This is a genomic window from Candidatus Peribacteraceae bacterium (assembly GCA_041661065.1).
GTDB lineage: Bacteria > Patescibacteriota > Gracilibacteria > Peribacterales > Peribacteraceae > CAIKAD01.
On record JBAZVD010000001.1, the window covers coordinates 570,659 to 628,329 of the forward strand.

At 60.3% G+C, this 57,671-nt stretch carries 50 protein-coding genes and 2 tRNA genes (1 of these 52 cut by a window edge); 19 read left to right on the forward strand and 33 right to left on the reverse strand.

Going from position 1 to position 57,671, the window contains the following annotated elements:
• A protein-coding gene (locus tag WC698_02615; protein MFA6039129.1) for a fibronectin type III domain-containing protein crosses the window boundary here: on the forward strand, positions 1-306 show its end. Its footprint begins 1,074 nt before the window's first position; the window shows 306 of its 1,380 coding nt (coding positions 1,075-1,380); the start codon falls outside the window, past its left edge; its stop codon occupies positions 304-306.
• Positions 299-958, forward strand: a complete 660-nt coding sequence (locus WC698_02620) for a hypothetical protein (protein MFA6039130.1) — start codon at positions 299-301, stop codon at positions 956-958. Before WC698_02615 ends, WC698_02620 begins: the two co-directional genes overlap by 8 nt.
• A gap of 31 nt (positions 959-989) precedes the next feature.
• Here the strand turns inward: WC698_02620 and WC698_02625 are convergent, their stop codons facing one another.
• The 4 genes from WC698_02625 to WC698_02640 all read right to left on the reverse strand — a co-directional run bounded on the left by WC698_02625 (position 990) and on the right by WC698_02640 (position 4,117).
• On the reverse strand, positions 990-1,481 hold the full coding sequence (locus WC698_02625; GenBank protein ID MFA6039131.1) for a type II secretion system protein: 492 nt from the start codon (positions 1,479-1,481) through the stop codon (positions 990-992).
• 82 nt (positions 1,482-1,563) lie between these two features.
• Positions 1,564-2,061, reverse strand: coding sequence for a type II secretion system protein (locus WC698_02630; GenBank protein MFA6039132.1), 498 nt, complete (start codon positions 2,059-2,061; stop codon positions 1,564-1,566).
• 507 nt (positions 2,062-2,568) lie between these two features.
• Positions 2,569-3,846 (reverse strand): Nramp family divalent metal transporter, encoded by a 1,278-nt coding sequence (locus tag WC698_02635; GenBank protein ID MFA6039133.1) that lies wholly within the window; start codon positions 3,844-3,846, stop codon positions 2,569-2,571.
• A 61-nt stretch (positions 3,847-3,907) separates the two neighbouring features.
• Positions 3,908-4,117, reverse strand: coding sequence for a hypothetical protein (locus WC698_02640; protein MFA6039134.1), 210 nt, complete (start codon positions 4,115-4,117; stop codon positions 3,908-3,910).
• Positions 4,118-4,251: 134 nt separating this feature from the next.
• Here WC698_02640 and WC698_02645 point away from each other — a divergent pair, with 134 nt between their 5' ends.
• Both WC698_02645 and WC698_02650 read left to right on the forward strand, forming a co-directional pair.
• A complete protein-coding gene (locus WC698_02645; protein MFA6039135.1) occupies positions 4,252-5,385 on the forward strand; it encodes a deaminase in 1,134 nt (377 codons plus the stop codon).
• A gap of 81 nt (positions 5,386-5,466) precedes the next feature.
• Positions 5,467-5,551: transfer RNA gene (locus WC698_02650), tRNA-Tyr, on the forward strand.
• A gap of 112 nt (positions 5,552-5,663) precedes the next feature.
• Here WC698_02650 and WC698_02655 read toward each other — a convergent pair.
• Positions 5,664-6,647 (reverse strand): GrpB family protein, encoded by a 984-nt coding sequence (locus tag WC698_02655; protein ID MFA6039136.1) that lies wholly within the window; start codon positions 6,645-6,647, stop codon positions 5,664-5,666.
• Between the two features lie 99 nt (positions 6,648-6,746).
• On the opposite strand from WC698_02655, the gene WC698_02660 reads away from it, so the two are divergent.
• Complete coding sequence (locus WC698_02660; protein MFA6039137.1) at positions 6,747-7,616, forward strand: DMT family transporter; 870 nt, start codon at positions 6,747-6,749, stop codon at positions 7,614-7,616.
• Positions 7,617-7,638: 22 nt separating this feature from the next.
• On the opposite strand, the gene WC698_02665 is transcribed toward WC698_02660, so the two are convergent.
• The 6 genes from WC698_02665 to WC698_02690 form a co-directional block, all read right to left on the reverse strand.
• Positions 7,639-8,856 carry an ABC transporter permease gene (locus WC698_02665; GenBank protein MFA6039138.1) on the reverse strand — a complete coding sequence of 406 codons (1,218 nt, stop codon included), beginning with the start codon at positions 8,854-8,856 and terminating at the stop codon, positions 7,639-7,641.
• A 105-nt stretch (positions 8,857-8,961) separates the two neighbouring features.
• Positions 8,962-10,197, reverse strand: a complete 1,236-nt coding sequence (locus WC698_02670) for an ABC transporter permease (protein MFA6039139.1) — start codon at positions 10,195-10,197, stop codon at positions 8,962-8,964.
• A 50-nt stretch (positions 10,198-10,247) separates the two neighbouring features.
• Positions 10,248-10,997: an ABC transporter ATP-binding protein gene (locus WC698_02675; GenBank protein ID MFA6039140.1), complete on the reverse strand. Its 750-nt coding sequence runs from the start codon at positions 10,995-10,997 to the stop codon at positions 10,248-10,250.
• 26 nt (positions 10,998-11,023) lie between these two features.
• Positions 11,024-12,895 carry an efflux RND transporter periplasmic adaptor subunit gene (locus WC698_02680; protein ID MFA6039141.1) on the reverse strand — a complete coding sequence of 624 codons (1,872 nt, stop codon included), beginning with the start codon at positions 12,893-12,895 and terminating at the stop codon, positions 11,024-11,026.
• Positions 12,896-12,907: 12 nt separating this feature from the next.
• Entirely contained in the window at positions 12,908-13,348 is a 441-nt protein-coding gene (locus WC698_02685) for a MarR family transcriptional regulator (GenBank protein MFA6039142.1), read from the reverse strand.
• A gap of 97 nt (positions 13,349-13,445) precedes the next feature.
• A complete protein-coding gene (locus WC698_02690; protein MFA6039143.1) occupies positions 13,446-14,294 on the reverse strand; it encodes a sugar nucleotide-binding protein in 849 nt (282 codons plus the stop codon).
• 178 nt (positions 14,295-14,472) lie between these two features.
• Between WC698_02690 and WC698_02695 the strand changes: the two genes are divergently transcribed.
• On the forward strand, positions 14,473-16,740 hold the full coding sequence (locus tag WC698_02695; protein ID MFA6039144.1) for a DNA translocase FtsK: 2,268 nt from the start codon (positions 14,473-14,475) through the stop codon (positions 16,738-16,740).
• Positions 16,741-16,776: 36 nt separating this feature from the next.
• Here WC698_02695 and WC698_02700 read toward each other — a convergent pair whose 3' ends face one another.
• Positions 16,777-16,932 (reverse strand): hypothetical protein, encoded by a 156-nt coding sequence (locus WC698_02700; protein ID MFA6039145.1) that lies wholly within the window; start codon positions 16,930-16,932, stop codon positions 16,777-16,779.
• A gap of 227 nt (positions 16,933-17,159) precedes the next feature.
• Here WC698_02700 and WC698_02705 point away from each other — a divergent pair, with 227 nt between their 5' ends.
• The 4 genes from WC698_02705 to WC698_02720 all read left to right on the forward strand — a co-directional run bounded on the left by WC698_02705 (position 17,160) and on the right by WC698_02720 (position 19,173).
• The gene (locus WC698_02705; protein MFA6039146.1) at positions 17,160-17,777 is read left to right on the forward strand and encodes a non-canonical purine NTP pyrophosphatase; all 618 of its coding nucleotides are present in this window, start codon (positions 17,160-17,162) and stop codon (positions 17,775-17,777) included.
• A 49-nt stretch (positions 17,778-17,826) separates the two neighbouring features.
• The gene (locus WC698_02710; GenBank protein ID MFA6039147.1) at positions 17,827-18,225 is read left to right on the forward strand and encodes a hypothetical protein; all 399 of its coding nucleotides are present in this window, start codon (positions 17,827-17,829) and stop codon (positions 18,223-18,225) included.
• A gap of 69 nt (positions 18,226-18,294) precedes the next feature.
• Positions 18,295-18,657: a hypothetical protein gene (locus WC698_02715; GenBank protein ID MFA6039148.1), complete on the forward strand. Its 363-nt coding sequence runs from the start codon at positions 18,295-18,297 to the stop codon at positions 18,655-18,657.
• Between the two features lie 96 nt (positions 18,658-18,753).
• The gene (locus WC698_02720) at positions 18,754-19,173 is read left to right on the forward strand and encodes a hypothetical protein (protein MFA6039149.1); all 420 of its coding nucleotides are present in this window, start codon (positions 18,754-18,756) and stop codon (positions 19,171-19,173) included.
• On the opposite strand, the gene WC698_02725 is transcribed toward WC698_02720, so the two are convergent.
• The 3 genes from WC698_02725 to dnaG all read right to left on the reverse strand — a co-directional run bounded on the left by WC698_02725 (position 19,145) and on the right by dnaG (position 25,773).
• Entirely contained in the window at positions 19,145-22,183 is a 3,039-nt protein-coding gene (locus WC698_02725; GenBank protein ID MFA6039150.1) for an ATP-dependent DNA helicase, read from the reverse strand. The genes WC698_02720 and WC698_02725 overlap by 29 nt on opposite strands.
• Positions 22,184-22,390: 207 nt before the next feature.
• The gene (gene rpoD / locus WC698_02730) at positions 22,391-23,881 is read right to left on the reverse strand and encodes an RNA polymerase sigma factor RpoD (GenBank protein MFA6039151.1); all 1,491 of its coding nucleotides are present in this window, start codon (positions 23,879-23,881) and stop codon (positions 22,391-22,393) included.
• A gap of 158 nt (positions 23,882-24,039) precedes the next feature.
• A complete protein-coding gene (gene dnaG / locus WC698_02735; GenBank protein ID MFA6039152.1) occupies positions 24,040-25,773 on the reverse strand; it encodes a DNA primase in 1,734 nt (577 codons plus the stop codon).
• Between the two features lie 206 nt (positions 25,774-25,979).
• Here dnaG and WC698_02740 point away from each other — a divergent pair, with 206 nt between their 5' ends.
• Positions 25,980-26,774: a hypothetical protein gene (locus WC698_02740; protein MFA6039153.1), complete on the forward strand. Its 795-nt coding sequence runs from the start codon at positions 25,980-25,982 to the stop codon at positions 26,772-26,774.
• A gap of 37 nt (positions 26,775-26,811) precedes the next feature.
• On the opposite strand, the gene WC698_02745 is transcribed toward WC698_02740, so the two are convergent.
• The 3 genes from WC698_02745 to leuS are packed head-to-tail and all read right to left on the reverse strand — an operon-like array spanning position 26,812 to position 31,721.
• Positions 26,812-27,642, reverse strand: coding sequence for a CPBP family intramembrane glutamic endopeptidase (locus tag WC698_02745; GenBank protein MFA6039154.1), 831 nt, complete (start codon positions 27,640-27,642; stop codon positions 26,812-26,814).
• A gap of 20 nt (positions 27,643-27,662) precedes the next feature.
• Positions 27,663-29,135, reverse strand: coding sequence for an NOL1/NOP2/sun family putative RNA methylase (locus tag WC698_02750; protein ID MFA6039155.1), 1,473 nt, complete (start codon positions 29,133-29,135; stop codon positions 27,663-27,665).
• A gap of 51 nt (positions 29,136-29,186) precedes the next feature.
• Positions 29,187-31,721: a leucine--tRNA ligase gene (gene leuS / locus WC698_02755; protein MFA6039156.1), complete on the reverse strand. Its 2,535-nt coding sequence runs from the start codon at positions 31,719-31,721 to the stop codon at positions 29,187-29,189.
• 594 nt (positions 31,722-32,315) lie between these two features.
• On the opposite strand from leuS, the gene der reads away from it, so the two are divergent.
• Positions 32,316-33,677: a ribosome biogenesis GTPase Der gene (der, locus tag WC698_02760; GenBank protein ID MFA6039157.1), complete on the forward strand. Its 1,362-nt coding sequence runs from the start codon at positions 32,316-32,318 to the stop codon at positions 33,675-33,677.
• A gap of 82 nt (positions 33,678-33,759) precedes the next feature.
• Here der and WC698_02765 read toward each other — a convergent pair whose 3' ends face one another.
• From WC698_02765 to WC698_02820, 12 genes are all read right to left on the reverse strand, one after another.
• Complete coding sequence (locus WC698_02765; protein MFA6039158.1) at positions 33,760-34,368, reverse strand: LOG family protein; 609 nt, start codon at positions 34,366-34,368, stop codon at positions 33,760-33,762.
• Between the two features lie 255 nt (positions 34,369-34,623).
• Positions 34,624-34,974: a hypothetical protein gene (locus WC698_02770; protein MFA6039159.1), complete on the reverse strand. Its 351-nt coding sequence runs from the start codon at positions 34,972-34,974 to the stop codon at positions 34,624-34,626.
• A 107-nt stretch (positions 34,975-35,081) separates the two neighbouring features.
• The gene (gene mltG, locus WC698_02775) at positions 35,082-36,095 is read right to left on the reverse strand and encodes an endolytic transglycosylase MltG (GenBank protein MFA6039160.1); all 1,014 of its coding nucleotides are present in this window, start codon (positions 36,093-36,095) and stop codon (positions 35,082-35,084) included.
• Between the two features lie 97 nt (positions 36,096-36,192).
• Complete coding sequence (locus WC698_02780; GenBank protein MFA6039161.1) at positions 36,193-36,483, reverse strand: YbaB/EbfC family nucleoid-associated protein; 291 nt, start codon at positions 36,481-36,483, stop codon at positions 36,193-36,195.
• A gap of 101 nt (positions 36,484-36,584) precedes the next feature.
• On the reverse strand, positions 36,585-37,007 hold the full coding sequence (locus tag WC698_02785; GenBank protein ID MFA6039162.1) for a response regulator: 423 nt from the start codon (positions 37,005-37,007) through the stop codon (positions 36,585-36,587).
• A gap of 52 nt (positions 37,008-37,059) precedes the next feature.
• Positions 37,060-37,470, reverse strand: a complete 411-nt coding sequence (locus WC698_02790) for a hypothetical protein (protein ID MFA6039163.1) — start codon at positions 37,468-37,470, stop codon at positions 37,060-37,062.
• A gap of 55 nt (positions 37,471-37,525) precedes the next feature.
• Positions 37,526-40,141, reverse strand: coding sequence for a type IV secretory system conjugative DNA transfer family protein (locus WC698_02795; GenBank protein ID MFA6039164.1), 2,616 nt, complete (start codon positions 40,139-40,141; stop codon positions 37,526-37,528).
• A gap of 121 nt (positions 40,142-40,262) precedes the next feature.
• Positions 40,263-44,012, reverse strand: coding sequence for a hypothetical protein (locus WC698_02800; GenBank protein ID MFA6039165.1), 3,750 nt, complete (start codon positions 44,010-44,012; stop codon positions 40,263-40,265).
• Positions 44,013-44,156: 144 nt separating this feature from the next.
• A complete protein-coding gene (locus tag WC698_02805; GenBank protein ID MFA6039166.1) occupies positions 44,157-45,215 on the reverse strand; it encodes a septal ring lytic transglycosylase RlpA family protein in 1,059 nt (352 codons plus the stop codon).
• A gap of 178 nt (positions 45,216-45,393) precedes the next feature.
• The gene (locus WC698_02810; GenBank protein ID MFA6039167.1) at positions 45,394-46,746 is read right to left on the reverse strand and encodes a peptidoglycan-binding protein; all 1,353 of its coding nucleotides are present in this window, start codon (positions 46,744-46,746) and stop codon (positions 45,394-45,396) included.
• 65 nt (positions 46,747-46,811) lie between these two features.
• Complete coding sequence (locus tag WC698_02815) at positions 46,812-47,570, reverse strand: DUF4215 domain-containing protein (protein ID MFA6039168.1); 759 nt, start codon at positions 47,568-47,570, stop codon at positions 46,812-46,814.
• Positions 47,571-47,576: 6 nt separating this feature from the next.
• On the reverse strand, positions 47,577-48,572 hold the full coding sequence (locus WC698_02820) for a Xaa-Pro peptidase family protein (GenBank protein ID MFA6039169.1): 996 nt from the start codon (positions 48,570-48,572) through the stop codon (positions 47,577-47,579).
• Positions 48,573-48,636: 64 nt separating this feature from the next.
• Between WC698_02820 and WC698_02825 the strand changes: the two genes are divergently transcribed.
• The 5 genes from WC698_02825 (at position 48,637) to hisS (ending at position 53,630) form a co-directional block, all read left to right on the forward strand.
• The gene (locus WC698_02825; GenBank protein MFA6039170.1) at positions 48,637-49,020 is read left to right on the forward strand and encodes a hypothetical protein; all 384 of its coding nucleotides are present in this window, start codon (positions 48,637-48,639) and stop codon (positions 49,018-49,020) included.
• Complete coding sequence (locus WC698_02830; protein ID MFA6039171.1) at positions 49,020-51,314, forward strand: PKD domain-containing protein; 2,295 nt, start codon at positions 49,020-49,022, stop codon at positions 51,312-51,314. Before WC698_02825 ends, WC698_02830 begins: the two co-directional genes overlap by 1 nt.
• Before the next feature lie 47 nt (positions 51,315-51,361).
• Positions 51,362-51,438, forward strand: a tRNA-His gene (locus WC698_02835).
• A 216-nt stretch (positions 51,439-51,654) separates the two neighbouring features.
• Positions 51,655-52,197 (forward strand): histidine phosphatase family protein, encoded by a 543-nt coding sequence (locus WC698_02840; protein ID MFA6039172.1) that lies wholly within the window; start codon positions 51,655-51,657, stop codon positions 52,195-52,197.
• Positions 52,198-52,283: 86 nt separating this feature from the next.
• Positions 52,284-53,630: a histidine--tRNA ligase gene (gene hisS / locus WC698_02845; GenBank protein ID MFA6039173.1), complete on the forward strand. Its 1,347-nt coding sequence runs from the start codon at positions 52,284-52,286 to the stop codon at positions 53,628-53,630.
• 173 nt (positions 53,631-53,803) lie between these two features.
• Here hisS and WC698_02850 read toward each other — a convergent pair whose 3' ends face one another.
• The 3 genes from WC698_02850 to gyrB all read right to left on the reverse strand — a co-directional run bounded on the left by WC698_02850 (position 53,804) and on the right by gyrB (position 56,523).
• Entirely contained in the window at positions 53,804-54,097 is a 294-nt protein-coding gene (locus tag WC698_02850; protein MFA6039174.1) for a hypothetical protein, read from the reverse strand.
• A gap of 38 nt (positions 54,098-54,135) precedes the next feature.
• Positions 54,136-54,339, reverse strand: a complete 204-nt coding sequence (locus WC698_02855) for a hypothetical protein (GenBank protein MFA6039175.1) — start codon at positions 54,337-54,339, stop codon at positions 54,136-54,138.
• Positions 54,340-54,483: 144 nt separating this feature from the next.
• Complete coding sequence (gene gyrB / locus WC698_02860; GenBank protein MFA6039176.1) at positions 54,484-56,523, reverse strand: DNA topoisomerase (ATP-hydrolyzing) subunit B; 2,040 nt, start codon at positions 56,521-56,523, stop codon at positions 54,484-54,486.
• A gap of 222 nt (positions 56,524-56,745) precedes the next feature.
• Here gyrB and rpsU point away from each other — a divergent pair, with 222 nt between their 5' ends.
• Both rpsU and WC698_02870 read left to right on the forward strand, forming a co-directional pair.
• Positions 56,746-56,961, forward strand: coding sequence for a 30S ribosomal protein S21 (gene rpsU / locus WC698_02865; GenBank protein MFA6039177.1), 216 nt, complete (start codon positions 56,746-56,748; stop codon positions 56,959-56,961).
• A gap of 150 nt (positions 56,962-57,111) precedes the next feature.
• Positions 57,112-57,495, forward strand: coding sequence for an STAS domain-containing protein (locus WC698_02870; protein ID MFA6039178.1), 384 nt, complete (start codon positions 57,112-57,114; stop codon positions 57,493-57,495).
• Positions 57,496-57,671 lie beyond the last annotated feature (176 nt).

The following is a 57,671-nucleotide window of genomic DNA, read 5'->3' on the forward strand; positions in this document are numbered from 1 at the left end:
GCCATCCGTTCCCTCACGCAAGGGACCACCTATTACGCGGCAGTCCGCGGCTTCAACGAGGACAACGAGGAGACCGCCTTCAGCCAGGAGGCTGCGGTCACCATCGGCGACCCGACCACTTCCACGGCCCCCCTCCGCACCCTTACGGGCCTCACCGGCAATCCGCTTCAAGGGCAGGCGGCGTACGTCCCCGGCGATTCCGGGCTGGGCACAACCGCAACGCTCCTCCTCATCGCCTCCGCCGTTATGGGAACGCTCATAGCTTCCCGCAGACAGACACACCTCCGCGCCGCCCCCCATGCCTGACGTGCATCCGCACTGGCAGTCGACGGGGGACGATACGCCCATCCCCGTCCACACGCGTGACCACGCGTCGGGCAGCGTGCCCATCGGCACGGGTTCCGTTTCGCGACTTCCGGGAGCCTTCATCGGAATCATTCTCGTACTCACGGTCGGTATCCTTCTCTCACAAGGGGGAGAGGAACTGTGGCAAGACATCATTTCTCTTCCCGGACAAATCGGTTCCCTGGTCCAAGGGACGAATGGACGCTCGCCTTTCCTCGCGCAGGTGACGGGAGAGGTGAGTTCTTTGTCCTCCTCTTCGGAAGCGTCGTCCGTTGCATCCTCGGAGAAAGCGGTGGAAATGCCCACCGACGAAGCGCCGGTTGCCGAAGGGACGTTGCCTCAAGAGACTGCTGCCGAAGAACCGACCGCACTGCCCCGAAACCCTTACACGGTGACAAGCGGCATCACCCGCCCCCTCGACGCGTACGGTGCACCGATACAGAACACGGGGACATCGTTCAATACGCTCCTGCATTCGGGTGCACCTCCCTCCCAGCCCGCCAGCGGGCCCGAAACCTGGGTGGTCTTGGCATTGAGCGTGGCCGCCATGGTGTGGACCACGCGGCATACGCTGTTCGCCACTCAGGAATACGGGAACACCAGGGTTGCTTGAACAGCCCGATGATCTCTCCGCATCCAACGGATCACCGCATGGTCTGTATGGTCTGCCCCAACTCCGCGGCGGGCGCGCCGACGAAGATACGGCCTGCCGCATCCCTATAGATGATGTACCGCGTGCCCGAAGCCGTGAGTGCGCCTGGGATGCTCGGGTCCTCCGGCATTCCCACCAAATACGTCCCGGAGAGCATGCGCAGGTTCACTCCTCCAAGATTGCCGGCGCCGGTGGCCGTTGTGCAACTGGCTATGGCCGTATCGAACATGCAGATGGGCCTCCTGTTCGCGCTGCCGGACGGGATGTTCCCGGGCATTCCCCCCCTATTGTCGATGGCGTACTGGTAGACGGCATTGATGATCGTCTGGATATTCGCCTTCCTCTGTGTGTTCCTGGCTTGTGCCAGCTGTCTCTGCGGATTGATGGCCGCGATGACGATGGACGCGAGCAGTGCAATGATAGCCATCACGAGCAGCAACTCGACCAGGGTGAACCCTTTCCTCTTGCGAAACAGTAACCGCATACGGGAGCGCAGTATACCATTGGAACATCGTGACAAAACAAAAGCCCCTTCGACAGAAGGGGCTTTTGATGATGTGCGGATTTTACCGAGACGCCGTGATCGTCTCACTGTCATCCGTCGTCGCGGGGAACACAGTGATGCGGCTGGATGCATCCTTGTAGATCATGTAGCGCGTCCCTGACGCCGTGAGGGTGCTGGGCACGCTGGGATCCTTGGGGATACCCACGAGATACGTGCCGGAAAGCGAACGGAGGTTCACGCCGTTCAGGTTCCCCGCGCCGGTGGCCGTGGTGCAACTTGCAATGTTCGTATCGAACATACAAATGGGCTTTGCAGCCGCCGTGCTCGCGCCCGAGGGAATGTTCCCCGGCAGCACGCCGTTGTTGTCGATGGCGTACTGGTACACGGCATTCAGGATGGTATTGATGTCGCTGCGGCGCTGTGCATTGCGCGCCTTCCCCAACTGCTTTGTGGGGTTGATGGCGATGATCACAATGCTCGCCAGGATGGCGATGATGCCGATCACGAGCAGGAGCTCGATGAGGGTGAATCCTCGTCGGCTTGAGAGGAAGCTTTTCATAAGAAGGAAGATGGGGAAGGAATAGGACGTCGCGGCACAAAGACCCGCAACGGGACTCTTAGTGCGAAAGTGTACCGAAACGTCCTCTTCCGTAAACCGTCTAGGCTTGAATGTTTTATAAATCGTGATGATTCAAATGGTTTCAACGCTCTTCCGCATCACCTCATCCTCGATGTCACGGTACAACCGAGTGCTTGCAGTTCATTTTTCATCATTCGTCCAGCACCCATCCTCCAAGACGGAAGGTACACATGTATGGAACCCCGGCACGGTGAACTCCTCACCCATTGCAGTATGTCATGCGCTACGTCTCGTTCGCTCCTCTGATTTGCTTGTCCTTGTACAGAGACATAATCGACGATGATCGCTTGTTCGTGCGCGGTTGCTTGTGCGGTGATGGGCATGTCGGAAGTGTACGGTCGTACACCTTCCTTGTAAAGACCATTGCGTCACACATCATCACATCGCGCATCTCATTCTCGTCGGAGACGCATCCCAAGTGTGTCTTTACCACGTGAGGAAGAACCCCACGCCTGCTGTGGCAACGACAGCCGTCGTCACCCATCCCGCAATGCGGAGCGACTTGGGAATGACGAGGGAACCCATCACCTTTTCGTTTGAACTCATGTGCACGAGCGCCGCCATGAGCGGCACCGAGACGATGCCGTTGACCACGGCGGAAGCAATGAGGGCGTCGATGGGATTGATGCCGAAGAAGTTGAGGAGCAAGCCCATCACCGTCGCAGCGGTGAGCACGCCATAGAACCCCTTCGCCTTGTGGACATTCCGCTCCAATCCCACCGGCCATCGCATCGCTTCCCCCACGCCGAACGCGGCGGATGCGGCAAGCACCGGCACGGCCAGGAGCCCCGTCCCCACGATGCCCGCCGCGAAGAGGAAAGCGGCAGCGGAACCCGCCAACGGCCGGAGCGCCTGCGCGGCATCGGCCGCCGTCTCAATGGTCGTCAAACCGGAGGCATTGAGCGTCGCTGCCGTTGTGAGGATGATGAAGAACGCAATAATGTTGCTGAACGCCATGCCCACCACGGTATCCACCCGTAACTTCCACAGCTCTTGCTTTGCATTGAGCGGGAACCTGATCAGCGCGTGCAGGAAGCGGTGCGCACGTATCTCTTCCACTTCCTGCGACGACTGCCAGAAGAAAAGGTACGGGCTGATGGTGGTGCCCAGTATGGCGATGATCATGGCCAGTGATTCCTTGTTGAGGGAAAGGTTGGGGATGAGCGTGTAGAAGGCGACGTCTTTCCAAGGGATGTCGGTGACAAATGCCGTGATGACGTACGCGAAGAGCGCGAGCACCAGCCACTGCAGGATGGGGACGTACTTCTTGTAGGGGAGGAAGACCGCCAAGTACACGCACACGAGGGAGAAGAACACCACCGTTACCGCGGAGGGGACGCCGAGGAGCAGTTCCACCGCCTCCCCCATGGCGCCCAGGTCCGCCCCGATATTGATCGTATTGGCCATGAGCAAGAGGCCCACACTGAAGTGGAGGAGCCAGCGGGGATAGTACTGGCGGAGATTGGCCGCAATCCCCTTCCCCGTCACCCGGCCGATCCTGCCCGATATCTCCTGTATGACCACCATGAGCGGGAACATGAACAACGTTGTCCACAACATCCCGTACCCGAACTTCGCCCCCGCTTGCGCGTAGGTGGCGATGCCGCTGGGGTCATCGTCGGAGGCGCCAGTAATAACGCCGGGGCCGATGTGCTCCCGGAAGAACTTCTCTGTTTTCTCCAACCATGCCTTTCGGCGCTTCATGGTTGGGAAGCGTAGTGGCCTCCCCCTTCCCAAGGCAACAGTTTCCGCGCATGCGCCGCCCTCAATCCATCATCCTGCAATCCAAATTCTCCAAAGCCTTCTTCACCTTCTCAATCACGCCCTCGGGATTGCCTGTGAAGGATATCTCCAAACTGTTTCCCCCTCCCTCATGAACCTCAAGCACAACCCCCGTCATATTCTGCAGTGCTGCATGCAACCTCATGGAGGCAAGAGGACTCAACACGCTGAGCACCACCGGCACCACCGGCATTTCCGTACCTTCGTCGCCGACGTTTTCACAGTGTGACACGTGGCAGGAGAAGCGGACGCATCGATGGTACGCAATCCCACGCCCTACCGTCAATGACACCTTGTCAAAAGGGCGGTTTCGGGGATACTGAGGCCATGTCCCTGTACATCGGACTCACGGGCTACATGGGTTCCGGCAAGGGCGAGCTGATCAAGATGCTCGCCAAGAGCGGCTACGCCCCCCTCTCACTCTCGGATATGGTCCGCGCGGAAGCCACGAAGCGGAAACTCGCCCACACGCGCGGCAACTTGCAGGACGTGGGCAACGATTTGCGCTCAAAGCATGGACCCGGCGTGCTGGGAAAGATGATTTGCGAAACAATTGAAAGGGAAACGGCGCGGCCATTTGCCGTGAAAGCGCGAAATGGGCCTGCCCACCGTAGCTCCGAACGGAACGAAGAGCGGAGTGGGCCTGCCCACCGTAGCTCCGAACAGGGCGAGGAGCGAAGGTGGGTGATCGACGGCATACGCAACCCCGGCGAAGCGGATGAACTTCGCAAGCTTTCAGGCTTCCGCCTCATCGGCATCACGGCGCCTACGGACACGATCATCACGCGCCTGCAGAAGAGGAAGCGGGAAGGCGCCGCACTTACCAAGAAGCAGATAGTGGAGCGTCTCGAGAGGGAGAAGGGCGTGGGCGAACCGCCAGAAGGCCAGCAGGTGAAGAAGTGCCTGGACCGCGTGGATTACCTCATCATCAACGACGGGACGCTGAAGGACTTGGAGGCGAAGCTCCGGCATTTCCTGCGGCTCCTGAGCGGGGAGGACCGCCCCTCCTTCCACGAGGTGTTCATGGAGATCGCCTACGCATGGGCCAAGCGGGCCACGTGCCTGCGGAGGAAGGTGGGCTCCGTGATCGCCAAGGATAAGCAGCAGCTCACCGCGGGGTACAACGGCGCGCCGCGCGGTATCCCCCACTGCGCGGAAATGGGCGGGTGCCTGCGCGAGAAGCTCAAGATCCCCTCCGGCCAGCGCCACGAGATCTGCCGCGGCACGCATGCCGAGCAGAACGCCATCACACAAGCGGCCAAGTTCGGCATCAACATCGAGGGCGGCACCCTGTACTGCAACTGCTTCCCGTGCGTCATCTGCACCAAGATGATCCTCAACGCGGGGATCACCACGGTCGTCTACGATTCGGATTACGACGATGCCCTCTCCAAAGAGATCCTGGGACAGCAGAAACTGCTCAAGCTCGTTCGATATGAGGGGTGGAAGTACGGGGCGTGAGGACTTCAATGCATTGAACCGCATTCAGGTTTGCCGTACACTATGTGCAGTGACAAGCTGTTCTTTCCAGCATGCACTCGTGGGTCGGTCGGATAGTGGCAATTCCGCCGCGCTGTAGACGCGGTGCCTCACGGCTTCGGGGGTTCGAGTCCCTCCCGGCCCACCAGAATCCAATTATTTCCATAACTCATCCTGGATTGTGAAACAATCTACGGAAAGGATGAGAAGTTTTCTCTGACAACGCTTAGCGGAATATCTGCATAATCGTTGCTCAGAGCTTATTCTGCCTTCCAAGCTGGAACTTCGATCACGACGACATCGGATGCGAATTCAAAAGACGTTGTTTTCATAATGTTGCCGATATCTTCCTCGTTCCTTGAAAGAATGAATATTCGACGATTCGGAATATGTTCCGACTTCCGTAACCATCTATGGACCTTTTTCAAATAGGAGTCAGTATAATACGGTTTCTCCTCCGGATGCATCTTTTCCAACTGCTCCCTGTCATCGCGTATCTCAAATTCATCGAAGATAACCACCGCATCTTCCGGCAAGTCACCAATCTCCTCGTTCATATTCTTGTGGTACCGAACATCCATACCTGTATTCCTGAGGAAAGGGATGAGCGTCTTTGTTACAAAGTACGTTTTACCGGCGTCCCTCCTGCCGACCAACAGAACATTCTTCCCCTTTTCAAGCGCGGATACTATTTCAGTGACCATGGCTTCTCTGGTGAACTGCGGACGTTTCGGTGAGTACTGACGAATGACGCGCTCAATGAATGCTCGCTTGCCATTCGTGTACGTCTTGCGATCCTCAGAATACTTGCCGGCGAGTTCAGTTTTTAACAATGCATATTCATTCCGTAAAGATTCACTGCTTCTGAGTGCGGCGCGAAAAAGCATAAGATCATTCCATGTGGTACTGCATCTATGCATCAGATGGATATGGAACTCTCGGGCTTGCTCCCCGCATACCCACAGAACGCTGTCTTTCATCCCCTGCGGTTCACCTTCTTCATACCCCAGACTGTCCAGGTTCTTTCTCAACGCATCGAGTTCCACTGATGGCTCAATACCGAGCGCAATATCCAGAATGGGTTCCGCAGGTACGAACGGTATAGCCGTACTTCCAACATGCTCTATTGTCACGGGATGATCCCTCAACCCTTCCAATAAACGCGCCTGTTCTCTCGCAAAGATTTTATTCCATTGTGAGTGATTACTGACCGGCTGAACTATCTTCTTCGTGAAACCAAACATGCCAGTACTGTATCAGGATCATCATTCAAAGCCTCGTTCTTCCGCGCGGGATGCACTTTTCCGCTACTATTCAATCACAGATAGCCTTCCAAATCCGCAATGTTCTACCTCTACGCCCTCCTTTCCATGCTCGGGTATGCGCTGCAGAACGTGCTGCTGGCGCACTATGCGCGGAAAGTGGACGGTCTGAGCCTGGCGTTCTACCGGAACCTCTCCTTCTCCGTCACGCTCCTTCCCCTCCTCCTCGGCTCATCCCGTGCGGAGATCGCCGCGGTCGCCGCACACTGGCAACTGCTCCTGCTCGGAGGTCTCTCCGGCGGACTCTACCTGGGACTCTTCTACGCCTCGTACCGCCACCTCCCCGTGGGGATCGCGGGCGCTATCTCCCGCGCCCTGATGACCGTGCTCCTCGTCGCCATCGGCTGGGCGGTTTTGGGTGACGTGCTCTCTCCCGCGGCGCTTGCTCTCCTGGCGCTCATCATCATCGGCAGCGTGCTCCTGGCGGCCAAAGGGAATGTCCATGCGCACCTGGGCAACCGTGCGGGGTTCGGGATCCTGCTGGCCGTGGCATCCGCCCTCCCCCTCACCCTCACCAACGTGACACCGGCCGCGCTCAGCCGCATCGCCAACCCGCTTGTCGCGGGATATTTCTGGGAAATCTCCATTGCCGCGGGCGCCGGGTTCCTGCTCATATTGCGCCGGGTCTTCCTGCGGAAACCCATGGGCCGCATCAGCGGACGCACGTTCCTGGGCATCGCCGCCGCCGCCTCCCCCACCCTCGTCGGCACGGGATTCTTCATGCTGGCGACGCACGCCGGGCCCGTCGCCATCGTGACGGCCGTGGGCAGCGCTTCCCTGGTGGTGACCTCTCTCCTCGGCATGCGTTTGTACCGCGAACACCTCCGCTGGGTGCAGTGGGCGGCGATCCTCCTGGTGCTCGCGGGCGTGGCGGGCTTGAAGTTCGCGTGAGAACGACACCATCATCCGAACGTCATTCGTACCGCATCGCCTCGATGGGGTCCAGCACGGCGGCCTTCCGCGCCGGGTAGATGCCGAAGACGAGGCCGACGATCGCCGCCATGCCCACGGAGAGGACGATGGCGCTAAGGGGCAGGGAGTACGCGAAGCCATCCAGGAACTTCCCCGCGGCCGTGGCCATTACGAAGCCGATGCCCACCCCTCCCGCGAGGCCTATGAAGCCGCCGGAGACCGTGAGGAGCACGGATTCCACGAGGAACTGGAGGAGGATGTCGTTGCGACGGGCACCCACCGCCTTGCGCAAGCCTATCTCCGCCGTCCGCTCCGTGACGGTGACGAGCATGATGTTCATGATGCCGATGCCGCCGACGAGAAGGGAAATGCCGGCGATGAGCCCCAGGAAGAGCGTGATGCTCATGGTGACGGTGTTGAGCATCTGCGTCGCCTGCTCAAACGAACGCACGATGAAGTCATCTTTGTCGGGATCGTTCTCCGGGTTCTTGATCTTGTGCCGTTGGCGCAGGAGCATTTCGATGTCCAGCTTCGTAATCTCGTTGTCCCCGCGCGACTGGAGGGAAATGTAATCCACCGTGGAGGAATTCCCCGCAATGCTCCGCGCAACGGTGAGGGGCATGTACACGTATGCGTCCATCTGCTGGCCGATCACGGATCCCAGGCTCTCCAGCACCCCCACGACGGTGAGGGTGGCCGACCCCACGTTGATGCGCTTCCCCACGGGGTCCGTCTGGCCGAAGAGGTCCTCGGCGGCCTTCGGCCCCAGGACTACGACATTCTTTGCGCCGGAAACGTCGCTGTCCGTCAGCAGCCTTCCCGCGCTGATGCTCATGGACCAGTTGTTGAATGCCTCCTTCCGGGTGCCGAAGATGAAGGGCGCGATGTTCTCCCTCCCGTAGGTCACCCGCTCGCGGACAAAGATCACCGGCGCCGCATTCTGCACTGTGGAGAGCTTTTCGATGGCCTCAAAGTCCCCCGCCGTAATGGTATCCGTCGCCGCACCGATCTGTTCCAAGCCTTTGGGCTGCACTTCGAAAGTGTCGCCGCTGAAGCTCTCTACCTGGCTGAGGATGAACCGCTCGAAGCTGGAACCCACCGAGACCATGAGCACCACGGATCCGACCCCGATGATGATGCCGAGCGTGGTGAGGAGGGAGCGCATGAGGTTGCGCGTGAGTCCTCGGGTTGCCGTATGGATGGTGTCGGCTAGTCGCATGGGGATTGACGGTGGGGTATAGACGGTGTGCGGGATGGTGGTAGGCGGTGTGCGGGGGGGTGGTGGATGGCGGTGACATCGTATGGACGCCATGGCATGGCGTCCTTACTCGTACCGTAGTGCCGCTATGGGATCGAGCACCGCCGCCTTGCGCGCGGGATAGAGGCCGAAACCCAAACCGACGCCCATGGCCATGAGCATGGAGACCGCCATAGCGAGGGGGTTGAGGCCGAAATGGTAGGTGGAGAGGAATTTCTGCGCGATGAGGACTATGAAGAAGTCCAGAAGCACCCCCAGCAGCAGGCCGATGACCGCCCCGATGAATGTGACGACCACCGCTTCCACCAGGAACTGCAGCAGGATGTCGTTCCGCTGCGCCCCCAACGCCTTGCGCAGACCGATTTCCCGCGTCCGTTCCGTGACGGATACGAGCATGATGTTCATGATGCCGATGCCGCCCACCACGAGCGACACGCTGGCGACCATGGTGATGAAGACCGTGAGGGCGAGGGACACCGTCCCCAGGATGTCCTGCGCCTGCTCCGCCGTGCGCACGAGGAAGTCGTCATTCTTCTTCGGATCGGCGGGCGGCGAGACGATGCTGTGGCGTTTGCGCATCAAGTACTCCACATCCGCCACCCCGTTCGCAATGTCCTCCGTCGCCCGCAGCGTCACCATGTCCACGTAGTCGCGCTGCTCCACGGCCTTGGCCATGGAGAATGGAATGATGATGCGGGTGTCCTGATTTTGGAAGAACTGCGTTCCCACCGCCTTGAGCACGCCGATGACGGTGTACCGCCTCCCCCCGATCTCAATGCGCTTCCCCAGGGGATCCTGCCCCGGCATGAGGTCCTCCACGATGTCCGGCCCGATCACTGCGACGGGACGCACGCCGATCTCATCGGTCTCATCGTGAAAACGCCCGCTCGTCACTTCCACAGATTGATTGCTGACATAGTCCGGTGTGGTCCCCACCACGTTCGCCTCCACCTTCTCACGCCCGTACGTCGCGGGTTCCCCCAGCATGATCATGGGGGCGACGCTCGTCACGGATTCCAGCTGCCGCAGCGCTTCCACGTCGCGGATGGTGATGGCGTCGTAATCGGTGTTCATGGAGGACGTTCCCCCTTCCGGGCCTTTCGCCCCCGGCCAGAGCGCGATGACGGTGGGGCCCAGCGTGTTGATCTGGCCCAAGATCACACCTTCCATGCTCTTCCCCACGCCGGTCATGAGAACAACGGCCGCCACCCCGATGATGATGCCGAGCACCGTGAGGAGCGAGCGTGACTGGTGAACCCGCACGTCGTTGAATGCCATTCGAAGGGTGTCGCGGATGAGCATGATGGTGGTACGATTGGTGGGATGCGTAGGGGCGCCATGCCATGGCGCCCTTACTTCAAGGTAACGCCTTTTCCCGCAATGCGGCGCTTGAAATCACGGCGGTCCGCGGTGATTTCCCCGTCGTGGATCTGGATGATGCGCTGCGCATGTTCCGCCGTGGTCCCCTCGTGCGTGACGAGGATGATGGTGTGGCCGTCCCTGTGGAGGGTCTGCAGCGCCTCCATCACCTGGATGCCGGAGTGCGAGTCCAAGTTCCCGGTCGGCTCGTCGGCGAAGATCACTTCCGGTTCCGTCACCAGGGAACGGGCGATGGCCACGCGTTGCTTCTGCCCGCCGGAGAGCTGGTGGCTGAGATAATCCATGCGGTCCATGAGCCCCACCGTCTCGATGGCTTTCACGGCGCGCTCGGAGCGCTCGGAGACGGAAATGTGCGGATGGTAGAGGAGGGGGAGGGTGACGTTCTCCAGCACGGACGTGCGCGGGAGGAGGTTGAAGGACTGGAACACGAAGCTCACGCGCGTCGCGCGGATGCGCGCCAGCGTATCTTCATCCATCTGCTCCGTGGGTTCGCCCTGGAACAGGTACTGTCCCGCCGTGGGGCGGTCGAGGAAGCCCAGGATGTGCATGAGCGTGGATTTGCCGGAACCCGAAGGCCCCATAATGGCTACGAATTCCCCCTTCTCAATGGTCAAATTGATGTCGTGAAGGACGGGGGTCTCCACCTCGTCATTGAAGTACGATTTGTGGAGCTCGACCGTTTCGATGAGGGGATGGGCCGAACGTGAGTGGGCGGTGGTCATGGGTGGGCAGAATGATAACGAGTGAACTATTTCTCCAGGACGACAATCGTTTCCCCTCCGCTCAACCCCTTCGTCACCTCCACATCCCCCGATTGCCCCTCCATCCCCAGCGTCACCTCCTGCTCACGGATGCCGTTGTTCTTCCCGTTCTGGAGGATGCGCACCACCCTCTTACCCTCCTTCTCCAGGACCGCACGGCCGGGAACATACACGATATTCTTTCGTTCCCCCGTCACCACCGTCACATCGCCCGTCATGCCGATCTTGAATTCCTCATGGGGATAGATGAAATCCAACTTCACGCGGTACTTTGAAACGCCGTCCACGAGCGTGGGGGCGGTATCGAGCTCGCTCACGTGCACCTTGTATTCCGTGTCGGGGAACGCGTCGAGCGCAATGCTGCCCGACTGCGCTTGGATCAGCTTCGGCACGTCCACTTCCGAAACGAACATCTCCACGCGGAACGGTGAGTTGCCCAGAATGGTGACCGCCGGCCCGGTGACGGGCGTCGCTTCTCCTCCCTTCACGTTCACGTGGGAAATAGTCCCATCCACGGGCGCGCGAAGGATGGTATCCGCGTAATTCGCCTGGGACTGCGCCAAGGACGCCTGCGCCTGGCGCACGCGGGCGCGTGCCGCATCCAGGTCCGCCTTCCGGGTCCCGGCCCTCTTGAGGGCAAGGTCCGCTTCCTGCGCCTGCACGGCGGTCTGGTAGGTGAGGATGTCCGCCTTCGCGCGCTCCATGGTCCCCTCGCTCGTCGTGATGGTGGACTGTGCCGTGGAGATCCTGGTATCGAACCCGGCGGCCGCGGACTGCAGCCCCGTGTACGCGGTGGTGATGGCACTCACGGCGCTCTGCACCAACCCGCGCTGCGTGGAGAGGCTCGTGCGGTACTGTTCGCGGAGCGCCTGGGTGAAGTAACTCGTTTCCGGAAGCGAACCGATGAGAGTGAAGAGGAGATCAACGGTCTGGGCCGCTTGGCTCACGGCGCTCTGGCCCGATTGGAGGACCTTGAGGGCGTCGTGGTAATCGATGACGTTCGCCTGTTGGCGGACGCTCAGGAGGGCGGCGAGCGCATTCGTGCGGGCGGTGCGGACATCTATGTCCCCGCCGGGGCGCATCTTGATGATGGCGTCCTGCACGATGGTCTTGCCCAGGATATCATCCACCACCGCCAAGGCCGTTTCCCCCGCCACAAGCTGGGAAAGCAGCGCGGAACGCGCCGTTTCCACTTGCCCGCCGAGCGAGGTGGTTGCCTCCTGCTGGACGGTCTTCAGCTGGTCTTGCGCCTGCGTGAGGCTCTTCTTGGCGCTGTCCAACGTCGACTGCGCCACTTGCAGCGCCGCCCGCTTGTTGGCCACTTGCGCCTCCGCGATGGCGATGTCTTCCGGCCGCGTCCCCTCCTCCATCTTCCGCAAGTCCGCCACGGCGGACTGGAGGTTTGCGGATTGCATGGCCACCGCCGCCCCCAAGCTGCCGGCGCGCAGCTGTGCCAGCACCTGGCCGGCCGTGACGCGGTCCCCCTCTTTCACCTGCACGCTCTCCACGATCCCCGCGCCGGGGAACTTGAGTTCCAAATCGCGCTCGGAGGTGACCGTCCCCACCGCCTCCACGGTCTGCTGCAAGTCGCCCTTCTGCGCCATCGCCGTGACGTATTGCGCCTGCGCCGGCTTGAAGAGCCAGGAGAGGGGCAAGCCGAGGACGATGACGGCGACTGCCGTGATGATGACGGCCTTGCGGTGTTTGCGGAGCCAGTGAAGGGTGCGTCGCATGCGGGAGTGCTGCACCGTGTGGTCGGGATGGGTTGCGTGCTGAGGATGCGCGGCATGGGCCCCCTGTCCTGCCGGTGCGGCGTTGGGCGTGTGCGACGCCGCTGCGTGTTGGTGCTGTTTGGTCATGGGAAAGTGGGATTAGTGGATGGCCGCCAGACTGGCGCTAGTATGCAACTTCTTGAGGATGTTGGCGAGTTGCCGTTGCTCCTCCCGAGTGAGGAGGTGGAGGTGTTCCTTGAGGAGCGCCGTGCGTTTCGTCCTCTTCTCTCGCAACGTCACTTTGCCCTCTTTCGTGAGCGTCAAGCGCACGAGCTTGCGGTTCTTGGCATCATGGCTGCGGGAAACCAGTTTGCTGCGAACGAGGCGGTTGACGAACGATGTTGCGGAGGGTGATGCAACATGAAGGACATCCGCCAGTTCCTTCATGGTCATGCCGGGATGGTCCTCAATGAGAGCGAGGGCGTGGATTTGCAGGAAGTTGACAGTAATGCCTTCTTCTTGCAAGCAGATCATCATATGCCTGATGACCCTGGTGAGGCCGAACGAGTAGCGGATGATGGCATCGGACGGAGTTTCCATAGTTCTGCGAATTATTAGGGTATCTAATTATTGCGGAAGAGGGGAACGGACGCAAGAGGATCGCCCCACGATCCGTACCGTGCCGTCCAGAGCCCTCTCACGGGGCTTTCCTAAGTGTACGGAGCGCCGCGCGCACCGTTTCCTCCGCATCCCCCATGGGAATCCCCTCTCCCAAGAGCTTGGCATTGTTGAGGATGCAGTTGCTCCGCGCCGCCTTCGCCACATCGGGCAACTGCTCCAGCGTGAGCCGCTCGAACGCATGGGAAGGATCCACGATCTCCTTATACAGTTCCATGATACGGTAGGGGGAAATGCCGCTACCGTTGACCATGTTGTACGTTCCCGTCTTCCTCTCTGCGATCAGCCGTTGCGCCGCAGCCGTGAATTCCGGGATGAAGGTGATGGAATTCCGCACGTCCAGCACCCTCGTGTAGCCTTTGAGCTTCATGAGGAGATTGCGCGGGCTTTGGGTGGTATCGAAAGGCATGCGCAAGCGAAGGTTGAGGACGCCCCCGCGCCCCTTCCATCCCTCCCCGAACCGCATGAGCATCTGGTCGCTGACGTTCTTGGTCCAGGAGTAGAACGATCCCGCGAAGTTCGGCGGGTCCTCCTCCGTGTATCCCCCGCCGCCGTTCTCCCCCTCGTAGATGCAGCCGGACCCCAGGTGCACCCAGTAGATCCCCCTCTCGCCGCATTCCTCGAGAAGGGTGACCACGCCCGTCACGTTGCTGCGGAACGTCTCTTCCCGATGCGTTTCGCACCAATCCACGTTCGGTCGCCCCGTCTTGCCCGCGGCATTGATCACCACGTCCGGCTTCTCCTTGTCCAATAGCGTCGCCACGGCCGCTTGATCCGCAACGTCCACGGACGGCGTGATGGCGTCAGGATAGAGGGACAGGAATTGGGAGCCGAGATAGCCTTTGGAACCGAAGATTAGAACGTTCATGAGAGAGGGTATAAGTATGATGTATGACGTATTACGTATTGAGTATACACAGGAAAGCTACCCGATGCGGCAACGAGCCTTCCATCAGATCATACGCTATACTCAATACGTAATACTCAATACGCCCACAAAACCTCCTCTTCCTCCAGCCGTACATTTACGCCTATAATGAATCCCGATGCCCAGGGCTCGTCGCAAAGTGAAGCGGCAGGTGTTGAAAGCGGAGGGGATGGAACTGAAATCCACCACGCTCGCTGCCATCAGCGGGTTGGTGCAGATCGTACTCGGCATTCTCCTCTACCTCGCCCTCCAGGGCAGCGCCGGGACGGCGGGGGAAGTGATCCGGCACATCCTCACGTTCCTGTTCGGTGCCTGGGGCATCATCTTCCCCATCTTCCTCGTCGTTTCGGGGATGTTGCGTTGGGCGGCTCCCAACCGCCACGTGGAGTTCAAGCGTTCCATCGGGCTCCTGCTCTGCCTCCTCTCTTTCCTGGGGCTCATGCACATCGGCGCGCCCCTGGAGGAGATCGGTTCGCGGAGGGATGAATTGGCGGGTGCCATCGGCTTTACGGTGAGTCTGCCCTTCCTCACGTTCTTCAGCCGCGCCGTGGGCTATACGGCTTTGAGCGGCGCGTTCATCGCCGGCCTCATCATCACCTTCGAACCCGATCTCGCCGCGTTCTTCCTGTGGCTCAAGGACAAGTTCACGGGCCCCAAGCCGCTGCCGCGACGCCCGGCGGAGTACCTGCCGGGAGAGGAGGACGAACCGGAGGAAGAGCCGATGATGGAGCGGCGCAAGCGTCCGGCGGAGACGGAAGATGAGGAGGAGGATGATGACCTTGTGGAGAAGGAGTCCTCCGTGCAGGAACTAAATATCGTGCGCCCCGCCTTCGCCAAGGCGAACGTTTCCGGCAAGGGAGGCAAGGCGCTCAAGGATACGTTCAAGAAGAAACGGAACGACATGATCGAGATGAAGGACACGCGCTTCGAGGAATGGACCTTCCCCAGCTACGACCTGCTGGAAGACGCCATGAGCCAGCTCACCGTGAAGGACGAGGACCTCAAGAAGCAGGCGTTGCGCATCGAGGAGAAGCTGAAGGAGTTCGAAATCGACGTGACCATGAAGGACGCGCGCCCCGGCCCCACCGTCACGCAGTTCACGCTGCAACCCGCCGAAGGCGTGAGGCTCAGCCGCATCGCCGCGCTCAAGGACGACCTCGCGCTTGCGCTCGCCGCCCCCAGCCTGCGCATCGAAGCGCCCATCCCGGGCAAGTCGCTCGTGGGCATCGAGATGCCCAACATCACGCGGTCCACGGTGCACCTGCGCGAGATACTGGAAAGCCCCTCCTTCGTGCAGAACGATTCGTCGCTCACCCTCCCGCTCGGCAGGGATGTCTCCGGCGAGGCCGTGATCGCCAGCCTGGAAGACATGCCCCACCTCCTCATCGCCGGCGCCACGGGCTCGGGCAAATCGGTGTGCATGAACACCTTCCTCACCGCGCTCCTCTACCAGAACGCCCCGCACGAGCTCAAGTTCATCCTCGTGGACCCCAAGCGCGTGGAGCTCACCCCGTACGACGGCATCCCCCACCTCCTCACGCCCGTGATCACGGAGGCGGAACGCGCCTTGCAGGCACTGCGGTGGGCGGTGGCGGAACTGGGGCGGCGGCTGCACCGCTTCTCGGAACAGGGTGCGCGCAACATCGAGGAGTACAACCGCAAGCAGAAGGACGAGCAGGACATGCTCCCGCGCATCGTGGTGGTGATCGATGAGCTGGCGGACCTGATGATGCGGCAGTTCCGGCGCGACACGGAAACCATGATCGCGCGCATCGCGCAGATGGCCCGCGCCGTTGGCATGCACCTTGTCATCGCCACGCAGCGCCCTTCGGTGGACGTCATCACGGGCCTCATCAAGGCGAACATCCCCACGCGCATCGCCTTCCGCACCGTGAGCTCCGTGGACTCCCGGACCATCCTGGACGGCATCGGCGCGGAGGACCTTTTGGGCCAAGGCGACATGCTCTTCATGGACGCCCGCACGCCCAACCCCGTCCGCATCCAGGGCATCTACACGTCCACGAAGGAAATGGAACGCGTGGTGAACGCGGTGAAGATCGCGGGCGGGGGCAAGATTACGGAATCCATCGGGATCGGCGATGAGGAAGGGGAAGCCGCAAACAACGACGAAGGGGTCACGGCCACCACGGCGACCATCAACCTGGACGCGGATGACAACGGCGGGGACGACCTGTTCTTTGATGCGGTCCGCGTCGTTCAGGACTCGGGCAAGGCCTCCGCCTCGCTGCTCCAACGCCAGCTGAAGGTGGGGTACGCCCGCGCCGCCCGCCTGCTCGACATCATGGAGGAGAAGGGATTGATCGGACCGCCGGACGGCGCAAAGCCGCGGAAGCTGTACGTGGAGCGGTCGAACGTGGAGGGATGAGCGTAGCGACAGCTCTCGCCGTCCTCATTCGCACTTCTATCGCCGTTCCATCTTGCCAACGACCAGCCAAACCACCGCGGCAAGCAGGAGCGCAAACGCCGCCAGGAGCCACGCTTGCTCCGGCGTCACCGTCGCCACATCGCCGGGCAGGGATGCGTGGTGCGCGAGAACGATCATGGAAACACTGCTCATGGGGGGAGTGGGAATGGACTGCCCTTACCCTACAATCCCCTCTTCCATGGGGGAATATCACATAACATATTTAGATTGTTGGCAACTCATATTTCCGCTACCACAAGCCACAAAAGGCGTTCTGCCACCCCATAGAACGCCCCCCTCCCTCGTATCAAATTCAAGCATCTTCTCCCCCTGATTCTCTCCCTGTATTCTTGGAACCCTGTCTTCCTGTCTCCCATTCAATGGAACTCCTTCTGGGTACCAACAACCGCGGCAAGATGATCGAAATCGGCGAGGTTTTGCGCTCCCTCCCCGTAACAATCCTCACACCGGATGCCATCGGCATCGCGGGCGATCCCGCGGAAACGGGTGCGACGTTCGCGGAGAACGCGACGCAGAAGGCTCTCTACTATTTTGAGAAAGCAAAGCTGCCCACGCTCGCGGACGATTCTGGGATCGAGGTGGACGCGCTCCGAGGCGAACTGGGATTGCATACGCGCCGTTGGGGCGCCGGGCCTGCGGCGAGCGACGAGGAGTGGATACGATACTTCCTGGAACGCATGAAGCGCGAGGAGAACAAGCGCGCGCGGTTCATCTGCCACCTCGCACACGTGGATGCGGAGGGACAGGTACACCTCTTCGAAGGAACGTGCGAAGGGACGATCACCGATGACCTGGAGGCGGAGTATCTTCCCGGCCTTCCCATTTCCGCCTGCTTCAAGCCGGAAGGACACGCGAAGGTCTTCTCCGCGCTCGGCGTGGAAGAGAAGAACCGCGCCAGCCACAGGGGACGTGCGTCGCAGAAGTTCGCGGATTTTCTCCGTGCACGTCTGCAAGGACATCACGAACGGCGTTCCTGACAAGAGCGAGTGTGTAACCTCCGTCTCCCTTTCCCGTATTCTAGGGCATATGAAAAAAGCCCTCTTCGCCCTCCTCATCCTCCTCCCCACCCTCGCCTTCGCCGCGTCGCAAGGGAGGGTGGACCGTCTCCGACGCCGTTGCCTGGCGCGTCCCGCCACGCACCAATGGAACGCCCAAACACAACGCTGCGACCGCCTCATCGGCGGGCAGAAGGACGAGCACGGCTGCCTGATCCCCGCGGGCTATTCCTGGTGCGAGGCCAAGCAGAAGTGCCTCCGTACGTGGGAGGAAGCCTGCACGGCATCGTCCTCTTCTTCCGTCTCCGGCACCCCCGTACCTTGCGCCGGTTGCGACCGCGACGTGCACGGGTGCATCGGCTCCGCCGGCTACTCCTGGTGTCCCGTCAAACAGAAATGCCTGAGAGTATGGGAAGAAGCGTGCCAATAGGTGTTTTGAATGCCTTTATGGCCTCTAGCGAGGTCTTGTTCGATCCATGACTGGTGGTATCGTATATCCATGATCTCCTTGAGCCCGCCAAGCCATGATTCATTCGCCGTAGGGCCGACTGCCGTACCGGCCAAAACCGAATTTGTGGACGATGATCCCCTCTGCATCAAGGTCACAAGCGGGGATCTCAACATGCAATTTCTTGTGCAACTTGATAAGACTATCACCGATACCGCAGAACATGCCGAGATCGAAAAGGTCTTTCGTAATTTGATTGAAGTGCTCCTGCAGAACTATTCAACCCCTGATACGATTCTTCGTTTGTCACACCACACGCACGTACGAAGCGTTTCCGTATTGCTCGCATCGATGCCCCAGAAGAAGAACATGGAGGATGATGCCGAAGACACAGACAAGGAGAAGACCCACTGAGTGTTCACGAGTCGGGTACAGTGCGGTGTCATAATCTGCGCCCATCCAGCATCAATGTTGTGCCTGTCACCGGACGGCCTCTTGTACCATATCCCTATGGGAGAATTCCCCGCCTCTCCCCCCAACGGCACATCGCCCGAAAAGGCAACCTGGACCGACGTCATCGAAGGAAAGGGAACCGTGAAGACCGTCGTCGATGCGGAGCGCGTGACAGTGGAAATCCTCCAGGGGAGTTTTCCTTACATCTTCCACCTCACCAAAGGCAGGTGGGTTGATGCCACCGCGCATATCGCCATTACGGAAGAGATACACCGGCTGGCCGTAGAGCTTCTCCAAAATGGCCGCCACTATCATGATTACGAGACGACCCTCAACAGTACCTACTTTAATCGCATGTGGGCTCAAAAGTTTGAATGTCCCAACCATTGCCCCCTCTGCAGGCATGGAAGGGAACGTGGACGGGGAGACGAGCTGGCGTCCTGCAAGTCTACAAGGGAGAAAAATCCAGAGCGGTGATCTTCCCCCACACCGCCCGGATGAGCTCCTTCATCCGGTCCTTCTCTTCCTGCGTGATCACGAAGGGGCGGCTCACCGGGTGTTCCTCGCGCTCGCCGATGAACTCGAGAATGAACGCGCGCGGCGTGAGCGATGGGTACGCCAGTTCGAGCAGCACGGTGTAGAACTGCAGCTGGCGGAAGTAATCCCCTTCCCTGATTTGGTTCTCCGATTGCGGCCTGCCCGTCTTGTAGTCGATGACAACGCCCGCCGCCCCTTCGGGATGGTCGCGGTCGATGCGGTCGATGAGTCCTTTGAGGGGAATGCCTTCCCGCTGCGGTGCCGACGGATCCCCCATGCGCGCGGCGAAGGATTTCTCCACGTGGTCGATGACGGGCGCCGATCCCATGAGGCGTTGGTCGTAGTAGCGCGGCAGGGAACCTTCACCCAAGTGCAGGAGGAGCTTGAGTTGGTTGTCCTTGAGGAATTCGCGCTCGGTGAGGAAATTGCGGAAGTACCCCATGAATTCCTCCTTGCCGATGGGCGCGCCGCCCCGCATGCGCAAGCCCCACTGCTTGAGCGCCCAGTGCACCGCGTTGCCGTAGGCCAGCGCATAGTCGCTCAGCTGCGGCACCTGAAGGAGATCCACCCGCAGGAACTGAATGGGGTCTTCCAAGAAACGGTTGAGGGCGCTGGCGGAGAGCGCGTAGGTCTTGAGCCGCTCCGTGAGAAAGTCCTTCAGCTCCGCGTCCAGGTCGTGCCGGGGGGCGAGGAGCAGCGTCGCCGCGTGCTCGGGGTCGCTGATCCCCTGCTCCTCCTCCGGGAGCGGCCCCGCTTCCGCGAAGAACGCCGAGGGAGAAACCGCCTTGGCCTTCTCCCCCGCCGTAAGTTCTTTGGGGCAGCTGAGAATCAATTCGCGCTTCGCCCTTGTCATAGCCACATAAGCGACTCTCCTTTCATCCTGCCCGCGCTCGTACGCCTTCTGCTCCTTCTCCCAGCCGAACAGGAGGTCTTCCGGCAGGGAAACGGAGGGAGGATGACGGCGCTTGTCCCAGTGCCCTTCGCGGAAGTTCGTGAGGATGACGGTTGCGAACTCCGACCCCTTACTCTGGTGCGCCGTGAGGAGCTGGACGCCTTCCGTGACCAAATGCGGGATCTCGAACATCATGCGCAAGCCGTAGTCGGGATTGAGGTACAGCTCCAGGTCACCCAGGTACGTATCGAATGTCACGCCCGGCATTTCGATCATCCTCTGCCGCGCGCGCTCGAAGAACTCCTGGAGGGCGGCGAGGTCCAGGGGATGGATATCCCTCCCCGCCGCGAGGAGGCCTGCGTCGTGCAGGACGCGATCCACGGTCTCCATGATCGTGCGTGTGTGCCTCTTATTGTGCAAATCCAGAAGGAGGTCACGCACGGAAAGGAGACGTTCCTTCTCCCTCCATGGCACCGACGATGCGGGCGACGCCGCCTGGTCCAACGAAAGCAGGACGTCCGAAAGGCGTGCGGGCTTCCCATCCTTGGCAAACGGCGGTTCACGCCGGAGACGGAACACATGCGCCAGGTCGGCAGGATGGAGCCGAAAACAAGCGGCGCCCAGCGCATCGGCAAGCCTGCTGCTCGTCTCCGGCTCGTGGATGGCGCGCAGGATGGCGACGGCCTGCAGGATGAGGGGATGGTGCAGGAGGTCCGATTTGCCCGTGAGGCGTACGGGAATCCCCTTCCCCGTGAGCACGTCGTACAGGGGACGCAGCTCCTGGTTGGTCTGGACGATCACCGCGATATCGGCGGGCCGCAGACCCTCATCCAGCCTCTTCCGGACGATATCCATGACCATCCATGCTTCCGCCTTGTCGCTGGGGGGACGCAGGAGCACCGGCGGAGTCCCCTGCTCCCCCGAAGCCGCCTTCAGTTCCTTGCGGACGCCGGGGATGCGCCCCACGAGCCTCTCCGTGTTGTGGCCGATGAGACGTCCCGCCGCATCGAGGATGGACTGCGTGGCGCGGTAACTGGTCTCGAGCGTGATGACGGCGGCGGAGGGGAACCGTTCGCGGAAGGAGAGGATGTTCGTGAGGTTCGCTCCCTGGAAACGGTAGATGGCCTGGTCATCGTCCCCCACCACGAACAAGTTGGGGTTGTCCTCGGGCGAGACCGGCCGTGTGAGGAGATCAATGAGCTTCCACTGCGCGCCGTTCGTGTCCTGGAACTCGTCCACCAGGATGTAGTGGAAGCGCTCCTGGAGCCCCGCCAGGAGCCATTCCTCCCGCTGCAGCGCCTGGATGACGTACAGGATCATGTCGTCGTAGTCGTAGCGGCCGGTGTCCTGGAGCATCTGCCGGTAGCGCTCGAAGATCTCCGTGAACTCCTTGAACTTGCGCGCCGTGAGGAGGTTCTTCTCATGCGCCTTCGTCCCGTGCTTGCTCTTCTCCGCCATCGCCTGCTCGTACTCCGCCGCCACTCTGCGCAGCTCCTCCACCGTCTTCCCCTCGCGCTTGACCTCGCTGATCCTCCCGATGATCTCCTTCGTCCGGCCGTAGGGATACTTGGGGTTCAGCAGCGCGATGTCCGGCAAAAACCCGTCGATGATCTTGTTCACCTCCCGAAAGCGCTCGATGTCCGAGATCTGCTCCAGCGCGGACCATTCGTCGAAAAGCGCCGGATTCTCGCCGATGATGCTCTGGCAGAACCCATGGAGAGTGGAGACCGTCACGCCGTAGGCGTCGGGGCCGATGAGGAGCCGGAGCCTCTCCCGCATGGAGACCGCGCCGCTCACCGAGAACGTGAGGCAGAGGATGTTTGCGGGCTTGGCTTGCGTCTTGCGGAGGATGTTTGCCACGCGCAGCGCCAGCGTCTGCGTCTTCCCCGTCCCCGGCCCGGCGATGACCATCACCGGCCCCTCGATGGCCTCCACCGCCTGCCGCTGCTCCTTGTTGAGCTTATTGAACTCGCTCTCGAACACGGAGAGCGTGGCGGACACGTTCCCTGCCTTCGTCTTCCCGCGCCCCGGCGCGGCTTTGATGGGGAGAGCCGGCATACGGAGGGGATGCTAGCAGAACCGCCGCGAATGGCATCCCACTTCCCGTACAACCTTCTATTGGAGGTTCGTTGACGAACTTGATAGGATAGGGCTCCTTCATAAAGAAGGAGTTCCGCGTCTCGTGGAGAGCCCGGACATCACATCCGGCCGTGGGATCATGCCCCACCGCGGACTTTTGAGCCCCATCTTCGGATGGGGCTCTTTTTACTCTCGATACTCCTTCGCACAGTGGTCGCACTTCTCGATCTGCACGCCGTCCTTGATGATATCCACCAACTCCCCCTTGCCGCAGTGGGGGCAGGGGCGGCCCTGCGTGAAGGAATGCACTTGGCTGAAGCCGACGCGCTTGGGGATGCCGCCGAATTCGCGGATCGTGAGGGAGCGCGGATGGTCGCGCATCTTCTGCAGGACCTTGGCTTCGATTTGGCGTATGCGCTCGCGGGTGACGCCGAATTCCTTTCCCACTTCCTCCAGCGTGTGCCCGATGCCGTCCTTGAGCCCGAAGCGCATCTCGATGATCTTGCGCTCGCGCGGCGTGAGGAACTCCAGCATGGCGTGGACGTTCTCTTTGCGCAGCTGGCGGTTGGTCGCTTCGAACGGATTGATCGCTTCCTCGTCCTCGATAAAATCGCCGAGCTTGCTGTCCTCCTCCGACCCCACAGGTGACTCCAGCGAGATGATGTCCTGGCTGATCTTCTGGATGTGTGCCACCTTCTTGATGTCCATCTCCATCTCCACAGCCAGTTCCTCCAGCGTGGGCTCGCGGCCCAGCTCCTGGACAAGGCGGCGCTGCGTGTGGGTCAATTTGTTGATGGTCTCCACCATGTGCACGGGGATGCGGATGGTCCGCGCCTGGTCCGCAATGGCGCGCGTGATGGCCTGGCGGATCCACCACGTGGCGTACGTGGAGAACTTGAAGCCGCGCTCGGGATCGAATTTCTCCACGGCGCGGAAGAGGCCGATATTCCCCTCCTGGATGAGGTCCAGGAACGAGAGGCCGCGCCCGATGTACTTCTTGGCGATGGAGACCACGAGGCGCAGGTTGGCTTCCGCCAGCTGCTGCTTGGCCCCGGCATCGCCCTTGCGGATGCGCCGCGCGAGTTCCACTTCCTTCTTGGCGTCGATGAGCGGCACGCGCCCGATCTCGCTCAAGTACATGCGTACGGAGTCGTTCGAGATCTCCAGCAGGTCGATCTCCCTCTCCCGGCGGCGCTTCTTGCGCTCTTCCTCCGAGAGGTCCTTGTCGGAATCCACGGCGATCCCCGCCATGGCGATCATCTTCATGGCATCGTCCCCCATGTCCTCATCGATCACCTCGACCTTCTCATCCTTCTCGTCGGAAGCGTCGTCATCGTCCGAGGAATCGGCATCGTCCGGCGCATCCGCGATCTTCGTAAGGTCCTCCTCCGGTTTCTCCTCCGTTTCGGCCACACCCGTGGGCAGCTTGCCCTTCTTCTCCCAAATGAGCGCGTCCTTGACGTCGATCACCTGAATGCCGAGCTCCACGAGGAGCGTGTAAATCTCATCGAGCATGTCCACGTTGTCCTCTGCGTTGGGGACTGCGGCGATGATCTCCTGGTGGGTGACGTAGCGCTGCTCCCTTCCCTTCTTGATGAGGTGCTTCACTTTTTCGGGAAAACGCTTCAAATCATCATCTGTGGGCTGTGCGATGAACTTACGCGGATGAGATGCCATAGCGAAGACGGGTGCGGGAGGAAGAGTACCGTGCCGAAAGCCCGAAAAGGATAGTGAACAACTTCCTCTAAGGGAAGAGCACGGCAAAATGAACAATGTATACTACAATTCTTCGACGTATTTGTCGAGGTATTTCGGCGGAAAAAGGCATGTTTTGCTCATCCTACCGTCTTCCTAAGCCGAATGATCTGCATGTACTGGTTCTGGAGCAGCGCTTCCTCGGTAACGTTCTGCGCCGCGCGCGCGGCGATGAGGAGCCGTGCGATATCCTCCTGCTTCCGCTGGAGAAGCTCGCGGTTGGCACTGATGCAATTCTTGCGTATTTCGCGCACTGCCAACGATTCCGACCACTCGGCCAGCCCGTTCTCTTCGCAGAACAGGAGGAGGAGGGCCGCCCGTTCGCGGTGCTCGGGCGCCAGGGGCAGCATATCAAGCGATGTCTCGGAAAGGCTCTCCGCCTGCTTGAGGGCTTCGTAGAACGCGATGGTGAACGGCTCCTCCGGCGCAATGAGTTCCGCGAGGAGCGTGGCGCGCAGTTTGGGGTAGAGGAAGAGGAGTGCCAGCGACAGTTCCGTCTTGGAGAACGACAAGCCGTCCTTCTGCTGGGAGACCGCGGCGGCGGGGGCCGTGCGCGGCGTGCGTTGCAGGTCTTCCTCCAGCGCGGACTCCGTGGTGGAGAACACCGCCGCCGCCTTGGCCGTGTAATCCTTCCGCTCCACCGCGAAGGGCAGGGCTTGCAGCAGGCTGAGAAGCCGGCGGAGGGCTTCGCGCCGGATGACGGCATCACTGAGGTTCTGCGCGCCCAACTGCCGGAGGACGCGGTCCAGGTAGGAAATGCCTCCTTCGGTGAGCGCCGCCTTGAGCTTCTCTTGGCCTTCCTGGAGCAATTCACTGGCGTCCTTGCGCGGCAGGAGGATGGAACGGACATTGAGGGCTTCCGCGGAGAGGAGGAAGAACGCACGTTCGGCGGCATCCTGTCCGGCGCGGTCCGCATCCAGGCACAGGTTGACGGTGTCCACCGTCCGCTTGAGGACCTTTACATGCTGCTCCGTGAGCGCCGTACCGCTCGTTGCCACCACGTTCGTGACCCCTACGCGGTGGCAGGCGAGGAGATCGAAGTAGCCTTCCACCAGAATGACGCTGCGGGCGGCGCGCATGGCTTCCTTGGCATGGTGGAGCCCGAAGAGGACCGACGATTTGTGGTACAGCACGCCCTCGGAAGAATTGACGTACTTCGCGTCATCCTCGCCCAGCGTGCGTCCGCCGAACGCAATCACCTGCCCCTGCGCATCATGGATGGGAAACATGAGCCGGTTGCGGAAGCGGTCGTAGATACGCTCTTCCTTGAGTTCCTTCTGAATGCCCAATCCGGCCGCCAGGATTTCCTTGCGGGAGAACCCCTTCTTGAGGAGGTGCTCGTACGTGGCCGAGAACGAGTCGGGCGCGAAGCCCAGTTCGAACTGCTCCGCCTGCTCCGCGGGCACATCCCTCTTCCTCAGGTACTCCTGCACCGCCGGCGTCGCCTTCAACCGGTCACGGTAGAACTGCAGGGCTTCCCGGAGCACGTCACGGATCCTCTCCTTCTCGTCCTTCTTGAGGGAGGGCGCCGCATGCTCTTCCACCCGCACGCCCGTCCTCTCCCCCAGGTCCTTCAGCGCCTGGCGGAAATCCACGCCCTCGATGGCTTGGTAGAAACTGAAAATATCCCCGCCCGTCTGGCACGCGAAGCAGTAGGCGATCCCTTTGTCCGGCGAGACGAGGAGGCTGGGGTGCGCATCCTTGTGGAACGGGCACAGCGCCACGAAGTTCCTTCCTTTCTTCTTCAGTTGGCAGTACTGCCCCACGAGTTCTTCAATCGTGAGCCTCGCCTTGATGTCCTGGGTGACGTCCATGGGGATGGGAGTATACCGCTCTTTGGGAAGAGTGCTCCACAGAAGGTTGGGGGGCTGAGGTTGCCGAGGGGGCCGAGGTTGCCGAGGATTCCGAAGATTGCAGAACGCCCCCTGTGCGTTGTTCATCGGAATCGTCGGAATCCTCGGAATCTTCCCCTTTCACGACTCATTGCCTCCACCCTCTCCCGAGGGTACCATTACCAACCATGAGGCTCCGCAAAGCGGTCGGTCCCATGGTCCTGGCATTCCTCCTCGCGGGAAATGCCTCTGTTTTCGCGCAGAACGCCACCCAGCAATTCACCTCGGAGAAGTTCAATTACTCCTTCCAATACCCCGATTCGTACACGGCCTCCACGACGAGCGCCAGTTGGAGGGAAGAGGTCACCCTTCTGCGGAACGGTGAACTTGCCCTCGTCACCACCTTCGTCACCTTCGCTCCGGCGGATGCCCCCGTCACGGATTACAAGGACCTGTTGAAGACGAAGGGGACCGTCCTGTGCCAATACCTGTGCCTCATCGAACCGACGGAGGACGTGGTGGCCAACGGAATCCAGGGCGTCAAGTTCTCACTGCAGACAAGGCCTTCCTCGGGTTCGGCGCTGCTCGTGGATCCCTTCCCCGGCACGTCCCTCTACGCCTTCAACGTGCACCCCGGTTCCCCGGACCTCCTCATCCTTACACCGGTATCGGCGGATGCGACAGATGCGTTGAACGGCATTTTGGAGACCATATCCGTTCCAGCGCCCACCACTCCGCCGCCGGCCGGAACGGAGGAGGTTGTTGATCCCGCCACCCTGCCCCCGCCCGAGGGCGGTACGCAGGAGACGGCGCTCCCGGAAGAAGAGCAATTACTCTTCGGCCTCTTCAGTACCCAGCTCTCCACCACCCAGTACCTCGCGCTCGGCATCGCGGTGGTGTGCTGCGTCACCTTCATCATCCTGCGCATCCGTGATAAGAGGCTTGCCGCCAAAGCTTCTCCGGCGTTCTACCAGCAGAAATAAACGTCTCTGACATGGAGGGTGAAGGCAGCAGCCGGTTTCATGCCGCCACCATCCTCCCGATCGCCCAGGGAAGCGCCACGAGGAGGAGGGCATCCGATGTCGCGTGCGCCACGACGGCCGCTTCCAGCCCCCGTCTCCAGTAGATCCATCCGAAGACCGTCGCCGCCGCGCCGTTGAGCAGCAGCACCCGCGCTATCACCCGCCAGTCCAGCACCGCGATCTCCGCGGCGAAGGGGAGGTGCCCCACGCCGAAGATGAGGGCGGTGACCACGATGCTCGTCCACCGTCCGAACGCCGAGAGCCCTCCCTCCGTCCGTTTCTCCGCCCTATGGAGGACCCAAGCGACCGTGGACAGGACGAAGTAGCGCATGAGGATCTCCTCATCAATGCCGCCGTAGAGGACGGCCAGGCTGCGCTGCCAGACGGGGGTGACCCCGCGCGAAAGGCTGGCCCCGAACGCGTTGCCGAAGATGACGAAATCCAGGAGGACCGCAAGCGCCACCACCCCCGCCCCCAGAAAGACGCTGCCGGCCACCGTGAAGAGGAAGGAACGGAAGACTTCGCGGGATGTACGGAACGGTGCCGTTTGGGGATAGAGGGAAGAGGGCGAGGAGACCCCGCAGAGCCGTTCGACGTAGGGAGCCCCCAAGCCCACTCGTCGGGATACTTTCCGCCCGATCCAGATGGCCGCCGCAAGCACAAGGGCGGACATGAGTATTTGGATGGTGACGAGATTCTCCAGCGGGAGCGGCGGTTGTTCCAGGCTGGTGACGCCGATGGTGGAGAACGCGTACGGCACCACGGCAACGGCGCCCGCCATTCCGGGGAGGAAGAGGCACAGGAAGAACTTCGTGTTGGCGAACTTCATGGGGGAAAGTGTAGCACACCTCATGATTTCCATATCATCCACCGCGGCAACCGGTTCCGCAGGAGGCCGTCTTTCGCCAAGCCGAACCCCACGATCTTCCCGTCGAAATTGAGGAGGATGTCCCCGCGCAACTGCGGCGGGCACGAGACGTCCTTCCCGTCGAGCAGCACGGCCATCATCTCCTCCGTGATCATCATCACGCCCTTCGTGGCCAAGTGACCGCGCAGCGTTGCGATCTCATGGTCGATGCGCACGCGGCCTTGCCTTCCGGCCGTCGCTTGGTCTGCGTCCGGGCGAAGGCGGGTGTCTTCAAGACGGCGGCCGAACGGCATGCCCAGCGCGTAGTCCTGCACGGGAAGGTGGAAGGAGGAGACCTCCTCCGTGGAGAGGATGAGTTGCGTACCCCGCTGGAAGAGCTGTTCCCCCGGGAAGAGGAACGGCGTGCCGTACGCCTCTTCCAGTCCCTTCTCCAATTCCCTCTGCCGCGACCGTGGTACCGGGTCCTCCTGGAACCGCACAGCGGGCAGCCTTTCCCCCTTCCTCGTTGGCGCTTTCTTGTGCAGGAGCGCGCAGAAGAACCCTTCCGTATCGAATGTTTGGGGCCACAGACGCAGGGAAGGGAAGGGACCCACGCCGATATGCCGTTGGACGCGGTGGGAATCCTCGATGGCTTTCTCCAATCCGGATTTCGCGATCAACCCTGCATCCAGGGCTTCTACTTGTTCACTATATTTGTTCAGTATGTAGGCTATCACCCCTTCGTTCTCCTCCGGCGTGAGCGTACAGGTGGAGTAGACGATGCGGCCGCCCACTTTGGCGGCATGGATGGCCGCCTCGAGCATCTCCTTCTGGAGCCGCGCCATTTTGCCGGCATTTTCCTCGGAGCTGTAGAGAAGGGCGTCACTGTCCTTCCGCGCCGTGCCCTGCGCCGTGCAGGGAGCATCGCACAGCACGCGGTCGAACCTCTCCGTCATCTGCTTGCCGAACCACTGGCCCACCTTCTTCGTCACGATGTTGTTCGTAACGCCGCTGCGGTGGAGCGCGGCCTTGAGCGTCCACAACCGCTTTTCCTGGACGTCGTTCGCAATGAGCACGCCCTGCGCGGCCGCGCCCTTGGACCCCATCTTGGCCAATGCTTGCGTCGTCTTGCTCCCGGGGGCTGCGGCCATATCCAGCACCGCATGCCCCGGCTGCACGTCCAGGAGCTCAACAGGGAACATGCTGGCCGCTTCCTGCATGTACACATGCCCGAGGAGGTGGAGGAGATCCTTCCCCAAAGCCGAGTGCCGGTCTTCGCGATCGATGAAAAACCCTTCTTCGCACCACGGCACCGGCGCCACGGTCCATCCTTTCTTCGCCGCCCATTCCAGGAACTCCGGTACGGAGCACTTGAGCGTGTTCACGCGCATGGATTTGCGCAGGGGACGCTCGGAAGCCGCCTTGAGCGCTTCCACGTCCGTGAACGCCGCATAACGGTCGAAGGGGTGTGGCACCCGCAGAGTGTAGCGGAAACGATCATCCCGCAGAACCCGTCAAGCCGACAATCACACCACAAGATTCACCAACCTCCCCTTCACATACACCTCTTTCTTCAAAGGCCCCGTGAGGAATTTCTTCACATTCTCCTCTTCCTTGGCCTTTGCGAGGACTTCGGTTTCGGCCGTGTCGCGGGGGACCTCGATGTTCGCGCGCAGCTTGCCGTTCACTTGTACCACGATGGTCATGGTGTCGGAGACGAGCTGGGCGGGATCGAACGAAGGCCAGTCCTGGTCGATGACGAATCCCTTCTTGCCCCGCGAAGCCTTGGCGGAGTGGGGGCCGCCCAGCGTTTCCCACAACTCCTCGGCCAAGTGGGGCGCGAGCGGCGCGATGAGCCGCGCGAACGTCATGGCCGTTTCCGTGGAGACTTGCCCCGCCGCCTCCGCGGCGTTGAGGAACTCCATGAGCGCACTGATGGCCGTATTGAAGTGGAATGTGGAAACGGAATCGGTGACGCGCTTGATGGTCTTATGGAGGAGGCTCTGGAATGCGGCGCTCTCCGTGGCGTCGTTTCCCGATTTCTCCGTGAAGATCGTCCAGGCGCGCTGCACGAAGCGGTCGATGCCCTTGATGCCGCTGTCGCTCCAGTCGCCCCCGTCGGTAAACGGCCCCATGAACATCAAATACATGCGGAAGACGTCCGCGCCGTGGCGGTCCACGAAACCGTCGGGGCTCACCACGTTCCCCTTGCTCTTGCTCATCTTGGCGCCCTGGTTGGTGATGAGGCCTTGGTGCACCAAGCGGCGGAAAGGCTCTTCATGCGTCACCATGCCGAAATCGTGCAGCGCCATCATCACAAAGCGCGCGTAGATGAGGTGCATGGTGGCATGCTCCGGCCCGCCGATGTACATGGAGACCGGCATCCACATCCCCTCCAATTTCTTGTCGACGAACTTCTTCCGATCACCTTCCATCAGGTACCGCAGATAGTAGAAGCTGGAACAGACGAAGGTGTCCATGGTGTCGAACTCCGGCGTCCACCCCTTGCCGAAGAGCTTCTCGGTCCGTTCGATGAATTCCTTGGAATCGGTGAGGGGGGATTTCCCCGTAGGCTTGAATTCCACGTCCGTCGGGAGGAGCCACGGCAGGTGTTTTTCGGGTACGGGATGCGGTTTTCCCTCCGGATCGTACACGATGGGGATGGGGGCGCCCCAGTACCGCTGGCGACTGACGAGCCAGTCCTTGAGACGGTACTGAATCTGCTTTCTTCCTTTACCTTGTTCCTCAAGCCATTCCACAATCTTTCTTTTAGCCTCTTCGTTTGAAAGCCCCGTTAACAAACCTGAATCAATCATTCTTCCTGGTCCAGTCCAACACTTCTGATTTGACAAGACATGATTACGACAATCCTGATCCCATTGATGCTGCACTTCCTCAGTACTGTTACCTTTTGGAACGATTACTGCGTATTTCGGATGAACGTAAAACGAAAAATTCACCACACCCATATCAGGATCAATAATGCATTTGATGGGAAGCTGATGGTAGGAAGCAAAGTCAAAATCCCTCTCATCATGTGCCGGAACAGCCATCACTGAACCCGTTCCGTAATGCATAAGAACGTAATCCGCTACCCAAATTTGAACCTCTTCTCCATTCACTGGATTAATTGCATAAGCGCCAGTGAATTCCCCGGTCTTAGTGATGTCAGCTGAACGCTGAAGATCGGTCTTCTTTCTTGTCTCATGGATATATTTCTGAATCGCAATTCTTCGTTCTTGAATGGTAATGACATCAACCAGCGGATGCTCTGGGGCAAGGACCATATATGTGACTCCAAAGAGAGTATCGGGACGCGTCGTAAAAACCGTAATCGTTTCGCTTCGACCTTTTATCCCGAATTCTACTTCTGCCCCTTCGCTCCGTCCGATCCAGTTCTTCTGCATCAACTTCGTCTTCTCCGGCCATTCCAGCTTCTCCAGCCCGTCCAACAGCCGGTCCGCATACTGCGTGATCTTCCAGAACCACTGCGCGAGCGGTTTCTGGATCACCTCCGTGCCGCACCGGTCGCACTTCCCTTCCTTCACCTGCTCGTTCGCCAACACCGTCACGTCCTTGGGGCACCAGTTGACGAGCGCCTCCTTCTTATAGGCGAGGTTGTTCTGGAACATCTGCAGGAAGAGCCACTGCGTCCACTTGTAGTACTCGGGCTTAGAGGTGTTGACCATCTTCCCCCAGTCGTACATGCAGCCTAAACGCTTGAGCTGCTCCACCATGGTCGCCACGTTCTTGGTGATGGATTCGTCGGGATGGACGCCGGTTTTGATGGCGTAGTTCTCCGCGGGTAGCCCGAAGGCATCGAACCCCATGGGCGTGAACACATCGTTCCCAAGCATCCTCTGGTAGCGGAAATAGCTGTCCGCCGGCGCGTAGTTGTACCAATGCCCCACGTGCAATTTATCGCCGCTCGGGTACGGAAACATCACCAGACCGTAGTACGGCTTCTTCGCCTTCTTGAGGTTGACGTTGTAGGCGCCTTCCTCCTCCCAGCGCTTGCGCCATTTGGCTTCGGCTTCTGCGGGGTTGTAGGGATTGGGCATTTCAACTGAGGTATCGAAGTATGGGAAAATCATAGCGGATCTGTGCTACGGCTGCATCGCCAATCACTCCGGAGACCTGCGAACCGGCACTTCCCCGCGCGGGCGCTCGGCTTTGTTTGTCCCAACGCCTCCAGGAACGACTGATTATCCGCATCGTGAAGCCATGAATTCCACTCTCCTCCCTTAGTCTCTTGTCTCTTCCGTTGCCATGATGCATGGTAGGTTCATGAGATCAGTGGAATTTCCAACGGCTTCGGTTGAGCATGTGCCCCCCGTGGTGAACGACGGTACTGCCAACAGTGAAATTGCCAGGAAGGCTGTGCAGGCCGTTCTCTCCACACCGCAAGCATTACCACAATCTGTGACAAGGGAAGGACGTACGCCGTTTTTCTCCCTGCGCATTGAGGATGAATTTGAGGATCCCGAAGCGATGCCGTCCCCGGAATGGATGTCGTCCCCCAAAAGAACGCACTGAATAGTACGTTCTTGTACCGTTTACGATGAACAGAACGAGCGGGATTCCCGCTCCGGATCGTGCAAAGACATTGGGAAGAAGGGCTGCGGAACAGTCGATAAGGCTGTTACACTCTCCCCATGGCCAAATTACCCGTCGTCGCCATCATCGGCAGGCCGAATACCGGCAAGTCCACGCTCTTCAACAGTCTCGTGCGCAAGCGCGTGGCGATCGTGAGCGAGGTGCCGGGCACCACGCGGGACCACATCGCGAGCAAAGTGGAAGGTGACGGAGCGGATTACCTGCTCCTGGACACGGGTGGCATGGGAGGCGGCACAACGGACAAGGACTTCGAGGAGGACGTGCACGAGCAATCCCTCATCGCGCTGCGGCACGCTGACCTCATCCTCTTCACCGCCAACGGGAGGGAGGAGATCACGCGGAGCGACCGGGAAATCGCGCAGCTGCTGCGAAGGAAAGCCAAGAGGCACGTGCCCGTGCTCCTGGTCCTCAACAAGTGCGACAATCCCGAGCTCGCGGAAGAGGCGGAACGTTTGTTCCTGGAACTCGGCATTGGTGACGAGGTTTTCCCCGTCAGCGCCATTAGCAACGTGGGTACGCAGGACATCCGTAAAGCCATCGCGCGCCACTTGAAGAGGATGCATTTCCGGAAGGCGGAGGAGGCGCCGGAGGCGCCCTCCGCGACGGTCCCGCGCATCGCCATCGTGGGAAAACCCAACGTGGGGAAGAGCTCGCTCATCAATGCGCTCATGAGTGATACGCAGCGGGAGGAATCCCCGCGCCTCGTCTCCGATATTCCGGGAACCACGCGGGACACCACGGACACCGTCATTACCAGCGAAGGCAGCCAATACCTGTTCGTGGATACGGCGGGGCTCAAGCGCCACGCCAAGAGCGAGCGGGGCATCGAGGGCTTTGCGGTGCTGCGGACAATCCAGGCGATTGAGGACGCGGATATCGCCGTAGTGGTGCTGGATGCCTCAGGGCCCGTCTCCCGGCAGGACAAGTCCATCGCCGGGCTGGCGGTGGAGGAAGGGAAGGGTCTCATCATCCTCCTGAACAAGATCGACCTCCTCAAGGGGGAGGAACGGAAGGCGAAGCAGGAAGAGATCGCCTATGAGTTCCGGTTCTGCAAGTACGCGCCCGTCCTCTCTTCTTCGGCGGAGACGCGGGAAAACCTCCCCAAGCTCTTCAACCTCATCCAAATGGCGCACCGCAACCGGTTGCGGCGCCTCCCCACCAAGGAGCTCCAGAACTGGCTCGGGGACCACACGTACGGGAAACCGGTGGGCGCCGTGGGGACGGCGAAGCACATCACACAAGCCAAAGACATCCCCCCCACGTTCGTCCTCTTCGTTCGCAACCCCAAGGAAGTGAAGGTGAGCCAGCTGCGCTACTTGGAGAACCGGCTGCGCGAAACGTTCGACTTCGCCGGCTCGCCGATACGTTGGGTGACCAAAGGGAATCATGACAGGGAGTAGGTTATAGGGGGTAGGTGGTAGGTTGGAGAACCAACACAAGCACATACCGAAATCCTATTACCTACTACCTACTCCCTACCCCCTAACCCCTCCCCTCCCCGAATTTCCGCACCCGATTGTCCTCCAACATGGGCAGCGGGAAAGACTTGATGGCCACTTCCAGCTTGTCCATGAGCCTCACGGGATCGTCGTCCATCACAAGGTTCGAGGGCATCTCGCGCGCGCTGAGCTCCACCACGATATGCTCGATGGAATCGCTGATACCGCCGGTTCCGGTGAGGACGCCGATGGGCCGCCCTTCATCGTACGCGATGGTGAACTCGTTGAGCGTGCCGATGCCTCCGCCGATGATGACGATGGCGTCGGTGGAGCGGATGTTGATGACGTCACGCTCCATGAACCCCATCCCCGTGTAGATGATCATGTCGTGCGAGTGAGGGCTTTGGTACTCGTTGATGTGCTGGTGTTCTGAGAACGCGGGGGAAATGCCCAGCGTCATACCGCCCTCTTCCTGCGCGCCCAGGAGGGCGTCGTTGGGGAGGCCGGGGCAGGCGCCGTTGATGAAGATATACCCGCGCCGCCCGATCTCCCGCCCCAGCGTCCGCGCCTTTTCGCGCGCGGCGGGATCCAAACTATGGGGACCGCTTGCGGAACCCATGACGCCGATCTTGAGTTTGTGTTCGTGGGGCATACGGCGGAGGTGATTACGGGAAGGCATGATGAGGCGCGCGGCGTTCAAGGACAAGCATACCAGGCGACCGACCCGCTTGCGCAGGAGATACACCCGTAGGAATCTCATGCGGTGCACCCATCGATCCAGTATACCATAAATCGGTCTTTTCCGCTACGGCTGGCGCTCAGTGCAAATACGTCCAGCCCGGAGACTGGACGTAGGGGCTTGAGACCGCGCCTCAAGCAGGTTTATCGGGAACAGCCGCACGACGGCTTACCACCATTGTTTCACCGCAAATTGCAGCCACTGAACGAGTATTCTTTGCGGTGTCTTGACAATCGTCTGTGCAAAGGTGATATCCAATCCCGCATCCAGTAACACGATGAACAACTGATCATCCACTTGTCGTTCCTCCTGTTCAATATGCCGTGTTGCACGCAGGAGAGGCGGTACGGCAGGCCGCATCAAAGTACGACCCCAATCGATCCAACTTCTCACCTGATTCTGCGGCGTGCGGATGATGACGTACTGCAGGCTTTCATCCAACCCCGCTGCCTTCAAGCATGCAAACATCTCTGCTCGAACGGCCTCCCCTTCATCCGTCTCAAACTGGTCCTTACACATCACTTTCTCCTTACCGTAGCAGTCACTTTTTTCCCGTTGGTGTGAATGAACACCATTGAGACAGCATAAAAGACCGCGGGGGACCGGACAAGGAAATGGAGCAGTTATCACTGCAGGTACCGCGCCCTGTTCGCATTATGTTCATCGTTCGTGACGGCATAGTGGATGGTGCCGTTCCCGTCGTGGAGGTAGTACCAGTACGCCGTCTCCTTTGGATGGAGCGCGGCTTTGATGCTGGAGAGGGAGGGGTTGGCAATGGGACCCGGCGGCAATCCCCGCACTTTCCGCAGGTTGTAGGGTGAATCCACTTCCAGGTCGTCCTTGGTGATGGCATCTCGCGGTTTGTTGACGGCGTAGCGCACGGCGGCATCCACACCCAAGCCCATCCCCTCGTCAAAACGCTTCCACAGGATGCCCGCCACCACCGGCCGTTCCTCCTCCGTGCGCGTTTCTTCTTCGACGAGCGACGCCATGGTGATGATCTCATGGAGAGATCGCTTGGAAGTGCGCAGGTCTTCCGCCAAGCCTTCCACCACGCGCTTACGGAACGTATTGAGCTGACGCTCCAGGAAGAACTTGGGCACAAACTCATCCTTCACGATGAAATACGTATCGGGGAAGAGGTAGCCTTCCAGCTTGCCACCCCGATCCAATTGGCCCGTTCCGGACGGGAGGAACGCGTAGGTGGAGAAATCGCACGTCTGGGCGCAGGAGGTGATTTCCCCATTCGCGGTAATCCCCTGCACCGCCAGAAGCGTATCAATGTCCTGCACCGAAAAGCCTTCGGGAATGGTCACCGACGCCTCCTCCCCGTGCCCCCGCGTAAGGATGCCGATGACGTCTGACGTGCTCTGTGACTTGCGCAACACGAAGGTCCCCGCCTTCATCTGCGCCTGTACGCCCCGGAACTTGGCGGAGAGCCGGAACGCGAGTGGCGAGCGGATGACGCCCTTCTGTTTGAGGATGTCCGCAATGGCTGTCACTGAGGAACCCTGAGGGATGTCCACCATCTGCCGTACGGCATCGCCGGCGTCGACGGGACGAAGGGACCGGTAGTACCAGAACAGGGTCCCCGCGAACACGAGGAGGGCCAGCATAATCAGACTCTTGAGCTTCTTCATAATGGAATGATAAATGGGAAATGCAAAATTGGAAATGACGGTCCCATACAATCTCTTTGGCGGCATTTTGCATTTCTCATTTCCCATTCTGCATTACTCATTGTCCGGTAGGCATACCCATCTCTCCCATGATCCCCTGCATCTTCTCGGCGCTCACCACCTGCGCCTTCTTCATGGCGCGGTTGAGGGCATCGGTGATGAGGGCTGGAATCTTCTCGCGGGGAACCTCCGGCGCTATCTCGATGCTTACCACTTCCATCTCCGCGGTGACCGTGACTTTCACACCCTGCGCCTCGGCTTCCACGTGGATATTCTTCAGCTCTTTCTTCACTTTCTTCGCCTCGCGCTGGAGGCGGAACATGTCGCGCGCTTGGGAGAAGGAGACCATGGAGATATCATAGAGGATCGGGGAGCGTAGGGAAATATTTCTCGTATTTGGGAAAGGGACCGACGATCGTGCACGTTTGCATCCCCTTGATGAAAGAAACATCATTGAACGGTATTGCCTTCATCCCTCTCTGCCCTGAGTACTCCACGCCATAACTCCACCTTCTGCCTCAAATACGAACACCAATTGACATGAGGGAGATCACAATCAATGTAATCCCTCGCTCCTCGTTGTATTGCCCTACAACCCAGCGTGATCGACCCGCTACCGGTCAAACAAATCACAATGCACTCATGGTTGCGCTGTGTTATCGCCCCGATCAATGCGATGCCGTCCTCAAGATCCATACGTTCCGTGAGGTGCGGATCCACGATGGCCATATCGGGAACGGCGACAGCCAATGCGTCAAGCGCAGCCTCTGCGGTGCGTGCCACCGTAATGTCTGCCGGTTGAATTCCCGCATCCTGAGCAATACTTTCTACGCTGCGCACACCCTCGTCGTCTTTCGCAATGAGAAGTTTCATAAAGGAAGAAACTGTAGCAAAGACAGCAGCATGTACAAGACGAACCTTGCTCCTACTTCTTCGGCTTGAACACGCGGACTATCCCCATCACTATCCCCTTGCCAATGCCCCCGATGGTTCCCCCAAGCACACGTCCGGTTGCCTCACCCATGCTCGCCGCTGTTTTGCCCATAGGTTCAGGGGTCATGGCAAGCGCTTCGTTCAACGCGTCGCCGAGACGAACGATCCCATTCCGCGACGCACAGGTACGCCAATGGAGATGGTCGAAGACTTGCTGCTGATCAAGGTTTCTCTGGACTTCATCCCCATTCGCACCGGTCATTTCCCCAATCAATGCCCGCCTCTCCTGCTCCGCCAAACGCCGCACTTCCGGTTCACGGCTCTGCAATCGTTGCGAGACGGAGAGGAAGCGACTGACGATATCGGGTGCAGCGGCCTGTGGCGTATCGACGAGGCGGATCATAGTGGGTGTGTGTATCAAGGAATTATAGCAGATTTGAGGTCTTTTTGCATCAGCTTCACGCGTGGGAAATGCCAATCCTGTCTTCAATTTCCTGATTGACGAACACCTTCTTGCGGCCGAACTTCATGCGGCTGTACTCCTTGATGAGCACCGCCAGCTTGTCGTTACGCTGGCTCTCGTCCCAGATGGTGGCCATGGAAAAGGGACGCGACGTGGTGTTGTTGATGTTCAGCTTCACGTAGCAGTGGAAGTTGGGGATGCCGATCACGTCCTGCTCGCTGAGGACGGGCGCCATTTCCTTGGCCATGTACTCCGCGTCCTCCGCGCCGATCTTGAAGCTCATGATGGTGCCCACGTTGCCGAACACGGCGTCGCGCATCTTGGTGGAAGCCTGTTCGTACTCCGCGGTCTTGCCCACCAGCTGTCCGATGTACTGGTGCGCCATGATGAGGGCGAGCTCGTACTTGCGCGCCTCGGAGAGGATGGTGGCGAACGCGTCGGTGACGAAGTTCTGGAACTCGTCGACGTACAGGTAGAAGCGCGTGCGTTCCTCGCGCGGCACGTCGGCGCGGGAGAGTGCGGCCATGTTCACCTTGTTCACGAAGATGAGGCCGAGGAGCTGCGCGTTGATGTCCCCGATCTTCCCCTTGGAGAGGTTGACGAGCAGGATCTTCCCCTCGTCCATGATCTGGCGGATGTTGAAGGCGCTCTTCGGCTGCCCGATGATGTTGCGCATCGTGGTGTTGGTGACGAAGGGGCCGAACTTTGCGCTGAAGTACGGGATCATCTCCTCCTTTTCGCGCGCCCCCGTCTTGGCGATCTCGTGCTCCCAGAAGGAGCGGACCACCACGTTCTTGCACTTGCTCACCTTGTACCGCTGGAACTCGTCATCCACGAACAGGCGCGGGACGTCGATGAGCGTGGCACCTTCCTCCTCGTCGTCCATGAGCGTCAGGCAGCCGTTGCGGAAGTAGTGCTGGATGCGCGGCCCGAAGATCTCGTTGCCGAAGAGCTTGATGAAGATCTCCATGGCGTCCAGGGAAGCGCGGTCCTTCTCCTGGTCGGTGGTCGCCTCGAGGAGGTTGAGCCCCATGGGCCGCTCGGTGTCCGCGGGGTCAAAGACCACCACGTCCTTCGCGCGCTCCTTGGGCACGTGGGCAAGAACGTCCTCGATGAGGTCCCCATGCGGGTCCACCACGCACAACCCGGAATTGCGCGCCACGTCCTGCCGCGCCTGGAAGCTGATCATGGAGGATTTGCCGCAGCCGGACTTCCCGATGATGTACTGGTGCCGCGTGCGGTCGCCGTCCAGGAAGCGAATGGGCGTCTCCACAGCGCGGTGGCGGTTGAGGCCCAGCAGGATGCCGTCCTTGGGGGCGTTGGGTGGGGGCGGCAAGACCTTGTACGTGATCCACTGGATAACGGGGATCTTGTTGTAGCGGCTGTCCGGGAAGTGAAAGAGGCCGGCAAGCTCCTTCTCCACGAACAGGTCCCGCCGGTGCCAGTAGCCATTGATGCGCTTCGACCACAACCACTGGATGAGGGGCGCATTCATGAACAGCGGGAAGAAGTCCACGAACATGCGACGGTTCATGAACCAGTTTCCGTAGACGTCCTTGAAGATGTTGAACGCCACTTGCATGTTGTTGGTGATGTCCAGGCTGCGGCGCCACGTCTTGGCGGACGCCAGGATGCGCACCGTGGTGTGAAAACCGCTCATCCCCGCCTTCTGCCCCATGCGCTTGTAGAGCTCCTCCTCCGGCTGGATCATGCGGACGAAGCTGTCGCCCTGCGTCGCCCCCGGCGCAAAGGTGCTGCCCTCCGTGCCCGTGGCCACGCCGCCCACAACGTTGATGAACGTGGTGAGGAGGGGGATGCGCGCCACCCAGCGGTCCTCCTTGCCCTTGAACTTGAGGCTGGCGTAGTTCTTGGTCTTTTTCGCCCACCCATCCGAGAACACCGGTTGGATGATCACCTGCAAGGCGGCCATCTCATCCTCCTCCAGCTTACTCAGCACGTTGCTCACGTCGTTGAGGGGGTCATCCTGCATCTCGTCGTAGAAACGGATGGGGAAGAAGAACTTCTTCTTGGTGATCATGTTGTACCCCACGGTCTTGAACCCCTTGCGCTTCATTTCCGGCGTCTTCTGCATGGTGACCTCCGCGTCCGAGTAGAACGCTGTGATCTGCTTCTCCACGATGGAGGCAAGGCTCGGCTGCATGAGGACGTAGAACGTCAGTTCCCCGTGCTCCACGTAGAGCTCGAAGCTGATGGTGGCGTACCGGAAGATCCAGAAGTGCATGTGCTGCCAGAACGTGAGGCTCTTCACCTCCCACAGTGCGCGGTAGAGCTGCTCCATGATGGCCACCTTCTCCTTGAAATCCTTTTCGGTGCGCTTCTCCTGGTCGATCTTGCTCTCGGTGCGCGGCAGCATCACCTTCATGGAAACGAGGCGCTTGCCCATCCACAACGCGTAGGTGAACCGCACGGTGTACTTCAGCCACCGCCACAGCATGTAGGCCGTGAGGATGATGAGCGTGTTCTCCACGGGATCATGCACCCACCACGCCGCCGCCACCTTCAGCAAATCCACGCCCAGCCCCGCGTACCCCGCGATCCAGACGAGGACCCAGAGGATCGGCCAGAAGAAGATGCGCAGAAACCCGATCATTGAGTGAATATGAGATTAAGCTATATTCCAGTAATTATAGCACAAAAACGCGGGTTGCGGTAGCCGAAAAGGGGGCCTAAACGCCAAGGATTCAGGCTGTGGGAGTGTCATCCATTCGGGCTCAAGAACGGCCGGTTTCCCGGACGATGAGCACGATGCCGGGGTTCCCTTCCTGCTTCGTGCCTTTCCAGAACTGGTACTCACCCGCAGCGAATTCGTACGCACCCGGTTCCTTCATTTGCACCGGCTCCACACCCGCCCGTGACGGGCGCATGACGTACGGTTCCGTGATGGAGACGTATCCCTTCGTCACCCCCTCGGGGAGATCCACGGTTACCGTGTTGCCCTTGGCGTAGTATTCCAAGTTGGTGATCGGGAGGGCAGATGCCCTGTCTGCACCTAGCGTTCGGGGAGCGGAGAGACGGTAACTATCCAGATAATCCAGCATGCCGGACATGCTTAACCTGGCGGAGAACGCCCCTGCCCTCTCGAAGTAAGCCGGATGGGAGGACTCGATACCTCTGCGCGCACATTCTTGCGGATTCTGCTGCAGGGCGCTGCGCAAACGTTGCGTAAGGATGAGCACATCTGCATCCTGCAGTTTCCGTCCACCGCGCACCTGCGCCGCTACACTATGGATGACGTTCCACAGGTCTTCCGCAATAACGCCGCGCGCCATCTTCTGCATCCCTTCTTCTCCTTTCCATGCACTCCAGGAAGTCCAGTTGGAGTAATTCGTGTTCAATACTGTGCGTTCACAAGCGGCAAGATCGTCACGGATGAGATAGAGGATCTTCGCCGGGGCTTCGTTCTCGAATTTCTCGCCATCGGCACTCAGTGCACAGATGTCCTGCGTGACGAGGCGCTGCGACTCCATGAGCCGCGCGGCGATCATAGTTTCCGCTTCCGTCCAGTACACCGTGTTCTTGGGCAATTCAAAGTCCGTGCGGCCGGTGCGTTCCCATTGCTCGTATTGCATCTCTGCGTAGAGCGATGCGTTGCGCAGCATTTCCGGCGTGACCAGGTCGAACGAATCGTTTGTTTTGTAGGCGATGTAGCGTTCCGCGGCTTTCACGTACATGCCGACGCGCTCCCGCTGCATGTTCTCCAATTCATACTCCAAGTTTGTCTTTGCGCCGGCCGGAACCGGTGAAGTGCGTTCCATCTCACGCAGATCCTTCAATGTGTCATCATTTATGTCCAACGTCGTCACGCGCGGCACCGCGGAAGCCGCAAGCTGTGCAAAGTACGCGCGGTACCCCTCGGAACGTGCCACCTCATTTCCCGTCTGCGCCATGTTCTCCGAAAGGAAGAGGTCCTGCGACCAGTTGACGTTGGTTAGATGCGTTGACTTGCCGATGTGGTGGAGAATCTGGCCGGGGCTGTACTTCCTCTCCAAGTCACGCTGCGTGAGGGAGTGGTACTCGCTCGATTCCTCCAACTTCTTGTATGTGTAACGCGCACCCATGGCGGCGGCTGCGATGGGAAGCATGACCATGCCCGCCGGAGCACCGAGCGCCACAATGAGGCTCCCTCCCGCCGTCCACGCCTGATAGATGGCAATACCGCCGACGATGAGACCCGTGGCGCTTGCGGCGCCTTCTCCCGCATAGAGGTAGTACGCTTTGCCGTAGATCTCCTTGAGAGCGGCATTCTCCGTCTCCGCAATGCGGTCCCTGTTTGCCATAATGTCGCAGTACGCAATGTACAAGCCGAACAAGTCACCGGCGGCGCCGATGCCGTTCCATCCGACGCGAAGCGCCGTTGCTCTGCGGGCGGCGGAGACGATGCGCGCCATTTCCGCAGGTTTCCCCGTGGCTACCGCGCCCGCGAGAAGCTTCTTCGCCTTACCGCTCTCGTTGATCATCTGGAGCGTGGGCGCATCGAGCGCACGCAATTCATTGAAGAGGAGACGCTCTACCTCCGATGCGTTCTCCCCTGCCATGGCAAGAGCGTCGGCAATATTCTTATTCCCCTTGAACGCCTGCAGCTGCCTCTCCACGCGGGGATCAATGGCATTTGCCGCCTCCGTACTCGCCACCGCAGCACTCGCTCCTTGTCCCAGTTTCCCTTCGGGGTCATAGAGGCGCAGACCGGGTTTCGTCTCAACCTCAGGCGCCAACTTGCGCACCGGCCCCCCCTCGTCCACGGATGACGGGCGGGTGTTGTTCTTGGGTGGTTCGCTCGAAGCGGGCTTTTCGACCGCGCTTTCGCTGGATGGACGGGGCGTTTCGGCGTTCACGTGAACATCAACGTCGGCACTGGATACCGCTTGCCGCAGATCCGATCCCGGATTCTCCAATACTTTCTCAAAACCCGCGGAAGACGCGTCCCGCGCTTTCCACAGGTTTTCCACCCATTCCGGTGCATCGGGAGGCAATTGGTACCCCTTCAGGGCTTCGTGAATGGCACTGGCAACCTTCCCCTGTTTCACACGGAGCGAACGGACGGAATTTTCGTCGAAGTGCATGCCCAATCCCCTTCCCATACGCTGCTCTGCTATGGCGATCTCATTATCGAATCGCATCCATTGCCGGACGGCCAGTTCCAGATCGTCCAACGAACCGCTCGCGGCGAACTCCTTCGCATGCTTCACGGCGATGCGTTCCAGGAAGAAACGCCTGCCCAAGATCCCCCCCAGTTTCACTTTCAAGGCCGCCCTGTCGCGTGTGAGGATATGCACCGTTTGGTAACCGTCTTTGATAAGGTACAACGGCGCTCCGATCACGCGGCCGGCCGTTCCCCAGTTGGGAATCCTGACCTGTCCCGTAAGGAGTGCCTTGAGTACCGCGGTATTGAACACATACATGATCCCCAATTCACCGATCACGGTGCCGAGTTCATACTGGTTGCCGCCCTGCGTGAGGAACGTGGTCCACTGCGAACCGTACTCATAGGGAAGGCGGATGAGTTCCTTCCCCCACCATACGAAGAACTTTCCCCCGGATTCGATGAATGAGCCTCCGCTCTTCTTCAAGGCTTCAAGCGCAGCTCCAACGTCACCTCCACGGAAACTTTCGAGGATCACGCGTGCACTGTCGTTCACAACGGCGGCGGCATCCAATGCCACTTCACCGGCACCGAGAGCGATTTCCCCCGCTTCGGTTGCAGCACCGGCCCCCACTCCTCCCGCCGTCACCGCGACTCCCGCTGCAGTTTCCGCGGGCTTCTTCCATCCGGATATCTTCTGTTCCAGTCCTTCCATCCTTTGCCTGTACCAATCGAGATTGCCCTTGAGGTACTGATGTCCTTTGTAGAGGCCGAATCCCGCAAGGCCGAGAATGGGAATCCACTTGAGCCACGACAGTATTCCGCCCCTCCTCGGCTGTTCCGCACCTCCGTCACTCTTTTCTTTCCTCCCCTTCCACCAACGCCTCGCCAAGTACAGAAGTCCGATGCCTCCCAACGTGAGAGTGGACGTTACCGCGATCTGCTCTGGCGTCCACTCGCGCACGTCCCATGTTTTCGGGAAGTACTTCCGCAGCTTGGATGTTTCTGGCGCTGAAGGTTGCACATTCGCCGGTACGGCGACGGGGACTCCTGTGGGCAGGCTCTTCCTGTCCGACGGCGACGGTTCCGTAACCTCATCCGGAATGATGACCTTTTCCGGCTCCGTCATGGTCTTGCGCAGGGACTCCACCATCTTTCCCGCTTCGCTCCCGTCCCCCATGCGTTTCTGGAGTTCCTGCAGGTTGCGGTTCACCAGCTCCCGCTCCCGATCCTCAAATTGTTCCGTGGTGAGATGACGTTGGATACTGGAAAAGATCTTCCCGCGTTCCGCCACGTTCGTCTGCGCCGCAAGCGCTTCCACTTGCGCCCTCAGCTGCTCCAGATTCTGTGCTCCTCCCGGTTGCGTAAGGAGCTCACTCAATGAATCTGCGGTAGCTTCCAGATTTTCTTTTGGTATTTCGTTTGTAGGAACAGGCATAGGATATTGGTATTACTTATAATTATACCACTTTGTCTGTTATTTGTCACTTACCTGATTAGCCCTACCCCAAGCCTCAATCACAGCTTATTCGCTGCATTTGATCACATTCGTCACCATCTCCCTCCCCTTCCCGTTCTTATCCCGTAGAAAGAAGCTGTAGCGCCCCTCCACGGAGGGTGAAAAGGTGTAGGTTTCGCCGGCGAGTACCCACTCCTGCATGTCCGTGCCGTTGCCGTCGGGATAGCCGATGTGGCGCAGGACGAACGCATCGCTCCCCCGCAGCGTGAGGGAGGAACCGAGCTTGAAGAAGTGGGGAATGCCGGGGAGGAGGCGCGCATTCCGCGTGATGCGGCTCTGGTAGCGCGGCTCGTTCTGGCACGGGCCGACCAAGTTTGCGTCGCCCAGGCGCTGGAATGTGACGTTGCGCAGCACGCCCGCCGAGCGCGGCGCAAGTTGGAGGAACGCGGCGAGGCTCAAATCCATGTCGCGGCCTTTCACGTACGGCCCGCGGTCGTTGATGCGCACGAGCACGCTCTTGCCGTTGTCCGCGTTCGTCACCTTCACGAGCGTGTTGTGGGGGAACGTGCGGTGCGCCGCCGTGAACGCGTTCATGTCGAACGTCTCGCCGAAGGCCGTGCCCTTCCCGTGGAACTTCTCCGAGTACAGGCTTACCTCGTGGATTTCGTCGCGCAGCATCCCATCAAGGTCGCGCATGAGGTCCAGGAGCTCCTCTTCCTCCACGTAGACTAGGGATTCCGAAAGTGACGTGATGGGATAGCGCTCGAGGAGCGCGGGAAGGTCTTCCTCTGCCGTCTCATCGATGTCCTTCCCTTCCGCTTCCACGCTCCGCGTGCGGAAGAGCCACAGGAGGGCATCCTGCAAGCGCAACGGATCATCGGGATGGAACGCCTCCTCATCCTCCAGCAATCCCCTGTCCTTGGCATAGGTGATTTCCCGCTCCCCTTCCGCCCCCTCCGGCACATCCGCGTACGGATCTTCGTGTATGGTCCCCACGGGGCGCTGCAGGCTCTGCCACAGCGTAAGGAAGCCCTGGCGCCGCGTCACCGATGTTGCGGCAAACGCGGGGGCGGACGACGAGAACAGAAGGATGGAGCCGATGAGGAAGCATGCTGTTTTCTTCACCTCTCCATTTTCCCCACATCCCTTCCGAATGCAATCTTGACCTTGGGAAGGGAACCATAAAACACAATGTTGCTGTCTGTGCAAGATAGATGGGAAGAGTATTGCGTAGTACGTATTGCGAATTACGTATCTTCGTTCAAGAAGCCTTCTGTAAGTATACGCACTACGAAATACGCAATCAAAGCACCTCCCATCCCCCACTCCTTACTAATCGATACATCTCCGAACGTATCTCCGTGAGCAGTTTCATCCTCGTCCCGGGACCCACTCTCCCCGCACCCTTGTCCTTTTCATCCTTGATCACTCCCGCTTGGAGTTGGAAGGCGATCACGGCCTTCTCCGTCTCGTCACCGTAGAATCCCGTTGCGCGGTGCGCGGGCAGCAATCCCCTCTCGGCAAGAAGCTTTTGGAGGAGGCGCACCTGTTCCCCCTTGTCGCCTTTGCCGAGGAAAACCGTGGGCAACCTGTTCTGCTCAAGGACCAGGTCATCGATGCGCGCCAGAAGGACCATTTCTTTTGCGCAGCGCGCGACCTTTTTCTTCCACAGGCTCCGCGCGAGCGCGTCATGCGTCTTTGGCCCCACCGTCCCCGCGCCCCGTTCCCCCGCCGATGCGATCACGCCCTGGTCGCGCTGGTAGGCGACGATCGCCCGCCGCAGGTTGCCGTCGTACTTGCCGTGCGTGCGTCCCCTGTAGTACCCCAGGTGGCGGAGGAGGCGCTGCACGTCCGCAATGCGCGCGGGCGGGCTCCCCGCCTGCACCTTGGGGATCGGCTGTTCCTTAGAAATGTTCTCCGCGGCGAGGAGAAAAGCCGCCGTGCGCGGGGAGAGGGCATCCGAGGGCTCCTCCAAGCTGAATGCCTTGAGGAATGCCGCCAGGCTCTTCTGCGTCTCCGGGCCGAAGAATCCGGTCGGTTCACGTCCGAAGAATCCATTCGCCTGCAACAGTTCCTGCAGAAGCTGCACGGATGCGCTCCGATCACCCTGTTTCACCGCCACGTGCATCAGGCGCTCGCGCCCCTCCAGGAGCGGTGAGAGTTCCGCCCAGTCCGCCGTGAACGCGGAGAGCGCAAGGGACTCCGCAGGCTGCCTGCTCCCCTTGGGATACACCGTGCCGGAGATGCGCTGCAAGCCGAACGCCAATGCGCGCGCCAAGCCCTCCTCCCCTTCCCCCGCCCAAATGTCCAAGCGGTGCGTGCCGTCTTCCAGCGTGGTGATGGCGCCGCCGCGGTCCTCCACCGTCACCACACCCAAACCCGGCAAATCGATGCGGGTGCCGAAGGGATACGCCTTGGGCGCAGCGACCATGCCGGGATGCACGGGAACGCCGCTCGCTCCGTTGGTGCCCCGCCCGTTGAGCTCGATGTCCGCTTCGTACGATCCCCGCACGTAGCAACACTGCCCCGGTTTGGGGGAGTAGTACGCGGTGATGAGGAAGTCCTGGCGGTACGGTTGCTCCCCCGCGCTGATGGCGGGAAGAGGGAGTATTGCCGCAACCAGGGCCAGGGCGATGATGCGGTTCTTGATGTGCATGTTTCCGCTTATTGTAGCACAAATACAACATGTATTCCAGCCCTCGCATTCCTCCGTTTCCCCGTTCAGAAGGCGAATTGCTGCGTGCAGGGCAGCCGCGTGCAAGAGCGGACGCCGCCGCCATAGCAGGAGCACGCCGCGCAGCCTTCGTCGAGCACCACCACCGCACCGTCCTCCCTCCCCAGGCAGAGCACCATGCCGGTCGCGGGTAGAGCGCCTGCTGCGGTACAGCGGGAAGGCCCTCCCTCGCACGACCATCCGGTCTCCACAACGCACTGCGAGGAGCATCCGTCCCGGCTCTTGCGGTTGCTGTCGTCGCACTGTTCGTTCGCGGTCACCACGCCATCACCGCAGCGGGCGGCGCACTCGCTCGGCGACCCGCGGCACGACCAACCCTCCTCGACCGTGCACCGTTCCGAGCAGCCGTCCCCCACCTTGCGGTTCTTGTCGTCACACGCTTCGTTCCCGTCCGGCCTCCCGTTGCCGCATTTCCATGGGATGCGGCAGTCCTTGCTGCAGTTGCAGGAAGTCTCGCCCCTGCCGCACACGCCGTCGCCGCACTTGGTGCACACGATCTTCTCCTCGTCCGCTTCCGCCACCTTGCACCCCCAGCCGTTCTGCACGCGCGCGGATTTCTTGAGCGCCCGCAACCCCTCGCAACAGGAAAGCTGCTGCCAAGAGCGCGTGCTGCCTTCGCGCCCTTCCGCAAGGCACACGGCCGCGGAAGCGTGCGGCACTGCAGGCCGGAACACGGCCTTCCATGCGCCCGGGAGACCCATGGCGAGGAGGATGCCCAGAGCCAGCGCTGCGCGTGGTCGGAACATGTGAACCTAGGAAATATACACCATATCCTCCACACGCATTCCCCACCGTCCCGGAAAGTACACCCCCGGCTCCACGGTGATCACCTCGCCGGCGAGCAGCGTCTCTTCCGGGCGCTTGTGGGAAAGAGTGACGCCCTCGTGGATCTCCAACCCCACGCCATGACCAAGTGCGTGCGTAAAGGCTTCCTCTAGGCCGTGCGTACGCAGGCGGTCACGCACCAGGCGGTCCAGAACGTGCGTCGAAACCCCCGCGGCGGCTTCCCGCATGGCCTTCTTCTGGACTGACCGGAGGACGCCATGGACCCTCCGCTGATCGTCCGTCGGCGCGGCCGTGAAGAACACCTCGCTCATATCGGCGCAGTAGCCTTCCACCTTCGCGCCCACGTCGATCTGAACGATGTCCCCTCTCCGCAACGCCCGCGACGTGGGTGCGTGGTGGGGTGAGCTCGTGTGCGCCCCGAAGGCGACGATGGGATCGAACGACAAGCCTTCCGCACCCGCCTCCAACGACCAGACCGCCAGTTGACGCGCCACCTGCAGCTCAGTGACGCCGGGACGGAGGACGCGGGGGATGCGGCGGAGAAGCTCCCGCGTGAGGCGGTGCGCACGGCGCAACGCGCGCACTTCATCCTCTTCCTTCTGCCTGCGGAAGTGCTCCACCACGTTCGGACGGGGGACGAAGCGGACACCGCGATGCCGTGCAGCCCAGCGTGCCCGGCCCCCCACCGTTACGCGTTCCGACTCAAAGCCGCACACGACGCCTTTCCGCAGGTACCGTTGCAAGTCATCGATCGCCCGAATGGCAATCCCCTTCCGCGCTTCCCGCCCCGCGCGCTCGCCGTACCGTGCATCCGTGAAGAGGAGATACCGCTCCGGCGTGACCAGCAACGCCCCCGCGCTCATCCCCACCCCGCTCAGGTAACGGATGTTCAAGGGATCCGTGACCAGGTACAGGGGGGTTCCTGCACGTCGGAGAAGCGTTTTTGGACCCTTGGGACGCATGGGAAGAGCTGGTGGATAAAAAGCCGTTTTTATGATATCATAATAGGAAAGAACACCAACTCCCATGTCCGCTTTCGTCTACTCCATCCTCACGGCTACGTCGCAATGGCTGGCGCAGGGATTGCGCGCCCTGGTGCCCCTTTCCGATGCCGCCACGTTCGAGGGGGGCGGGCTGTGGGGAGGGGTGGAACAGGCGAGCGGCATCGGTGTCCCCGCGGCGAACCTCACGGACATCGTCATCACCATCATCATCACCGTGCTCAACCTCATCGCCCTCGTCGCGGTGGCTGTGGTGATTTACGCCGGCATCCTGCTCATCATCTCCCTGGGGGATGACGCCAAAAAGGACCAAGCGAAGAAAACGATCATCTATATGGCCATCGGCCTGGCGATCATTATCCTCTCCCGTATCATCGTGACCCTCCTCATCAATATCATCACGCCTTGATGGTGATGCACTGCGTCCCTCTCCGCGCCCCCGCATACCGAACGGCCTTCCTCACGGCCGTCTTGGGCACACTGCTTTGCACGTTCGTGTCGGCGGTAGGTGCGCAAGAATCCGTTCCGGTGCCGCCGCAAGAGGAACACGTGAGCCTCCTCGCGGGAGACGTCCTGGAAATACTCGGCACGAACGACGCGGCGGACGCGCAATTCACTTGGATCCTGGAGAAGGACGGCACGTTCATCCAGGCGGTGCATCTCCCGCTCTTCCGCACCCGCCTGACGGATGCCGGGACATACAGGCTGGATGCCACAGCCGCCTCCGCGGACGGCACACCCGTCGCCCAGCGCATCCTGCTCATCGATGTCCGCGACCGTCCTTCAGGGGAAGGCGCTCCGTCTTCCGCCGCCGCGGAAGGTCCGCCGGTGAGCACCTCCCCTCCTCTCCTCTCGGGGTCCGTAAGCCTGCCCGCCAACCGCCAATTCCTGCAACTGATCCCTCCTCAGCACGACATCGCGCGCCTCATCCTGGATATCGATGTGGCGGTGGACCGTGATGGGAACGGGAATGCGCGTGACGATGACGATGCGTCGGAAACGTTCTTCCGCAGCGCCCGCGTACCGCTGTTCCTCTGGCTCTCTTCGCCGCGTGCGGAACGTGAATTGCACATCAGTGCGTTGCGTAATGACACCACCACCGTCGAACAGGCCATCCGCATCGTTCGGAGCGCGGAGGACGTTCCCGTTTCCCCCGATGTCCCGCGGGACAGCGCCATTGTGGTCACCACCGCGAGCGGCGGCACGCTGCAGTTCTCCCTGCCGCAAGTGCGGGACCTCTCCATCCCCGTGCTGTACTTCTGGTCATTCGGTGACGGAACGGAAAGTCTGTTGGCATCACCCACGCACACCTACGCACAGAGCGGCACCTATGACGTGCACGTGCGTCTCGTGGACCTCCGCAGCGGACAGAATCTCTTCGAAACCACCCGCTCCCTCCCGGTTTCCGCGTTCGTCCCGACGGAGAACCCTTCGTCACAAGCGTCCTCCGCTTCCTCCGTTCCCGAGGTGTCGCCTCCCGCGATGCAGGGCAATTCCATGTTCTCCCTCCTCCTCCGCATCGCATTGATCTTCCTGGGCGCGGTCGTGGTGGGAGGGACGGGCGTGTGGGCGGTGGGCAAGCTGCTGCAACGGGAAGGCGGCGGCTTGCAGAAGAGGCTTGAAAACATGGAAACGAAGCTCACCAAGCCGGAGCAGCCCCCGCATGTGATTGATGTGGCGCCCCCCATGGCGATCCGGCGTCCGGACATTGCGGAAAAAGTGCCGGAGCCTCCGGCGCAGAAGGCAGAACCTTCCCCTCTTCCGCCCGCACCCGTGTTGGAGATCATGAAGAAAACCCCGACTCCCGTTGTGGAACCGAAAGCGCCCGCTCCCGCTCCCCCGCCACCGCCCGCACCGCCCCCTCCATCCATTGATGTAGACAATGCACCGGCGTGGCTCAAGAAAGGAATTGAGAAGCAAGCCGCGGCATCCGCACCGGTAGCCGCTCCCCCTCCCACGCCAGAAGTGAAGGAACCTCCGCCGTTTTCGCCAGCAGCAGCTCCGGCACAACCGTCCCCGTCCCCTCCGGTGACGCCGATCCCCGCCGTCTCGCCTCCGCAGAAGACTGCCCCCGCGGCACCTCCACCTACGCTTCCAACACTTCAGAAGCCCGTCCCTCCGGTTGCACCGCCGCCGCCGGTGAGCACACCCGCATTTCTTCCGGTTCCGCCGCCTGCCGCACCATCACCGGTATCGGCTCCCGTAACACCTTCGCTTCCTCTAACTCCCGCGCCAGCCGCACCTTCACGCGAGCTCACGCTTGAGGAAAAGGACAGGCTGGAGCGTGAACGGGAGAAGAAGAGATCCAAGAGGAAGAGGTACAGGGATAACCTGAAAAAGAGGAAGCAACCCGGCGATCAGGGATCATCCTCCTCCGTCCCGCAAATCGGGACCACGGTGGACAGGGCGGTCAGCGGTCAGCCATCGCCGACGCAGGCTCCGGCAACACCGCAGGTTCCTCCCGCCCCGCACTCTCCTCCGCAGACGAAGGAGACCCCTCCACCGTCGCCCGCGCAACCCCTTCCTCCGCCGCCAGATGTCCCTCCTCCTTCCATCCCCCCGCCCCCACCGGCTCCGGCGGCTCAACCGACACCAAAGGAGGAACAACCCGCGGCAGGTGACGACAAGGTGATCTTCATGGTGGAAGCGGAAGGGCTGAAACCCGATTCGCAGAAGCCAGACGACCCGCATTCTGCGGCTTGAACGACTGGTAATACATTGTGTTTCCACGTACTATTCCTCTGCACGTGGCGGGCGTAGCTCAGTTGGTTAGAGCGCCAGGTTGTGGCCCTGGAGGTCGTGGGTTCAAGACCCATCGCTCGCCCCATGTGTACTTTGAATGTGGAGCGCCAGGTTGTGGCCTTGGCCTGTCAACCGTAGCTCGTCGCAACGAGCGGAGGCTGAAGGTCGTGGGTTCCCACCTTCGTCCCTCGGCTTTGCTCGGGACTACGGTGGGCAGGCAAACCCATCGCTCGCCCCATGTATTGGCAATGAGTGTCATGATCCGCGCTCCGCTTTCCTGTACCCTACAGCTGCTCGTCCTATGCCTGTCCACATCACGTACTTCGTGCACGGAACTACCACCGACAATGAACGGGGTGTGGCTACCGGTTGGAATCCAGGCGTTCTCTCCGAACGTGGCATACGGCAAGCCAAGGAACTCGGTACACTTGTCCGCCACAAACGCTTCGACGCTGTCTTCTGTTCCGATCTCCAAAGAGCGGTAGATACGGTGAGCCTCGCATTCGGAGAAAGATATCCCATTATTCCAGATATGCGCCTGCGAGAAGTGAACTACGGTCTCTATACCAATCAACGCTCAGATTCCTTCAAGGGAACGTTGTCTTCCTTTGTGGAAACGCCCTTCCCGCAGGGCGAAAGCTACCGGGATGTGGAGAGGAGAATGGCAGACTTTCTCCGTTTCCTCCAACAGGAATACAACGGGAAACAAGTGGCCATCGTCGCCCATCAGGCTCCCCAGCTTGCTCTTGATGCGCTGGTGAAGGGAAAGACCTGGCAGCAAGCGATCGCTGAGGATTGGCGGCATACCAAGGCATGGCAACCCGGATGGGAATACACCTTATAGCTTCAGAAACCCCCAAACCCCCATCCCCTGCCTTGTCAAAAGAGCTTCCTCCTGGTACCGTCCCTGGAGCCTCATGCGAGGTTCTTATGGCTGAACCCCTGTTCCGCACACCCAAGGGCACGCACGACGTCCTCCCCGAGGACCACCAGTACATGACCTACATCAAGAAGGCCGTGCGCCACCGCTGCCGCCAGGCGGGGTACAAGCGCATTGATACGCCCATGTACGAGTACCGCGGGGTGTTTGAGCGTGGCATCGGGGAGCACACCGATATCGTGGAGAAGGAGCTCTTCCTCGTTGCGGGCAGCAAGAAGGACGGGAGCGAACCCTCAGACCTCGCCTTGCGTCCGGAATTCACCGCGGGCATCTGCCGCTCCTACGTAGAGCACGGCATGCAACAGCTCCCGCAGCCCGTGGAACTCTACGCCATCGGGCAGTGCTTCCGCTACGACCGTCCGCAGAAAGGACGCTACCGCCAGTTCCATCAGTTCGACTTGGAGATCATCGGGCTCAAGGATCCCAGCTTGGATGCGCAGCTGATCCACGTGGTCACCAACATCCTGGAGGACGTGAAGATCCTGGACCGCCTCACCCTCCAACTCAACAACATCGGCACGCCGGAGAACCGCAAGGCGTATGTGGAAGGCCTCAGGGATTTCTTCACAGGCAAGGAACACCGGCTTCCGGAGGAAGACCGCGGGCGTTTGGCGACAAACCCGCTGCGGATCTTGGACTCCAAGAACGAGGACACGCAGATCCTCCTCAAGGCTGCGCCGACGCTTGATTTCTACTTGAGCGAAGAGAGCAAGCAGTACCACGCGACGCTCAAGGAATACCTGGACGCGTTCGGCGTGCGGTACGTGGAGAACCCCAAGCTCGTGCGCGGGTTGGATTACTACACCCAGACGGTCTTCGAATTCTGGGACCAATCCACCGGCGCACAGAACGCCGTGGGCGGCGGAGGGCGTTACGACGGCCTCATTGAGCTCTTGGGGGGAAAGCCCACTCCCGGCGTGGGGTTCGCGGGCGGCTTGGAACGCATGATCTGGCATATGAAGGAAGCCGGCGTGCAGGTGCCGCACAAGGACCACGTGGACGTGTTCGTGGCACAGCTGGGGCCGGAAGCCAAGAAGCAGTGCCTTACCCTCATCTCCGAACTGCGTGAACTCGGCGTCCACACCATCGGTGCGCTCGGCGAAGCCAGCCTCAAGAGCCAGATGCGATTGGCCGATAAGTTCGAGGCGCGCTACACCTTGCTCCTGGGCAAGATGGAAGTGAAGGAAGGCACCATCATTCTGCGCGACATGAAGGCCGGGAAGCAGAAGCAGATCAAGTACGGCCAGGCGATCCCGCAGGTGACCAAGCTCCTGGGCGAGACGAACCTGGACACATACGTCCTCAAGGACCAGATGGGGGACGTTGATGAAGACTGAGAATACCGAAGCTTGCCCTGATGCAAGAAGGGAGTCCGACGATTCCGAAGATTCCGAAGAAGTTTGTTCTCTTCACACGAGTGTATTTCCATGACATTCCTCGGAATCCTCGGAGTCTTCGGCAACGTCGGTATCATCCCTGAGAGACACCTCATATACACTCCGGTATGTCATCATTTCCACTCCCCCGGTTCCGTGATCAGGTCCCACCAGAGGATGTTCTTTGCGGATCGCCAGGATTGTACGCAGCAGATACCGCTCCACGGACTTCCTTGTGAAGTTTTGCCTCCGCAATCCACGCACAAAGGACACCGCAAGACCGTCGCCGCCCCGGCGATGAAGAGCATCGCGCAGAGGGTGATGATGATCTTCCTGTGGAAACGGAAGCGGAGGGATAAGGCCGCAGCGATGATCGCCAGGGCTATGGCGCTCTCCCCCGCGACGATGAACGCCCACGGCGTGTGCATGGGGAGAGGATAGCGGCACGGCGGTGATCATCCAAGGCTCACAGGAAAACCTGCGGGTTCGCGAGGGCGTAGGCGTAGTAGACGAACCACTCCACGAACGTGATGAGGAAGGAGAGCACGATGCCGTAGAGGATGATATCCCCCCACTTCCTCGCCCGCAGCGCGCGGAAGAACCGCTTGCCGAAGAGGAGGACGACGGCCGCCCAGATGAGAATGAACAGGACGAAGAGGAACTGTTTCATGCAGGGGGAGTATAGAGGATTCCGATGATTCCGAAGAGTCCGATGATTGTCATGCGGAAGATACACGTTCCTTTGTTCTTTTGTTCTTCGGAATCCTCGGTAACGTCGGAATCCTTTCTCAAGATAATAAAGGTCGCCTCAACCTCAGATATCAAGATTCTTCACACCCTTGGCGTGCGTCTGGATGAACTTGCGGCGGGGGGCGACTTCCGACCCCATGAGCGTCGTGAATGTGGCATCGGCCTTCTCTGCATCATCCATCGTCACCTGGAGCATCATGCGGCGGTCAGGGTCCATGGTGGTCTCCCACAACTGCTCGGGGTTCATCTCCCCCAGACCTTTGTAACGCTGGATATTCACGCGGGGCTTACGCTTCACCTCCGTCTTCCCTTTCTTCTCTTTCGTACCCTCCTCCGCTTCTTCCGTTTCCTCCGTCGCTTCCGCCTTCTCCTCCGATTCCTGCACCTCTTGTTCGTTGATGCCCCACCCCTTGAGGATGGCGGCCTTCTCCTTGTCCGTGTACGCGTAGAGCACCTCCTTTTCCTTCTGCATCTTGTAGAGGGGCGGCTGGGCGATGTACAGGTACCCGCCTTCCAGGAGTTCCGGGAAGTAGCGGAAGAAGAGCGTGAGGAGCAGCGTCCGAATGTGCGCGCCGTCCACGTCGGCGTCGGTCATGATCACCACGCGGTGGTAGCGGAGCTTGGACATTTCCTTCACCTCGCCCACGCCGATGCCCAGCGCGATGATGAGCGCCTTGATCTCGTTATTGGCGAGCATCTTGTCCAGGCGCGCCTGCTCCACGTTGAGGATCTTGCCGCGGAGCGGAAGGATGGCCTGGAACTCGCGGTTGCGGCCTTGCTTGGCGGAGCCGCCGGCGGAATCACCCTCCACGATGTACAGCTCGCACTGGCTGGGGTCCTTATTGGAGCAGTCCGCCAGCTTCCCGGGGAGCGTCATGCCGTCCAGGGCGCCCTTGCGGATCACGCTGTCCCTGGCGGCGCGGGCGGCCATGCGGGCGCGGGCGGCCAGCAGGCACTTGGCGATGATGTCCTTGGCCTCGGAGGGATGTTCCTCCAGGTACTGGCTGAGCTTCTCGTTCACCACCGTCTCCACCGCCGTCTTCATTTCCGCGTTCCCCAGCTTGCCCTTGGTCTGCCCTTCAAACTGCGGCTCCCGCAGGCGCACGCTGATGACGCCCGTGAGCCCCTCGCGCACGTCGTCCGCCGAGAGGTTCTCGTCCTTCTCCTTGAGGATCTGGAAGCTGCGCGCGTAGGCGTTGATGGTGCGCGTGAGCGCCGCCTTGAAGCCCGTTAGGTGATGCCCGCCTTCCACGGTGTGGATGTTGTTGGCGAAGCTCACCACGTGCTCCTGAAAGGATTGCGAGTACTGCAGCGCCACTTCCACGAACCCGTCGGGTGTGTCCTTCTCGAACCAGATGGGCTCGCCGATGACGTCCTTGGAATCGTTCAAGTGTTTCACGTAGGCCGAAATCCCGCCCTCGAAGTGGAAGCGGTAGAGTCGCGGATACTGCTCGTCCTCCGCGGGCCGCTTCTTGCGCGCGTCGAGCACCGAGATGGTGATCCCGCGCGTGAGGTACGCCTGCTGGCGCAGGCGCGTGAGGATGATGTCCAGGTTCCATTCCGTGATATCGAAGATCTCCTTGTCCGGCCAGAACGTAATGAGCGTGCCGTGCTTGGCGGTCTTGGCGCCTTTCTTCACATCCATCGTCGGCTTGCCGCGCTTGTACTCCTGCATGTACGTGTACCCGTCGAGGAATACCTCCGCCCGCAGTTTGACGCTCAGCGCGTTGACGACGGAGGACCCCACGCCGTGGAGCCCGCCGGAGACCTTGTATCCGCTTTCGTCCCCTCCGAACTTCCCTCCGGCGTGCAGCGTGGTGAGCACCACTTCCAGCGCGGGGCGCTTGGTGACGGGATGGATGTCCACGGGGATGCCGCGGCCGTTGTCTTCCACCGCCACGGAACCATCGTCGTTGAGGGTCACGTTGATCTGCGTGGCATGCCCCCCCATGGCTTCATCAATGGAGTTGTCCACGATCTCATAGACCAAATGGTGGAGGCCGCGCTGGTCCGTGGAACCGATGTACATCCCCGGACGCTTCCGCACGGGTTCCAAACCTTCGAGCACGATTATTTGCTCAGCTGTGTACTGATTCTTAGCCATATCAGAGTGGAGTTTATCCGTATTTTGATGCCCCTGCAACGGATGCTTTGCATGGAATGAATGGGATGTTCTTTGTACTATTTATTTGTTCGTATTTCGTATAACGTATTACGTAGTGCGTATGCGCCGCTATCACTGCCATACGTAATACGTGCTGCGAAATACACGATACGAAGCGGTCTTCTCTTGATTCTGGAACTGTTGTCCATTACTCTCTCCCCGATGGCAATTTTCGCAATCAAGCACGGCGACGAATCGGGTGACCGGCTCCAGCAGCGGTTCAAGAAGCAGGTGCAGAAGTCCGGCCTGCTCAAGAAGATGCGCGAGCGCTCCCACTACAAAAAGCCCCTCACGCGCCGCCTCCAGCGCATCCGCGCCCTTAAGCGCGAGCAGTTCCGCTCGGAGAACAAGAAGAAGCAATTCTACAGCAACATGTGATGTGTGTTCCTGCGGAACGATGCGGACTTTTGCGCACCACACTGTGTCTTTTCCATACGTGCTGTTCCAAGCATTGACTTCCCTATCCGTTGTATCAAAGTACTTTCGTTCAGGAGGTCGTTCTTTCACTTAACCATAGGGAGATTCGTCATGACTCAAGAACGAAAGCACATTAGCGTGGAAGTAAGAGGCAATGTTGCCGTCGTCACCTTGCTGGATCGCAATATCCTTAACCCGACGAGTATCAAGGAACTAGGCCAGGAATGCATGGCACTCGTCGCACCGTCCGATGATGGAACGCCCCCTCTTCTGCAAGAGAACACGCACGTCATCCTCCAGTGGAAGGAAGTGAATTTCGCTTCCAGTGCAGTACTCAACAAATGCATACTCTTGGAGCGTGCCGTAAAGAAGAGGAAGGGGCGATTGCGGATGTGCAGTTTGCCTCCGAACATCAGAGAAGTGTTCTTCACCACTCGTTTGGACCAGCTGTTCTCCATCGTTGAGACGGAGGCAGACGCCTTCGCCTCTCTGTAACGGACAAGACCTCCTGTACCCCATCCCCTTCGCACTGGCTAAGGGGATTTTATCAACGAGTCTTTTCTTGGGAATTGCGTTGTACTGGAGTGCATTCAAGAATTTGACAATAACAAAATTTAGTATAATATTATCTTCGGTTCAGGATTTTCGTTTCTTGTCATTTTTGAAGGAGG

What these genes read in the sequence shown, in the direction of transcription:
- WC698_02620 (MFA6039130.1), top strand. Translation starts at nt 299, where the DNA reads ATGCCTGACGTGCATCCGCACTGGCAGTCGACGGGGGACGATACGCCC.
- WC698_02625 (MFA6039131.1), bottom strand. Translation starts at nt 1,481, where the DNA reads ATGCGGTTACTGTTTCGCAAGAGGAAAGGGTTCACCCTGGTCGAGTTG.
- WC698_02630 (MFA6039132.1), bottom strand. Translation starts at nt 2,061, where the DNA reads ATGAAAAGCTTCCTCTCAAGCCGACGAGGATTCACCCTCATCGAGCTC.
- WC698_02635 (MFA6039133.1), bottom strand. Translation starts at nt 3,846, where the DNA reads ATGAAGCGCCGAAAGGCATGGTTGGAGAAAACAGAGAAGTTCTTCCGG.
- WC698_02640 (MFA6039134.1), bottom strand. Translation starts at nt 4,117, where the DNA reads ATGCCGGTGGTGCCGGTGGTGCTCAGCGTGTTGAGTCCTCTTGCCTCC.
- WC698_02645 (MFA6039135.1), top strand. Translation starts at nt 4,252, where the DNA reads ATGTCCCTGTACATCGGACTCACGGGCTACATGGGTTCCGGCAAGGGC.
- WC698_02655 (MFA6039136.1), bottom strand. Translation starts at nt 6,647, where the DNA reads ATGTTTGGTTTCACGAAGAAGATAGTTCAGCCGGTCAGTAATCACTCA.
- WC698_02660 (MFA6039137.1), top strand. Translation starts at nt 6,747, where the DNA reads ATGTTCTACCTCTACGCCCTCCTTTCCATGCTCGGGTATGCGCTGCAG.
- WC698_02665 (MFA6039138.1), bottom strand. Translation starts at nt 8,856, where the DNA reads ATGCGACTAGCCGACACCATCCATACGGCAACCCGAGGACTCACGCGC.
- WC698_02670 (MFA6039139.1), bottom strand. Translation starts at nt 10,197, where the DNA reads ATGCTCATCCGCGACACCCTTCGAATGGCATTCAACGACGTGCGGGTT.
- WC698_02675 (MFA6039140.1), bottom strand. Translation starts at nt 10,997, where the DNA reads ATGACCACCGCCCACTCACGTTCGGCCCATCCCCTCATCGAAACGGTC.
- WC698_02680 (MFA6039141.1), bottom strand. Translation starts at nt 12,895, where the DNA reads ATGACCAAACAGCACCAACACGCAGCGGCGTCGCACACGCCCAACGCC.
- WC698_02685 (MFA6039142.1), bottom strand. Translation starts at nt 13,348, where the DNA reads ATGGAAACTCCGTCCGATGCCATCATCCGCTACTCGTTCGGCCTCACC.
- WC698_02690 (MFA6039143.1), bottom strand. Translation starts at nt 14,294, where the DNA reads ATGAACGTTCTAATCTTCGGTTCCAAAGGCTATCTCGGCTCCCAATTC.
- WC698_02695 (MFA6039144.1), top strand. Translation starts at nt 14,473, where the DNA reads ATGCCCAGGGCTCGTCGCAAAGTGAAGCGGCAGGTGTTGAAAGCGGAG.
- WC698_02700 (MFA6039145.1), bottom strand. Translation starts at nt 16,932, where the DNA reads ATGAGCAGTGTTTCCATGATCGTTCTCGCGCACCACGCATCCCTGCCC.
- WC698_02705 (MFA6039146.1), top strand. Translation starts at nt 17,160, where the DNA reads ATGGAACTCCTTCTGGGTACCAACAACCGCGGCAAGATGATCGAAATC.
- WC698_02710 (MFA6039147.1), top strand. Translation starts at nt 17,827, where the DNA reads ATGAAAAAAGCCCTCTTCGCCCTCCTCATCCTCCTCCCCACCCTCGCC.
- WC698_02715 (MFA6039148.1), top strand. Translation starts at nt 18,295, where the DNA reads ATGATCTCCTTGAGCCCGCCAAGCCATGATTCATTCGCCGTAGGGCCG.
- WC698_02720 (MFA6039149.1), top strand. Translation starts at nt 18,754, where the DNA reads ATGGGAGAATTCCCCGCCTCTCCCCCCAACGGCACATCGCCCGAAAAG.
- WC698_02725 (MFA6039150.1), bottom strand. Translation starts at nt 22,183, where the DNA reads ATGCCGGCTCTCCCCATCAAAGCCGCGCCGGGGCGCGGGAAGACGAAG.
- rpoD (MFA6039151.1), bottom strand. Translation starts at nt 23,881, where the DNA reads ATGGCATCTCATCCGCGTAAGTTCATCGCACAGCCCACAGATGATGAT.
- dnaG (MFA6039152.1), bottom strand. Translation starts at nt 25,773, where the DNA reads ATGGACGTCACCCAGGACATCAAGGCGAGGCTCACGATTGAAGAACTC.
- WC698_02740 (MFA6039153.1), top strand. Translation starts at nt 25,980, where the DNA reads ATGAGGCTCCGCAAAGCGGTCGGTCCCATGGTCCTGGCATTCCTCCTC.
- WC698_02745 (MFA6039154.1), bottom strand. Translation starts at nt 27,642, where the DNA reads ATGAAGTTCGCCAACACGAAGTTCTTCCTGTGCCTCTTCCTCCCCGGA.
- leuS (MFA6039156.1), bottom strand. Translation starts at nt 31,721, where the DNA reads ATGCCCAATCCCTACAACCCCGCAGAAGCCGAAGCCAAATGGCGCAAG.
- der (MFA6039157.1), top strand. Translation starts at nt 32,316, where the DNA reads ATGGCCAAATTACCCGTCGTCGCCATCATCGGCAGGCCGAATACCGGC.
- WC698_02765 (MFA6039158.1), bottom strand. Translation starts at nt 34,368, where the DNA reads ATGCCCCACGAACACAAACTCAAGATCGGCGTCATGGGTTCCGCAAGC.
- WC698_02770 (MFA6039159.1), bottom strand. Translation starts at nt 34,974, where the DNA reads ATGTGTAAGGACCAGTTTGAGACGGATGAAGGGGAGGCCGTTCGAGCA.
- mltG (MFA6039160.1), bottom strand. Translation starts at nt 36,095, where the DNA reads ATGAAGAAGCTCAAGAGTCTGATTATGCTGGCCCTCCTCGTGTTCGCG.
- WC698_02780 (MFA6039161.1), bottom strand. Translation starts at nt 36,483, where the DNA reads ATGGTCTCCTTCTCCCAAGCGCGCGACATGTTCCGCCTCCAGCGCGAG.
- WC698_02785 (MFA6039162.1), bottom strand. Translation starts at nt 37,007, where the DNA reads ATGAAACTTCTCATTGCGAAAGACGACGAGGGTGTGCGCAGCGTAGAA.
- WC698_02790 (MFA6039163.1), bottom strand. Translation starts at nt 37,470, where the DNA reads ATGATCCGCCTCGTCGATACGCCACAGGCCGCTGCACCCGATATCGTC.
- WC698_02795 (MFA6039164.1), bottom strand. Translation starts at nt 40,141, where the DNA reads ATGATCGGGTTTCTGCGCATCTTCTTCTGGCCGATCCTCTGGGTCCTC.
- WC698_02810 (MFA6039167.1), bottom strand. Translation starts at nt 46,746, where the DNA reads ATGCACATCAAGAACCGCATCATCGCCCTGGCCCTGGTTGCGGCAATA.
- WC698_02815 (MFA6039168.1), bottom strand. Translation starts at nt 47,570, where the DNA reads ATGTTCCGACCACGCGCAGCGCTGGCTCTGGGCATCCTCCTCGCCATG.
- WC698_02820 (MFA6039169.1), bottom strand. Translation starts at nt 48,572, where the DNA reads ATGCGTCCCAAGGGTCCAAAAACGCTTCTCCGACGTGCAGGAACCCCC.
- WC698_02825 (MFA6039170.1), top strand. Translation starts at nt 48,637, where the DNA reads ATGTCCGCTTTCGTCTACTCCATCCTCACGGCTACGTCGCAATGGCTG.
- WC698_02830 (MFA6039171.1), top strand. Translation starts at nt 49,020, where the DNA reads ATGGTGATGCACTGCGTCCCTCTCCGCGCCCCCGCATACCGAACGGCC.
- WC698_02840 (MFA6039172.1), top strand. Translation starts at nt 51,655, where the DNA reads ATGCCTGTCCACATCACGTACTTCGTGCACGGAACTACCACCGACAAT.
- hisS (MFA6039173.1), top strand. Translation starts at nt 52,284, where the DNA reads ATGGCTGAACCCCTGTTCCGCACACCCAAGGGCACGCACGACGTCCTC.
- WC698_02850 (MFA6039174.1), bottom strand. Translation starts at nt 54,097, where the DNA reads ATGCACACGCCGTGGGCGTTCATCGTCGCGGGGGAGAGCGCCATAGCC.
- WC698_02855 (MFA6039175.1), bottom strand. Translation starts at nt 54,339, where the DNA reads ATGAAACAGTTCCTCTTCGTCCTGTTCATTCTCATCTGGGCGGCCGTC.
- gyrB (MFA6039176.1), bottom strand. Translation starts at nt 56,523, where the DNA reads ATGGCTAAGAATCAGTACACAGCTGAGCAAATAATCGTGCTCGAAGGT.
- rpsU (MFA6039177.1), top strand. Translation starts at nt 56,746, where the DNA reads ATGGCAATTTTCGCAATCAAGCACGGCGACGAATCGGGTGACCGGCTC.
- WC698_02870 (MFA6039178.1), top strand. Translation starts at nt 57,112, where the DNA reads ATGACTCAAGAACGAAAGCACATTAGCGTGGAAGTAAGAGGCAATGTT.